The sequence below is a fragment of the Pseudomonas sp. DE0157 genome, from assembly GCF_007678615.1.
GTDB classification, from domain to species: domain Bacteria; phylum Pseudomonadota; class Gammaproteobacteria; order Pseudomonadales; family Pseudomonadaceae; genus Aquipseudomonas; species Aquipseudomonas parafulva_B.
Genome location: NZ_VEJN01000012.1, coordinates 1 through 54,634 on the forward strand (window position 1 = coordinate 1; position 54,634 = coordinate 54,634).

Annotated in this window: 66 protein-coding genes, 1 tRNA gene and 2 pseudogenes (1 of these 69 cut by a window edge); 56 read left to right on the plus strand and 13 right to left on the minus strand. The window is 61.0% G+C overall.

Annotated features, from left to right (window positions below; all coding sequences use genetic code 11):
- From FS777_RS15230 to bfr, 31 genes and pseudogenes are all read left to right on the plus strand, one after another.
- Nucleotides 1-333 (plus strand): annotated as a pseudogene (locus tag FS777_RS15230) (elongation factor Tu); the annotation flags it as partial.
- A gap of 142 nt (nt 334-475) precedes the next feature.
- Nucleotides 476-787 (plus strand): 30S ribosomal protein S10, encoded by a 312-nt coding sequence (gene rpsJ, locus FS777_RS15235; RefSeq protein WP_003186070.1) that lies wholly within the window; start codon nt 476-478, stop codon nt 785-787.
- Between the two features lie 80 nt (nt 788-867).
- Nucleotides 868-1,503, plus strand: coding sequence for a 50S ribosomal protein L3 (gene rplC / locus FS777_RS15240; protein WP_003257089.1), 636 nt, complete (start codon nt 868-870; stop codon nt 1,501-1,503).
- Nucleotides 1,504-1,515: 12 nt separating this feature from the next.
- Entirely contained in the window at nt 1,516-2,118 is a 603-nt protein-coding gene (rplD, locus tag FS777_RS15245) for a 50S ribosomal protein L4 (protein WP_003255485.1), read from the plus strand.
- A complete protein-coding gene (gene rplW, locus FS777_RS15250; RefSeq protein WP_003255484.1) occupies nt 2,115-2,414 on the plus strand; it encodes a 50S ribosomal protein L23 in 300 nt (99 codons plus the stop codon). The genes rplD and rplW overlap by 4 nt, the downstream gene beginning before the upstream one ends.
- A gap of 14 nt (nt 2,415-2,428) precedes the next feature.
- Nucleotides 2,429-3,253 carry a 50S ribosomal protein L2 gene (gene rplB, locus FS777_RS15255; RefSeq protein WP_027915105.1) on the plus strand — a complete coding sequence of 275 codons (825 nt, stop codon included), beginning with the start codon at nt 2,429-2,431 and terminating at the stop codon, nt 3,251-3,253.
- Nucleotides 3,254-3,269: 16 nt separating this feature from the next.
- Entirely contained in the window at nt 3,270-3,545 is a 276-nt protein-coding gene (gene rpsS / locus FS777_RS15260; protein ID WP_003255482.1) for a 30S ribosomal protein S19, read from the plus strand.
- Between the two features lie 11 nt (nt 3,546-3,556).
- Nucleotides 3,557-3,889 (plus strand): 50S ribosomal protein L22, encoded by a 333-nt coding sequence (gene rplV, locus FS777_RS15265; protein ID WP_003103908.1) that lies wholly within the window; start codon nt 3,557-3,559, stop codon nt 3,887-3,889.
- A 13-nt stretch (nt 3,890-3,902) separates the two neighbouring features.
- A complete protein-coding gene (gene rpsC / locus FS777_RS15270; RefSeq protein ID WP_003255481.1) occupies nt 3,903-4,589 on the plus strand; it encodes a 30S ribosomal protein S3 in 687 nt (228 codons plus the stop codon).
- Nucleotides 4,590-4,601: 12 nt separating this feature from the next.
- On the plus strand, nt 4,602-5,015 hold the full coding sequence (gene rplP / locus FS777_RS15275) for a 50S ribosomal protein L16 (protein WP_003255479.1): 414 nt from the start codon (nt 4,602-4,604) through the stop codon (nt 5,013-5,015).
- Nucleotides 5,015-5,206: a 50S ribosomal protein L29 gene (rpmC, locus tag FS777_RS15280; RefSeq protein ID WP_002555481.1), complete on the plus strand. Its 192-nt coding sequence runs from the start codon at nt 5,015-5,017 to the stop codon at nt 5,204-5,206. The genes rplP and rpmC overlap by 1 nt, the downstream gene beginning before the upstream one ends.
- 2 nt (nt 5,207-5,208) lie before the next feature.
- On the plus strand, nt 5,209-5,475 hold the full coding sequence (gene rpsQ, locus FS777_RS15285; protein ID WP_023534981.1) for a 30S ribosomal protein S17: 267 nt from the start codon (nt 5,209-5,211) through the stop codon (nt 5,473-5,475).
- Nucleotides 5,476-5,498: 23 nt separating this feature from the next.
- Nucleotides 5,499-5,867 (plus strand): 50S ribosomal protein L14, encoded by a 369-nt coding sequence (gene rplN, locus FS777_RS15290; RefSeq protein ID WP_002555479.1) that lies wholly within the window; start codon nt 5,499-5,501, stop codon nt 5,865-5,867.
- 11 nt (nt 5,868-5,878) lie between these two features.
- A complete protein-coding gene (gene rplX, locus FS777_RS15295) occupies nt 5,879-6,193 on the plus strand; it encodes a 50S ribosomal protein L24 (RefSeq protein WP_003255476.1) in 315 nt (104 codons plus the stop codon).
- Nucleotides 6,194-6,213: 20 nt separating this feature from the next.
- Nucleotides 6,214-6,753 carry a 50S ribosomal protein L5 gene (gene rplE, locus FS777_RS15300; protein WP_023535025.1) on the plus strand — a complete coding sequence of 180 codons (540 nt, stop codon included), beginning with the start codon at nt 6,214-6,216 and terminating at the stop codon, nt 6,751-6,753.
- Nucleotides 6,754-6,766: 13 nt separating this feature from the next.
- Nucleotides 6,767-7,072, plus strand: coding sequence for a 30S ribosomal protein S14 (rpsN, locus tag FS777_RS15305; RefSeq protein ID WP_023534988.1), 306 nt, complete (start codon nt 6,767-6,769; stop codon nt 7,070-7,072).
- Between the two features lie 209 nt (nt 7,073-7,281).
- Entirely contained in the window at nt 7,282-7,674 is a 393-nt protein-coding gene (gene rpsH, locus FS777_RS15310; RefSeq protein WP_008089805.1) for a 30S ribosomal protein S8, read from the plus strand.
- A 12-nt stretch (nt 7,675-7,686) separates the two neighbouring features.
- Nucleotides 7,687-8,220 carry a 50S ribosomal protein L6 gene (gene rplF, locus FS777_RS15315; RefSeq protein ID WP_009681972.1) on the plus strand — a complete coding sequence of 178 codons (534 nt, stop codon included), beginning with the start codon at nt 7,687-7,689 and terminating at the stop codon, nt 8,218-8,220.
- Nucleotides 8,221-8,230: 10 nt separating this feature from the next.
- A complete protein-coding gene (gene rplR / locus FS777_RS15320; RefSeq protein ID WP_008089801.1) occupies nt 8,231-8,581 on the plus strand; it encodes a 50S ribosomal protein L18 in 351 nt (116 codons plus the stop codon).
- Between the two features lie 3 nt (nt 8,582-8,584).
- Nucleotides 8,585-9,085 (plus strand): 30S ribosomal protein S5, encoded by a 501-nt coding sequence (rpsE, locus tag FS777_RS15325; RefSeq protein ID WP_003255465.1) that lies wholly within the window; start codon nt 8,585-8,587, stop codon nt 9,083-9,085.
- Between the two features lie 2 nt (nt 9,086-9,087).
- A complete protein-coding gene (gene rpmD / locus FS777_RS15330) occupies nt 9,088-9,264 on the plus strand; it encodes a 50S ribosomal protein L30 (protein ID WP_023535007.1) in 177 nt (58 codons plus the stop codon).
- Nucleotides 9,265-9,267: 3 nt separating this feature from the next.
- Nucleotides 9,268-9,702: a 50S ribosomal protein L15 gene (gene rplO, locus FS777_RS15335; RefSeq protein WP_023535012.1), complete on the plus strand. Its 435-nt coding sequence runs from the start codon at nt 9,268-9,270 to the stop codon at nt 9,700-9,702.
- Nucleotides 9,703-11,034 (plus strand): preprotein translocase subunit SecY, encoded by a 1,332-nt coding sequence (gene secY, locus FS777_RS15340; RefSeq protein ID WP_003257108.1) that lies wholly within the window; start codon nt 9,703-9,705, stop codon nt 11,032-11,034.
- 28 nt (nt 11,035-11,062) lie between these two features.
- Nucleotides 11,063-11,179, plus strand: a complete 117-nt coding sequence (gene rpmJ / locus FS777_RS15345; RefSeq protein WP_002555468.1) for a 50S ribosomal protein L36 — start codon at nt 11,063-11,065, stop codon at nt 11,177-11,179.
- A 131-nt stretch (nt 11,180-11,310) separates the two neighbouring features.
- Complete coding sequence (rpsM, locus tag FS777_RS15350; protein WP_009681976.1) at nt 11,311-11,667, plus strand: 30S ribosomal protein S13; 357 nt, start codon at nt 11,311-11,313, stop codon at nt 11,665-11,667.
- 18 nt (nt 11,668-11,685) lie between these two features.
- Nucleotides 11,686-12,075, plus strand: a complete 390-nt coding sequence (gene rpsK, locus FS777_RS15355) for a 30S ribosomal protein S11 (protein WP_003255454.1) — start codon at nt 11,686-11,688, stop codon at nt 12,073-12,075.
- Between the two features lie 15 nt (nt 12,076-12,090).
- On the plus strand, nt 12,091-12,711 hold the full coding sequence (rpsD, locus tag FS777_RS15360; protein ID WP_003257114.1) for a 30S ribosomal protein S4: 621 nt from the start codon (nt 12,091-12,093) through the stop codon (nt 12,709-12,711).
- A 22-nt stretch (nt 12,712-12,733) separates the two neighbouring features.
- A complete protein-coding gene (gene rpoA / locus FS777_RS15365; protein ID WP_003255452.1) occupies nt 12,734-13,735 on the plus strand; it encodes a DNA-directed RNA polymerase subunit alpha in 1,002 nt (333 codons plus the stop codon).
- A gap of 42 nt (nt 13,736-13,777) precedes the next feature.
- Nucleotides 13,778-14,164: a 50S ribosomal protein L17 gene (rplQ, locus tag FS777_RS15370; RefSeq protein WP_003255451.1), complete on the plus strand. Its 387-nt coding sequence runs from the start codon at nt 13,778-13,780 to the stop codon at nt 14,162-14,164.
- A 171-nt stretch (nt 14,165-14,335) separates the two neighbouring features.
- The gene (locus FS777_RS15375; protein ID WP_145256250.1) at nt 14,336-15,775 is read left to right on the plus strand and encodes a catalase; all 1,440 of its coding nucleotides are present in this window, start codon (nt 14,336-14,338) and stop codon (nt 15,773-15,775) included.
- Between the two features lie 163 nt (nt 15,776-15,938).
- The gene (bfr, locus tag FS777_RS15380; RefSeq protein WP_023534970.1) at nt 15,939-16,403 is read left to right on the plus strand and encodes a bacterioferritin; all 465 of its coding nucleotides are present in this window, start codon (nt 15,939-15,941) and stop codon (nt 16,401-16,403) included.
- Nucleotides 16,404-16,498: 95 nt separating this feature from the next.
- Here the strand turns inward: bfr and uvrA are convergent, their stop codons facing one another.
- Entirely contained in the window at nt 16,499-19,333 is a 2,835-nt protein-coding gene (uvrA, locus tag FS777_RS15385; RefSeq protein ID WP_078479199.1) for an excinuclease ABC subunit UvrA, read from the minus strand.
- A gap of 129 nt (nt 19,334-19,462) precedes the next feature.
- Between uvrA and FS777_RS15390 the strand changes: the two genes are divergently transcribed.
- From FS777_RS15390 to FS777_RS15430, 9 genes are all read left to right on the plus strand, one after another.
- On the plus strand, nt 19,463-20,857 hold the full coding sequence (locus tag FS777_RS15390; RefSeq protein ID WP_058603951.1) for an MFS transporter: 1,395 nt from the start codon (nt 19,463-19,465) through the stop codon (nt 20,855-20,857).
- A gap of 9 nt (nt 20,858-20,866) precedes the next feature.
- Nucleotides 20,867-21,415, plus strand: coding sequence for a single-stranded DNA-binding protein (locus FS777_RS15395; RefSeq protein WP_058638686.1), 549 nt, complete (start codon nt 20,867-20,869; stop codon nt 21,413-21,415).
- A gap of 253 nt (nt 21,416-21,668) precedes the next feature.
- A complete protein-coding gene (gene fdnG, locus FS777_RS15400) occupies nt 21,669-24,737 on the plus strand; it encodes a formate dehydrogenase-N subunit alpha (protein WP_144965381.1) in 3,069 nt (1,022 codons plus the stop codon).
- Nucleotides 24,737-25,687, plus strand: coding sequence for a formate dehydrogenase subunit beta (gene fdxH, locus FS777_RS15405; protein WP_145256253.1), 951 nt, complete (start codon nt 24,737-24,739; stop codon nt 25,685-25,687). The genes fdnG and fdxH overlap by 1 nt, the downstream gene beginning before the upstream one ends.
- Complete coding sequence (locus FS777_RS15410) at nt 25,684-26,340, plus strand: formate dehydrogenase subunit gamma (RefSeq protein WP_058638684.1); 657 nt, start codon at nt 25,684-25,686, stop codon at nt 26,338-26,340. Before fdxH ends, FS777_RS15410 begins: the two co-directional genes overlap by 4 nt.
- A gap of 4 nt (nt 26,341-26,344) precedes the next feature.
- Nucleotides 26,345-27,265 (plus strand): formate dehydrogenase accessory protein FdhE, encoded by a 921-nt coding sequence (fdhE, locus tag FS777_RS15415; protein WP_058603956.1) that lies wholly within the window; start codon nt 26,345-26,347, stop codon nt 27,263-27,265.
- A gap of 155 nt (nt 27,266-27,420) precedes the next feature.
- Entirely contained in the window at nt 27,421-28,848 is a 1,428-nt protein-coding gene (selA, locus tag FS777_RS15420) for an L-seryl-tRNA(Sec) selenium transferase (RefSeq protein ID WP_145256256.1), read from the plus strand.
- Entirely contained in the window at nt 28,845-30,752 is a 1,908-nt protein-coding gene (gene selB / locus FS777_RS15425; protein WP_058638691.1) for a selenocysteine-specific translation elongation factor, read from the plus strand. The genes selA and selB overlap by 4 nt, the downstream gene beginning before the upstream one ends.
- A gap of 21 nt (nt 30,753-30,773) precedes the next feature.
- A tRNA-Sec gene (locus tag FS777_RS15430) sits at nt 30,774-30,869 on the plus strand.
- Nucleotides 30,870-30,872: 3 nt separating this feature from the next.
- Here the strand turns inward: FS777_RS15430 and FS777_RS15435 are convergent.
- Nucleotides 30,873-31,859: an asparaginase gene (locus FS777_RS15435; RefSeq protein ID WP_058638681.1), complete on the minus strand. Its 987-nt coding sequence runs from the start codon at nt 31,857-31,859 to the stop codon at nt 30,873-30,875.
- Between the two features lie 134 nt (nt 31,860-31,993).
- Nucleotides 31,994-33,436: a sodium:alanine symporter family protein gene (locus tag FS777_RS15440; protein WP_058638680.1), complete on the minus strand. Its 1,443-nt coding sequence runs from the start codon at nt 33,434-33,436 to the stop codon at nt 31,994-31,996.
- 178 nt (nt 33,437-33,614) lie between these two features.
- Between FS777_RS15440 and FS777_RS15445 the strand changes: the two genes are divergently transcribed.
- From FS777_RS15445 to FS777_RS15455, 3 genes are all read left to right on the plus strand, one after another.
- Nucleotides 33,615-34,424 carry a helix-turn-helix transcriptional regulator gene (locus tag FS777_RS15445; protein ID WP_145256259.1) on the plus strand — a complete coding sequence of 270 codons (810 nt, stop codon included), beginning with the start codon at nt 33,615-33,617 and terminating at the stop codon, nt 34,422-34,424.
- A 148-nt stretch (nt 34,425-34,572) separates the two neighbouring features.
- Complete coding sequence (locus FS777_RS15450) at nt 34,573-35,457, plus strand: sugar nucleotide-binding protein (RefSeq protein WP_033695074.1); 885 nt, start codon at nt 34,573-34,575, stop codon at nt 35,455-35,457.
- Nucleotides 35,450-36,385 (plus strand): NAD-dependent epimerase/dehydratase family protein, encoded by a 936-nt coding sequence (locus tag FS777_RS15455; RefSeq protein ID WP_058603962.1) that lies wholly within the window; start codon nt 35,450-35,452, stop codon nt 36,383-36,385. The genes FS777_RS15450 and FS777_RS15455 overlap by 8 nt, the downstream gene beginning before the upstream one ends.
- An 87-nt stretch (nt 36,386-36,472) precedes the next feature.
- Here the strand turns inward: FS777_RS15455 and FS777_RS15460 are convergent, their stop codons facing one another.
- The 5 genes from FS777_RS15460 to FS777_RS15480 all read right to left on the minus strand — a co-directional run bounded on the left by FS777_RS15460 (nt 36,473) and on the right by FS777_RS15480 (nt 40,440).
- Entirely contained in the window at nt 36,473-37,156 is a 684-nt protein-coding gene (locus FS777_RS15460) for an OmpW family protein (protein ID WP_100852333.1), read from the minus strand.
- 108 nt (nt 37,157-37,264) lie between these two features.
- On the minus strand, nt 37,265-37,750 hold the full coding sequence (locus FS777_RS15465) for a DUF3299 domain-containing protein (RefSeq protein WP_372239221.1): 486 nt from the start codon (nt 37,748-37,750) through the stop codon (nt 37,265-37,267).
- Nucleotides 37,751-37,885: 135 nt separating this feature from the next.
- Entirely contained in the window at nt 37,886-39,151 is a 1,266-nt protein-coding gene (locus FS777_RS15470) for an ABC transporter permease (RefSeq protein WP_058603965.1), read from the minus strand.
- A complete protein-coding gene (locus tag FS777_RS15475) occupies nt 39,151-39,861 on the minus strand; it encodes an ABC transporter ATP-binding protein (RefSeq protein ID WP_145256265.1) in 711 nt (236 codons plus the stop codon). The genes FS777_RS15470 and FS777_RS15475 overlap by 1 nt, the downstream gene beginning before the upstream one ends.
- The gene (locus FS777_RS15480) at nt 39,862-40,440 is read right to left on the minus strand and encodes a DUF2796 domain-containing protein (RefSeq protein ID WP_145256269.1); all 579 of its coding nucleotides are present in this window, start codon (nt 40,438-40,440) and stop codon (nt 39,862-39,864) included. It lies immediately after the preceding gene.
- A 126-nt stretch (nt 40,441-40,566) separates the two neighbouring features.
- On the opposite strand from FS777_RS15480, the gene FS777_RS15485 reads away from it, so the two are divergent.
- Nucleotides 40,567-40,926, plus strand: a complete 360-nt coding sequence (locus FS777_RS15485; RefSeq protein ID WP_058638672.1) for a hypothetical protein — start codon at nt 40,567-40,569, stop codon at nt 40,924-40,926.
- Between the two features lie 180 nt (nt 40,927-41,106).
- Here FS777_RS15485 and trxA read toward each other — a convergent pair whose 3' ends face one another.
- The 3 genes from trxA to FS777_RS15500 are packed head-to-tail and all read right to left on the minus strand — an operon-like array spanning nt 41,107 to nt 43,123.
- Nucleotides 41,107-41,979: a thioredoxin gene (trxA, locus tag FS777_RS15490; RefSeq protein ID WP_058603969.1), complete on the minus strand. Its 873-nt coding sequence runs from the start codon at nt 41,977-41,979 to the stop codon at nt 41,107-41,109.
- Nucleotides 41,980-42,010: 31 nt separating this feature from the next.
- Nucleotides 42,011-42,670: a methyltransferase gene (locus FS777_RS15495; protein ID WP_078479192.1), complete on the minus strand. Its 660-nt coding sequence runs from the start codon at nt 42,668-42,670 to the stop codon at nt 42,011-42,013.
- Nucleotides 42,671-43,123, minus strand: a complete 453-nt coding sequence (locus tag FS777_RS15500; RefSeq protein WP_058638671.1) for a YbaY family lipoprotein — start codon at nt 43,121-43,123, stop codon at nt 42,671-42,673.
- Nucleotides 43,124-43,228: 105 nt separating this feature from the next.
- Here FS777_RS15500 and nrdR point away from each other — a divergent pair, with 105 nt between their 5' ends.
- The 12 genes and pseudogenes from nrdR (at nt 43,229) to FS777_RS15560 (ending at nt 51,852) form a co-directional block, all read left to right on the plus strand.
- On the plus strand, nt 43,229-43,693 hold the full coding sequence (gene nrdR / locus FS777_RS15505) for a transcriptional regulator NrdR (protein ID WP_027915127.1): 465 nt from the start codon (nt 43,229-43,231) through the stop codon (nt 43,691-43,693).
- Between the two features lie 2 nt (nt 43,694-43,695).
- A complete protein-coding gene (ribD, locus tag FS777_RS15510; protein ID WP_058638670.1) occupies nt 43,696-44,826 on the plus strand; it encodes a bifunctional diaminohydroxyphosphoribosylaminopyrimidine deaminase/5-amino-6-(5-phosphoribosylamino)uracil reductase RibD in 1,131 nt (376 codons plus the stop codon).
- Nucleotides 44,827-44,866: 40 nt separating this feature from the next.
- A complete protein-coding gene (locus FS777_RS15515; RefSeq protein WP_023534964.1) occupies nt 44,867-45,532 on the plus strand; it encodes a riboflavin synthase in 666 nt (221 codons plus the stop codon).
- 18 nt (nt 45,533-45,550) lie between these two features.
- Nucleotides 45,551-46,642, plus strand: a complete 1,092-nt coding sequence (gene ribBA, locus FS777_RS15520) for a bifunctional 3,4-dihydroxy-2-butanone-4-phosphate synthase/GTP cyclohydrolase II (RefSeq protein ID WP_023535004.1) — start codon at nt 45,551-45,553, stop codon at nt 46,640-46,642.
- Nucleotides 46,643-46,734: 92 nt separating this feature from the next.
- Nucleotides 46,735-47,211 carry a 6,7-dimethyl-8-ribityllumazine synthase gene (gene ribE / locus FS777_RS15525; protein WP_023534949.1) on the plus strand — a complete coding sequence of 159 codons (477 nt, stop codon included), beginning with the start codon at nt 46,735-46,737 and terminating at the stop codon, nt 47,209-47,211.
- Nucleotides 47,208-47,708: a transcription antitermination factor NusB gene (gene nusB / locus FS777_RS15530; RefSeq protein ID WP_058603973.1), complete on the plus strand. Its 501-nt coding sequence runs from the start codon at nt 47,208-47,210 to the stop codon at nt 47,706-47,708. The genes ribE and nusB overlap by 4 nt, the downstream gene beginning before the upstream one ends.
- 18 nt (nt 47,709-47,726) lie before the next feature.
- Nucleotides 47,727-48,701: a thiamine-phosphate kinase gene (gene thiL, locus FS777_RS15535; protein WP_145256344.1), complete on the plus strand. Its 975-nt coding sequence runs from the start codon at nt 47,727-47,729 to the stop codon at nt 48,699-48,701.
- Nucleotides 48,698-49,201: a phosphatidylglycerophosphatase A gene (locus FS777_RS15540; RefSeq protein ID WP_023535011.1), complete on the plus strand. Its 504-nt coding sequence runs from the start codon at nt 48,698-48,700 to the stop codon at nt 49,199-49,201. The genes thiL and FS777_RS15540 overlap by 4 nt, the downstream gene beginning before the upstream one ends.
- A 13-nt stretch (nt 49,202-49,214) precedes the next feature.
- Nucleotides 49,215-49,955: an ABC transporter substrate-binding protein gene (locus tag FS777_RS15545; protein ID WP_058603974.1), complete on the plus strand. Its 741-nt coding sequence runs from the start codon at nt 49,215-49,217 to the stop codon at nt 49,953-49,955.
- Nucleotides 49,956-50,088: 133 nt separating this feature from the next.
- Nucleotides 50,089-50,706 carry a GTP cyclohydrolase II gene (gene ribA / locus FS777_RS15550; protein ID WP_023534989.1) on the plus strand — a complete coding sequence of 206 codons (618 nt, stop codon included), beginning with the start codon at nt 50,089-50,091 and terminating at the stop codon, nt 50,704-50,706.
- Nucleotides 50,703-51,034 (plus strand): annotated as a pseudogene (locus tag FS777_RS15555) (MFS transporter). Before ribA ends, FS777_RS15555 begins: the two are co-directional and overlap by 4 nt.
- Nucleotides 51,034-51,852, plus strand: coding sequence for a cobalamin-binding protein (locus FS777_RS15560; RefSeq protein ID WP_058638668.1), 819 nt, complete (start codon nt 51,034-51,036; stop codon nt 51,850-51,852). Before FS777_RS15555 ends, FS777_RS15560 begins: the two are co-directional and overlap by 1 nt.
- On the opposite strand, the gene FS777_RS15565 is transcribed toward FS777_RS15560, so the two are convergent.
- Complete coding sequence (locus tag FS777_RS15565; RefSeq protein WP_058638667.1) at nt 51,824-53,695, minus strand: TonB-dependent receptor domain-containing protein; 1,872 nt, start codon at nt 53,693-53,695, stop codon at nt 51,824-51,826. The two genes, FS777_RS15560 and FS777_RS15565, sit on opposite strands and share 29 nt — an antisense overlap.
- A gap of 176 nt (nt 53,696-53,871) precedes the next feature.
- A protein-coding gene (gene dxs, locus FS777_RS15570; protein WP_078479187.1) for a 1-deoxy-D-xylulose-5-phosphate synthase crosses the window boundary here: on the minus strand, nt 53,872-54,634 show its 3' portion. Its footprint extends 1,133 nt past the window's final position; 763 of the gene's 1,896 nt are visible here — the last part of the coding sequence; its start codon lies off the right edge, out of view; the stop codon is at nt 53,872-53,874.

Here is a 54,634-nt window from a genome sequence, read left to right on the forward strand (position 1 = left end):
GACGACGTTGAGCGTGGCCAGGTTCTGGTCAAGCCAGGTTCGGTCAAGCCGCACACCAAGTTCACCGCAGAAGTCTACGTTCTGTCGAAAGAAGAAGGCGGTCGTCACACTCCGTTCTTCAAAGGCTACCGTCCTCAGTTCTACTTCCGTACCACTGACGTGACCGGTAACTGCGAACTGCCGGAAGGCGTTGAAATGGTAATGCCAGGTGACAACATTCAGATGACTGTTACCCTGATCAAGACCATCGCAATGGAAGACGGTCTGCGCTTCGCTATCCGTGAAGGCGGTCGTACCGTCGGCGCCGGCGTCGTAGCCAAAATCATCGAGTAATCACTCGACCGATTGAAAAAGGCCCCCGCTCAGCGGGGGCTTTTTTTATTGGGTTGACACTAATTGGGGGCGTCTATAGAATCACGCCTCCTTTTAGCGGGCGTAGTGCGCCCGTTGGGAACAGCCTGGAGTCTGAAATCCAATGCAAAATCAGCAAATCCGTATCAGGTTGAAGGCTTTCGACCATCGCCTGATCGACCAATCCACCCAGGAAATCGTGGAAACCGCGAAACGTACTGGTGCACAAGTGCGTGGTCCAATTCCACTGCCTACCCGCAAAGAGCGTTTCACCGTTCTGGTCTCCCCGCACGTCAACAAAGACGCGCGTGATCAGTACGAGATTCGCACTCATAAGCGTGTTCTGGACATCGTCCAGCCAACGGATAAAACCGTTGATGCGCTGATGAAGCTTGATCTGGCGGCAGGTGTGGAAGTACAGATCAGCCTCGGCTAAGACTTCGGTCTGGTCGTGTAACGCTCTGAAATGGGCGGCCATAGCGGGTGAAAGCCCCGTACACTCATGAGGTTTACAACATGACTATTGGTGTAATCGGTCGCAAGTGCGGTATGACCCGCATTTTCACCGAAGAAGGTGTCTCCATTCCGGTCACGGTCATTGAGATCGAGCCGAATCGCGTCACCCAGTTCAAAACTGAAGAAACCGATGGCTACCGTGCAGTGCAAGTCACTGTCGGCGAGCGTCGTGCTTCGCGTGTGACTGCCGCTCAGGCAGGCCACTTCGCCAAGGCCAACGTTGCCGCTGGTCGCGGTGTTTGGGAGTTCCGTCTTGAAGAAGGCGATTTCCAGGCTGGCGATCTGATCAAAGCTGAACTCTTCACTGCAGGCCAGCTGGTAGACGTTACTGGTCAGTCCAAAGGTAAAGGCTTCGCCGGTACCATCAAGCGCTGGAACTTCCGTGGCCAGGACAACACCCACGGTAACTCCGTGTCGCACCGTGTCCCAGGTTCCATCGGCCAGTGCCAGACTCCTGGTCGTGTGTTCAAGGGCAAGAAGATGTCCGGTCACATGGGCGCCGAGCGCGTGACTGTTCAGTCCCTGGAAGTTGTTCGCGTAGACGCTGAGCGCAACCTGCTGCTGGTCAAGGGTGCCGTTCCAGGCGCTACTGGCGGCGACGTGGTTGTACGTCCAGCTGTCAAGGCTCGCGGTTAAGGGGAAACTGACATGCAACTTAATGTAAATGACGCTCAGGCGATCGAAGTTTCCGAACTGACTTTCGGTGGCGAATTCAACGAGACGCTGGTACACCAAGCAGTCGTGGCCTACATGGCCGGCGGCCGTCAGGGCACGAAGCAGCAAAAGACCCGTTCCGACGTGGCTGGTGGCGGTAAGCGCCCATGGCGTCAGAAGGGTACTGGCCGTGCTCGTGCTGGTACCACTCGTGGTCCGATCTGGCGTGGCGGTGGTGTAACCTTCGCAGCTCGCCCTCAAGATCACTCGCAGAAGCTCAACAAGAAGATGTACCGCGCAGCTCTGCGCTCCATCCTCGCTGAGCTGGTGCGTAGCGACCGTCTGGTCGTGGTTCAGGACTTCGCTGTTGAAGCGCCGAAAACCAAAGATCTGCTGAACAAGCTGAACGGCATGGGTCTGAGCGATGTGTTGATCGTTTCCGACGCTGTTGATCAGAACCTGTACCTGGCTGCTCGTAACCTGCCGCACGTCGACGTTCGTGACGTACAAGGTTCCGACCCGGTCAGTCTGATCGCATACGAGAAAGTGTTGATCACTGTCTCGGCCGTGAAGAAATTCGAGGAGCTGCTGGGATGAACCAGGAACGCGTATTCAAAGTCCTCCTTGGCCCGCACGTTTCCGAGAAGGCTACCGTTCTGGCTGAGAAAAAAGGCCAGTTCGTATTCAAGGTTGCTACTGACGCAACCAAGCTGGAAATCAAGAAAGCTGTCGAAGGCCTGTTCAACGTAAAAGTTGAAAACGTGTCGACCGTTAACGTTCTGGGTAAAACCAAGCGTACCGCACGTGGTCTGGGCAAGCGTAATGACTGGAAGAAGGCGATCGTCTCCCTTCAGCCAGGCCAAGATCTCGATTTCAGCAGCAGTGCTGAGTAAGGAAGGGGTGCATCATGGCAATCGTTAAATGCAAACCGACTTCCCCTGGCCGCCGTTTCGTGGTCAAGGTGGTCAACAAGGAGCTGCATAAAGGCGCTCCTCACGCACCGCTGCTCGAGAAAAAATCGAAGTCTGGTGGTCGTAACAACAATGGCCGCATCACTACGCGTCATGTAGGTGGTGGTCATAAGCAGCATTACCGTCTGGTCGACTTCCGTCGCAACGACAAAGATGGCATCCCAGCCACTGTCGAGCGTATCGAATACGATCCAAACCGTACTGCTCACATCGCCCTGCTGTGCTACGCAGACGGTGAGCGTCGCTACATTATCGCCCCTAAAGGCGTGAGCGCTGGCGACCAGCTGATCGCAGGTGCCCTGGCCCCAATCAAGGCCGGTAACTCCCTGCAGCTGCGCAACATTCCAGTAGGTAGCACCATTCACGGCATCGAACTGAAGCCGGGTAAAGGTGCACAGATCGCTCGTTCCGCTGGTGCTTCGGCTCAGCTGATCGCTCGCGAAGGTGTCTACGTGACCCTGCGTCTGCGCTCTGGTGAAATGCGTAAAGTCCTGGCTGAGTGCCGTGCGACCCTGGGTGAAGTCTCGAACTCCGAGCACAGCCTGCGTTCGCTGGGTAAAGCTGGTGCCAAACGCTGGCGCGGCGTTCGCCCAACCGTTCGTGGTGTTGCCATGAACCCGGTTGACCACCCGCATGGTGGTGGTGAAGGTCGTACCTCCGGTGGTCGTCATCCGGTATCGCCATGGGGCTTCCCAACCAAGGGTGCTAAAACCCGTGGTAATAAGCGTACCGACAACATGATCGTCCGTCGTCGCAAGTAACTAGAGGGATACGACAGTGCCACGTTCTCTGAAAAAAGGTCCTTTTATCGATCTTCACCTCTTGAAGAAGGTCGAAGTGGCGGTGGAGAAGAACGATCGCAAACCAGTTAAAACCTGGTCGCGTCGCTCGATGATCCTGCCACAAATGGTCGGTCTGACCATCGCGGTTCACAACGGTCGCCAGCATGTCCCAGTTCTCGTGAACGAAGACATGGTCGGCCACAAACTGGGCGAGTTCGCCGGTACCCGCACCTATCGCGGGCACGTGGCTGACAAGAAAGCCAAGCGTTAAGGGGTAAGGAAATGGAAGTAGCCGCTAAGTTGTCGGGCGCTCGAATCTCCGCCCAGAAAGCCCGCTTGGTCGCCGACCAGATCCGCGGGAAGAAGGTGGGCGAAGCGCTCAACCTGTTGGCCTTCAGCAGCAAAAAAGCCGCTGAAATCATGAAGAAAGTCCTCGAGTCGGCCGTAGCCAACGCCGAACACAACGAAGGCGCAGACGTTGATGACCTGAAGGTCTCTACCGTCTTCGTCAACGAAGGGCGTTCGCTGAAGCGCATCATGCCACGTGCCAAAGGCCGTGCTGATCGCATCGTCAAGCGGTCTTGCCATATCACTGTCAAGGTTGCGGACAAGTAACGGAGTCGATCAGATGGGTCAGAAAGTACATCCCACTGGCATTCGCCTGGGAATCGTCAAGGAGCACACCTCCGTCTGGTACGCAGACGGTGCTACTTACGCAGATTACCTGTTGAAGGATCTGAAAACGCGTGAGTACCTCCAAGACAAACTAAAAAGCGCGTCCGTAAGCCGTATCGATATTCATCGTCCGGCTCAAACTGCACGCATCACCATCCACACCGCTCGTCCAGGTATCGTTATCGGGAAGAAAGGTGAGGATGTCGAGAAGCTGCGCCAGGACCTGACCAAGCAGATGGGTGTGCCTGTGCACATCAACATCGAAGAGATCCGCAAGCCGGAACTCGACGCTATGCTGGTTGCGCAAAGCGTAGCTCAGCAGCTGGAACGCCGCGTTATGTTCCGTCGCGCCATGAAGCGCGCCGTACAGAACGCCATGCGTATTGGTGCCAAGGGCATCAAGATCCAGGTGAGCGGTCGTCTCGGCGGCGCTGAGATTGCTCGTACCGAGTGGTATCGCGAAGGTCGTGTGCCTCTGCACACCCTGCGTGCCGATATCGACTACAACACCTACGAAGCTCACACCACTTACGGTGTGATCGGTGTGAAGGTTTGGATTTTCAAAGGCGAAGTTATTGGTGGTCGCCAAGAAGAACTGAAACCACAAGCACCAGCGCCTCGTAAAAAAGCTGCTAAGTAAGGGGTACGCCAAATGTTGCAACCTAAGCGTACAAAATTCCGCAAGCAGATGACTGGCCACAACCGTGGTCTGGCACTGCGCGGTAGCAAAGTCAGCTTCGGCGAGTTCGCCCTGAAAGCTGTTGCTCGCGGTCGCCTCACCGCTCGCCAGATCGAGTCCGCACGTCGTGCGCTGACCCGTCACGTAAAACGTGGCGGCAAGATCTGGATCCGTGTATTCCCGGACAAGCCGATCTCCAAGAAACCTCTCGAGGTTCGTATGGGTAAAGGTAAGGGTTCCGTTGAGTACTGGGTTGCCCAGATCCAGCCAGGCAAAGTCCTGTACGAGATCGAGGGTGTTTCTGAAGAGCTGGCGCGCGAAGCTTTCGCTCTGGCCGCTGCGAAGCTGCCTCTCGCCACCTCCTTTGTTAAGCGGACGGTGATGTGATGAAAGCGAATGAACTTCGTGAAAAATCCGCACAGCAACTGAACGAGCAACTGCTCGGCTTGCTGCGCGACCAGTTCAATCTGCGTATGCAGAAAGCAACTGGCCAGTTGGGGCAGTCGCACCTGCTCTCGCAAGTCAAGCGTGACATCGCTCGCGTGAAGACTGTGCTCAACCAGCAGGCAGGTAAGTGATCATGGCTGAAGCTGAAAAAACCGTCCGTACGCTGACTGGCCGTGTCGTCAGCGACAAAATGGACAAGACCATCACCGTTCTGATCGAGCGTCGCGTAAAGCACCCGATCTACGGTAAATACGTTAAGCGTTCGACTAAGCTGCACGCGCACGACGAAACCAATCAGTGCAAGATCGGCGACAAGGTTTCCATTACCGAAACCCGTCCGCTGGCCAAGACCAAGTCCTGGGCACTGGTTGAAGTCCTCGAACGCGCTGTTGAAGTCTAAGGGCTAGGGGTCGGAGAAATTTTATGATTCAGACTCAATCCATGCTCGATGTGGCCGATAACAGCGGCGCTCGTCGCGTCATGTGCATCAAGGTGCTCGGCGGTTCTCACCGCCGCTACGCCGGCATCGGTGACATCATCAAAGTTACCGTCAAGGAAGCGATTCCACGCGGTAAGGTCAAAAAAGGCCAAGTGATGACTGCTGTTGTCGTGCGCACCCGTCACGGTGTTCGTCGCGCTGACGGTTCCATCATTCGTTTCGACGGCAACGCTGCTGTTCTGCTGAACAACAAGCAAGAGCCGATCGGCACTCGCATCTTCGGGCCAGTGACCCGTGAACTTCGTACTGAGAAGTTCATGAAGATCGTCTCGCTCGCCCCTGAAGTGCTGTAAGGAGATCCGACATGCAAAAGATTCGTCGTGACGACGAGATCATCGTGATCGCCGGCAAAGACAAAGGTAAGCGCGGTAAGGTGCTGAAGGTTCTCGCTGACGACCGTCTGGTCATCGGTGGTGTGAACCTGGTCAAGCGTCATACCAAGCCTAACCCGATGGCGGGCGTTCAGGGCGGTATCGTCGAAAAAGAAGCGCCTCTGCACGCTTCCAACGTTGCCATCTTCAACGGTGAAACCAACAAGGCTGACCGCGTTGGTTTCAAAGTAGAAGACGGTAAGAAAATTCGTGTCTTCAAGTCGACCCAAAAAGCGGTTGATGCTTGAACACTGCTAGGTAGAAGACCATGGCACGACTGAAAGAGATTTACCGGAACGAGATCGCTCCTAAGCTTAAGGATGAACTTAAGCTGTCGAACGTGATGGAAGTTCCGCGCGTTACCAAAATCACCCTGAACATGGGTCTGGGCGAAGCGATCGGCGACAAGAAAGTCATCGAGCACGCTGTTGCCGACCTGGAAAAGATCACCGGTCAAAAGCCGGTCGTGACTTTCGCTCGCAAATCCATCGCTGGCTTCAAAGTCCGTGAAGGCTGGCCGATCGGCGTCAAGGTGACCCTGCGTAGCGACAAGATGTACGAATTCCTGGACCGCCTGCTGGCGATCTCCCTGCCTCGGGTTCGCGACTTCCGCGGCCTGAATGCCAAGTCCTTCGACGGTCGTGGCAACTACAGCATGGGCGTGAAAGAGCAGATCATCTTCCCGGAAATCGACTACGACAAGATCGATGCTCTGCGCGGTTTGGACATTACCCTGACCACCACTGCTCGTTCGGACGACGAAGGCCGCGCTCTGCTGCGTGCTTTCAAGTTCCCGTTCCGCAACTGATTGGAGTAGGAAAATGGCCAAGAAGAGCATGAAAAACCGTGAGCTGAAGCGTCAGCAAACGGTAGCTAAGTACGCTAAAAAGCGCGCTGAGCTGAAAGCGACCATCGTCAATCTGAACGCCTCTCCTGAAGAGCGTTTCGCTGCCGTTGTCGCTCTGCAGAAGCAGCCGCGCGATGCTAGCGCTGCTCGCCTGCGCAACCGTTGCCGCCTGACCGGTCGTCCTCACGGTGTATACCGTAAGTTCGGCCTGGGCCGTAACATGCTGCGCCAAGCGGCAATGCGTGGCGACGTACCAGGTCTGGTCAAGGCCTCCTGGTAATCGCTGCAGGTTGAGTCATCGGCGTAGGCGGTTAATCTTCCGACCGCCGGTGACTCTTCCCTCGAACAAGCCCCTACATGGGGCTTGTTTCGTTTCTGGCTTGTGTCTAGAATGACCGGCTCACCTGAGCCTGGGCTTCGTGCTCTGCCTGTTTAGGTGGTTGTGATAGCCGCAAGGCTAATAATTCTTGTATCAGGAGCATCTAGCCCATGAGTATGCAGGACCCGTTAGCGGACATGCTAACTCGCATCCGTAATGCCCAGATGGCTGAAAAGTCCGTCGTAAGCATGCCTTCCTCCACCCTGAAGGTCGCGGTTGCCAAAGTTCTGAAAGATGAAGGTTACATCGCTGGTTACCAGGTAACTGGTGAGGCCAAGCCTTCCCTGTCGATCGAACTGAAGTACTTCGAAGGCCGTCCGGTCATCGAGGAACTGAAGCGCTCCAGCCGTCCAGGCCTGCGCCAGTACAAGTCCGTCACAGATCTGCCGAAAGTACGTGGCGGCCTGGGCGTGTCTATCGTCTCCACCAACAAAGGTGTGATGACTGACCGCGCTGCGCGCGCTGCCGGTGTCGGCGGCGAAGTTCTGTGCACAGTGTTCTAAGGGGAGATAGGCATGTCTCGCGTCGCTAAGAACCCCGTTAAGCTGCCAGCAGGCGTCGAAGTAAAATTCGCCGGCCAGCAGCTTTCGGTGAAGGGTGCCAAGGGCACTCTCGAACTGAACGTTCACTCGTCTGTTGAAGTTACCGAAGAGTCCGGCGAACTGCGCTTCGTCGCTCGCAACGGTGATCAGCAAGCTCGCGCCATGGCCGGTACTACCCGCGCTCTGGTGAACAACATGGTCCAAGGCGTAAGCCAAGGCTTCGAGCGCAAGCTCCAGCTGGTCGGTGTTGGTTACAAGGCACAGGCAAAAGGCACCGTCCTGAACCTGGCTCTGGGCTTCTCGCATCCAGTGGACTACGAACTGCCAGCCGGTATCACCGCAGAAACCCCAAGCCAGACCGACATCCTGATCAAGGGTATCGATAAGCAGCTGGTGGGTCAGGTGGCCGCTGAAATCCGCGATTTCCGTCCGCCAGAGCCTTACAAAGGCAAAGGTGTGCGTTACGCGGACGAAGTAGTCCGTCGTAAAGAAGCCAAGAAGAAGTAGGGCCTAGCAAATGACCGACAAAAAAGTTACTCGACTGCGTCGCGCTCGCAAAGCACGTCTCAAGATGCACGAACTCGAAGTCGTGCGCCTGTGCGTGTTCCGCTCCTCGCAGCACATCTACGCCCAGGTCATTTCGGCCGACGGCAGCAAGGTTCTGGCAAGCGCCTCGACCTTGGACAAAGACCTGCGTGATGGCGCCACTGGCAACATCGACGCGGCCACTAAGGTTGGCAAGCTGGTAGCTGAGCGCGCGAAAGCCGCCGGTGTATCTCAAGTTGCCTTTGACCGTTCCGGCTTCAAGTACCATGGCCGCGTCAAAGCGCTGGCTGATGCTGCTCGTGAAGGCGGGCTGGAGTTCTAAGTTATGGCAAATAACGATCAAAAGCGCGACGAAGGCTACATCGAGAAGCTGGTTCAAGTTAACCGCGTTGCCAAAACCGTAAAAGGCGGCCGTATCTTCACCTTCACCGCGCTGACCGTGGTGGGTGATGGCAAGGGTCGTGTTGGCTTTGGCCGTGGCAAGTCGCGCGAAGTACCTGCCGCGATTCAGAAAGCCATGGAAGCTGCTCGCCGCAACATGATTCAGGTTGACCTGAAGGGCACCACCCTGCAGTACGCCACCAAGGCTGCCCACGGCGCCTCGAAGGTTTACATGCAGCCTGCCTCGGAAGGTACCGGTATCATCGCCGGTGGCGCAATGCGTGCTGTCCTGGAAGTTGCTGGCGTTCAGAACGTTCTGGCCAAGTGCTACGGTTCGACCAACCCAGTGAACGTGGTTTACGCCACCTTCAAGGGTCTGAAAGCCATGCAATCTCCTGAATCCATTGCTGCCAAGCGCGGCAAGAGCGTCGAGGAGATCTTCTGATCATGGCAACCGTTAAAGTAACGCTGATCAAGAGCACCGCCGGCCGTCTGCCTAACCACATTCTGTGCGTTAAAGGCCTGGGTCTGCGTCGCATCGGTCACACTGTAGAAGTCCAGGATACTCCCGAGAACCGCGGGATGATCAACAAGGCTTACTACATGCTGAAGGTCGAGGGTTAATCGATGAAACTCAATGATCTGAGTCCAGCGCCGGGTTCCCGTCGCGAGAAGCATCGTCCGGGCCGTGGTATCGGTAGCGGTTTGGGTAAGACTGGTGGCCGCGGTCACAAAGGTCAGACCTCCCGTTCCGGTGGCACCATCGCTCCGGGCTTCGAAGGCGGTCAACAGCCGCTGCACCGTCGTCTGCCGAAGTTCGGCTTCGTTTCCCTGAAAGCCATGGACCGCGCAGAAGTGCGTCTGTCCGAGTTGGCCAAAGTGGACGGCGACGTGATCTCCGTGCAATCCCTGAAGGATGCCAACGTGATCGGCCAGAACGTACAGCGTGTGAAAATCATGCTGTCTGGCGAAGTCACTCGCGCAGTCACCATCAAGGGTATCGCAGCCACCAAGGGTGCGCGTGCGGCTATCGAAGCAGCTGGCGGCAAGTTCGAGGAATAAATGGCTAAGCAAGGTGCTCTCTCTTCGCTCGGTAAGGGCGGGATGTCGGAACTCTGGGCTCGTCTGCGCTTTCTGTTCATGGCGATCATCGTCTATCGGATAGGTGCACATATCCCGGTTCCCGGCATCAATCCGGACCGTCTGGCGGATCTGTTTCGGCAGAATGAGGGGACCATTCTTAGCTTGTTCAACATGTTTTCCGGTGGCGCGCTCGAGCGCATGAGCATCTTTGCATTGGGGATCATGCCGTACATTTCGGCATCGATCATCATGCAGCTGATGACTGCGGTCAGCCCGCAACTGGAGCAGTTGAAGAAGGAAGGTGAAGCTGGCCGTCGCAAGATCAGCCAGTACACCCGCTACGGCACCGTTATCCTGGCGCTGGTTCAAGCCATTGGCATGTCCATTGGCCTGGCCAACCAGGGCGTGGCGTTTTCTGTAGGCCTCGGCTTCCATGTCGTTGCCGTCTCCACTTTCGTGGCAGGCGCGATGTTCATGATGTGGCTGGGTGAGCAGATCACCGAGCGCGGTGTGGGCAACGGTATCTCGATGTTGATCTTCGCAGGTATCGTTGCCGGTCTTCCGAGAGCAATCGGGCAGTCTTTCGAGTCTGCGCGTACGGGTGATATCAACATTTTCGCCCTGGTCGCTATCGGTTTGCTTGCAGTAGCGATCATCGGTTTTGTGGTGTTTATTGAACGTGGTCAGCGGCGTATCGCCGTTCATTACGCCAAGCGTCAGCAGGGCCGCAAGGTCTTCGCTGCGCAAACCAGCCACTTGCCGCTGAAGGTGAACATGGCAGGGGTAATCCCGGCCATTTTCGCGAGCAGCATCTTGCTGTTCCCGGCTTCGCTGGGTGCCTGGTTCGGTCAGTCCGAAGGTATGGGCTGGCTGCAGGACATCTCGCAGTCGATCGCTCCTGGTCAGCCGTTGAACATTCTGCTGTTTAGTGCAGGGATCATTTTCTTCTGCTTCTTCTACACAGCGTTGATGTTCAATCCGAAAGACGTAGCGGAAAACCTGAAGAAGTCCGGTGCCTTTATTCCGGGTATCCGTCCTGGTGAGCAGTCGGCGCGCTACATTGATGGCGTCCTGACTCGTCTGACCATGTTCGGTGCTCTTTACATGATGGCCGTCTGCCTTCTGCCCCAGTTCCTGGTGGTGGCAGCAAATGTGCCGTTCTACCTTGGCGGGACCTCGTTGCTGATTGTGGTAGTGGTTGTGATGGACTTCATGTCCCAAGTACAATCGCACCTCGTTTCGCACCAGTACGAATCCCTGATGAAGAAAGCCAACCTGAAAGGCTACGGTGGCAGCGGTTTGCTGCGCTGATACGCCCCTAAGGTTCGAGGAGTCGGTAATGAAAGTTCGTGCATCGGTGAAAAAGCTGTGCCGCAACTGCAAGATCATCCGTCGCGAAGGCGTCGTACGAGTGATCTGCAGCGCGGAACCGCGTCACAAACAGCGCCAAGGCTGAGTGTGATTCGCGCTTCAAACCCAGCAGCTAGTGTGCTGCTGGGTTGATTATTTGTTTCTACAGCGATATTATCTCGCGCCCTATTTCTTGGCTTCCGGGGCGTAGGTAGCTGTCAATTGGAGTCCCACTGAATGGCCCGTATTGCAGGCGTCAACATTCCAGATAACAAGCATACTGTTATCTCGCTGACCTACATCTATGGTGTCGGTCGCACTACTGCACAGAAAATCTGTGTGGATGCTGGTGTAAATCCAGCCGCTAAGATCAAGGATCTGAGCGACGAGCAAATCGAAACCCTGCGTGGCGAAGTCGCGAAGTTCACCACTGAAGGTGACCTGCGCCGTGACGTAAACATGAAGATCAAGCGCTTGATGGACCTGGGTTGCTACCGCGGCCTGCGTCATCGTAAAGGTCTGCCGGTTCGCGGTCAGCGCACCAAGACCAACGCACGCACCCGTAAGGGCCCGCGTAAGCCGATCCGCAAGTAATCGCCCAGGAATATAGACATGGCAAAACCTGCTGCTCGTCCTCGTAAAAAAGTCAAAAAGACAGTGGTTGATGGCATCGCCCACATCCACGCTTCTTTTAACAACACCATCGTGACCATCACCGACCGTCAGGGCAATGCTTTGTCCTGGGCGACCTCCGGTGGTTCGGGTTTCCGTGGTTCGCGCAAATCCACCCCGTTCGCAGCTCAGATCGCTGCTGAGCGTGCTGGTCAAGCTGCGCTGGAATATGGTCTGAAGAACCTCGACGTAAACGTCAAGGGTCCAGGTCCAGGTCGTGAGTCCGCCGTTCGTGCATTGAACAGCTGCGGCTACAAGATCGCCAGCATCACCGACGTGACGCCAATCCCGCATAACGGGTGCCGTCCGCCGAAGAAGCGTCGCGTGTAATCAGGAGACAGATAAATGGCACGTTACATTGGTCCAAAATGCAAACTGTCTCGTCGTGAAGGCACCGATCTGTTCCTGAAGAGCGGCGTTCGCGCTCTGGAATCGAAGTGCAACATCGAAGCAGCCCCAGGTATCCACGGCCAGCGCCGTGGCCGTCAGTCCGACTACGGTACCCAGCTGCGCGAGAAACAAAAAGTCCGTCGTATCTACGGTGTTCTGGAGCGTCAGTTCCGCGGTTACTACCAAGCTGCTGCCTCGAAAAAAGGCGCAACCGGTGAAAACCTGCTTCAACTGCTCGAGTGCCGTCTGGATAACGTCGTTTACCGTATGGGCTTCGGCTCGACTCGTTCCGAGTCCCGTCAGCTGGTTTCGCACAAAGCGATCAGCGTCAACGGTAAGACTGTAAACATTCCATCCTACCAAGTTCGTCCGGGTGACGTGGTCGCGGTTCGTGAGAAGTCGCTGAACCAGCTGCGCATTGTTCAAGCCCTTGAACTGTGTGCCCAGCGTGGCCGCGTTGAGTGGGTTGATGTGGATGCTGCCAAAAAGTCGGGCGTTTTCAAGAACGTTCCTGCTCGCAGCGACCTGTCTGCCGACATCAACGAAAACCTGATTGTCGAGCTCTACTCCAAGTAAGGGCTAGAAAATAGGTGCATCCATGCAGATTTCGGTAAATGAGTTCCTGACTCCCCGCCACATTGATGTGCAGGTAGTCAGTCCGACCCGCGCCAAGATCACGCTCGAGCCTCTCGAGCGTGGCTTCGGCCATACCCTGGGCAACGCGCTGCGCCGCATCCTGTTGTCCTCCATGCCTGGCTGTGCAGTAGTCGAGGCCGAGATCGATGGCGTACTCCACGAGTACTCCGCGATCGAAGGTGTACAGGAAGATGTCATTGAAATCCTGTTGAACCTGAAAGGCCTGGCTATCAAACTGCATGGTCGTGACGAAGTTACGCTGACCTTGTCGAAAAAGGGTTCGGGGGTGGTTACCGCTGCCGATATTCAGCTGGATCACGATGTCGAGATCGTCAACCCCGATCACGTAATCGCGAACCTGGCGTCGAATGGCGCCCTGAACATGAAGCTCACTGTAGCTCGTGGTCGCGGTTACGAGCCGGCCGACTCCCGTCAGACCGACGAAGACGAAAGCCGTAGCATTGGCCGTCTGCAGTTGGACGCTTCGTTCAGCCCTGTGCGTCGTATCGCCTATGTGGTCGAAAACGCACGTGTTGAACAGCGTACCAACTTGGACAAGCTGGTCATTGATCTGGAAACCAACGGCACCCTGGATCCTGAAGAGGCTATCCGCCGCGCCGCGACCATCCTGCAACAGCAGCTGGCCGCGTTCGTCGACCTCAAAGGTGACAGTGAGCCTGTCGTAGTCGAGCAGGAAGACGAGATCGATCCGATCCTGCTACGTCCGGTTGACGACCTGGAACTGACTGTACGTTCGGCCAACTGCCTGAAGGCGGAGAACATCTACTACATCGGCGACCTGATTCAGCGTACCGAAGTGGAGCTGTTGAAGACTCCTAACCTCGGCAAGAAGTCCCTGACTGAAATCAAGGACGTCCTGGCCTCTCGTGGTCTGTCTCTCGGCATGCGCCTCGACAACTGGCCGCCTGCAAGTCTTAAGAAAGACGACAAGGCGACCGCCTGATCGTCGTAATCACCGAACGTAGTGTTTGGTAAGGAATGAATCATGCGTCATCGTAAAAGTGGACGTCACCTGAGCCGTACCAGCTCTCACCGCAAGGCTATGTTCCAGAACATGGCAGTGTCGTTGATCGAGCACGAGCTGATCAAAACCACCCTGCCGAAAGCCAAGGAACTGCGTCGCGTTGCCGAGCCGCTGATCACCCTGGCCAAGGAAGACAGCGTTGCCAACCGTCGTCTGGCCTTCGACCGTACCCGTTCGAAGTCCGCTGTTGGTAAACTGTTCAACGATCTGGGCAAGCGCTACGCCACCCGTCAGGGCGGCTACCTGCGCATCCTGAAGTGCGGTTTCCGCGCTGGCGACAATGCGCCAATGGCGTACGTCGAGCTGGTTGATCGTCCAGTCGGTGGTGCTGTAGAAGCTGCCGAGTAAGACGTTTTGTCTGCTACAAAGAACCGGGCCTAGTGCCCGGTTTTTTGTGTTTCAGGCCATTAAAAATCTCTATTACAGTCAGTGATTCAATGAATTTGTCGTTGATTGCGATCCTGCTGATAATTCTCCCAAGCCGACATACAGGCATTTGAGACTGATCGAGGAAAGCTCATGAGCAAAAAGCTTACTACCGCCAGCGGTGCCCCTGTTGCGGATAACCAGAATTCCCGTACCGCAGGCCCACGCGGCCCCCTGCTGCTCGACGACTTCCACCTGATCGAGAAGCTCGCGCATTTCAACCGCGAAAATATCCCCGAACGACGTGTGCATGCCAAAGGCTCTGGTGCCTACGGCACGTTCACGGTGACGCGCGACATCACCCACCTCACCCGTGCGAAATTGTTCGACCAGGTGGGCAAGCAGACCGAAACGTTTCTGCGATTTTCCACTGTAGGTGGGGAGCGCGGCTCGGCCGATACAGAGCGTGACCCACGAGGTTTTGCGGTCAAGTTCTATACCGAAGAAGGCAACTGGGACATCGTCGGCAACAACACACCGGTGTTCTTCATCCGTGATCCACTGAAGTTTCCAGACTTCATTCACACGCAAAAACGCCACCCTCAGACCAACCTGAAGAGTGCCCAAATGATGTGGGACTTCTGGTCTCATTCGCCGGAAGCGCTGCACCAGGTCACGATCTTGTTTTCGGACCGCGGCATTCCTGACGGCTATCGGCATATGCACGGCTTCGGTAGCCACACCTACAGCTTGATCAGCGCCGACGGTCAGCGTACATGGGTCAAATGGCACTTCAAGACTCAGCAGGGCATCAAGAATCTGGCGCCCGCTGAAGCTGCGCGTTTGGCCGGTACCGATCCGGACTACGCCCAGCGCGACCTGTACGAGGCAATCGAGCGTGGCGACCACCCACGCTGGACTGTATGCATCCAGGTCATGAGTGAAGCTGAGGCTGCGAACCGCCCCGAGAATCCGTTCGATGTGACCAAGACCTGGTCGCAGAAAGATTATCCGCTGATTGAAGTAGGCGTACTGGAGCTCAACCGCAACCCGCTGAACTACTTCGCTGAAGTTGAGCAGGCTGCCTTCGGGCCAAGCAATATGGTCCCTGGAGTGGGGCTGTCACCTGATCGCATGCTGCAAGGCCGGGTATTTGCTTATGCCGATGCCCACCGCTATCGGGTAGGCACCAACCATCAGCAATTGCCGGTGAACGCGCCCCGCTGTGCGGTCAATAGCTACCAGCGTGATGGTTCGATGGCGATGGGTGCCTACGGAGGGGCACCCAATTATGAGCCCAACAGCTACGCCGATGCTCCCAAGCAATCGCCGCGTCATGCAGAGCCCGGGCTTGCGCTTAGCGGTTTGGCCGATCGGTATGATCATCGCGAGGACACTGATTACTTCAGCCACGCGGGCGCCCTGTTCCGGTTGATGAGCCAGGCGCAGCAGGAGCTGCTGGTCAGCAACATCGCCGGGGCAATGGCCGGCGTGACCGACGATGTGATCCAGCGTCAATTGCAGTACTTCTTCAAAGCCGATCCCGCTTACGGGGCAGGTGTCGCTAGGGCGCTTGGAATCAATATCGCCTAAGTCGAAGTGATAAGAATAACCGCCCTCATTTGGGCGGTTTTTCAATGAATATCACTACCGTTTGCCCGATTTTTTGCATCGAGTCGCGCGTTTTTCAGTGACCAGGCGCACAACGTGGTTCACACTATGCGGCATACACGCTTCCATATGGAGAACCCCGGCGATGCAAGGCCACCCAGACGTCATCAATTACCTCGTCATGCTGTTGAAGGGCGAACTGGCCGCACGTGACCAGTACTTCATTCACTCGCGCATGTACGAAGACTGGGGCCTTACCAAGCTCTACGAGCGCATCAACCATGAGATGGAGGAAGAGGCTCAGCATGCTGACGCCTTGATGCGCCGCATTCTCATGCTCGAGGGCACCCCAGACATGCGGGCCGATGACCTCGAAGTCGGCACCACCGTGCCTGAAATGATCGAAGCTGATTTAAAGCTGGAATACAAAGTGCGAGCGGCGCTTTGCAAGGGGATCGAATTGTGCGAACTGCACAAGGATTATGTGAGCCGTGACATTCTGCGCGCGCAACTGGCCGATACCGAAGAGGATCACACCTATTGGCTTGAGAAGCAGCAAGGCTTGATCAAGGCGATCGGTCTGCAGAATTATCTGCAATCACAAATGTAATGCCTTGATTGCTGTGTGCTTGAGTCGTGTGTCGGCCCTAGCACAAGGGCTACAAGCCGATGAAAAAGGGGCGCCGAGGCGCCCCTTCGCGTTCATCACGCCCGGTCTCGCTCCAACAGAGGCTTGAGGTAATGCCCGGTGTAGGATTGTTTCATCTTGCTCAGTTCCTCGGGCGTGCCACACGCGATGATCTGCCCACCCTTTGAACCGCCTTCCGGTCCAAGGTCCACCAGCCAATCGGCAGTCTTGATAACGTCCAAGTTGTGCTCGATGACCACCACGGTGTTGCCGTGGTCACGAAGCCGGTGCAAAACGTCCAGCAGCTGCTGGATATCGGCGAAGTGCAGGCCCGTAGTAGGCTCGTCCAGGATATACAAGGTCTTCCCAGTATCGCGCTTGGACAGCTCGCGTGACAGCTTCACACGCTGTGCTTCGCCCCCAGACAGCGTGGTCGCCGATTGACCGAGCTTGATGTAGGAAAGGCCCACGTCCATCAGGGTCTGGAGCTTGCGTGCCAAGGCAGGCACCGCATCGAAGAACTCACGCGCATCCTCGATGGTCATTTCCAGCACCTCGTGAATGTTCTTGCCCTTGTACTTGATCTCCAGGGTTTCGCGGTTGTAGCGCTTGCTCTTGCACACATCGCACGGCACGTAGATGTCCGGGAGGAAATGCATTTCCACCTTGATCAGGCCGTCGCCCTGGCACGCCTCGCAACGTCCGCCTTTCACGTTGAACGAGAACCGGCCCGGGCCATACCCGCGTGAACGAGATTCAGGCACCCCGGAGAACAGCTCGCGGATCGGCGTGAAGATCCCGGTGTAGGTGGCGGGGTTGGAGCGGGGAGTGCGGCCAATGGGGCTCTGGTCGATATCCACCACCTTGTCCAGGTGCTGCAACCCATCCATGCTGGCATGCGGCGCCGCTTCCAGGCTGCTTGCGCCATTCAGGGCCGTGGCCGCAAGGGGGAACAGGGTGTTGTTGATGAGCGTGGACTTGCCGGAGCCTGAGACGCCGGTCACGCAGGTTAGCAACCCGATGGGGATCTCTAGGTCAACGTTCTGCAGGTTGTTGCCGCGTGCGCCCTTAAGCTTGAGCTGCAGCTTCTTGTCGCGCGGGGTGCGCTTGGCAGGGACCACGATCTTTCTACGGCCGGACAGGTACTGGCCGGTTACCGAGTCCGGGTGGTCCATGACTTCCTGAGGCGTGCCCTCAGCGACGATCTTGCCACCATGCACGCCAGCCCCTGGCCCAATGTCCACGACGTAGTCCGCCAGGCGGATTGCGTCCTCGTCATGCTCGACGACGATGACCGTATTGCCCAGATCGCGAAGGTGATTGAGGGTGGCAAGCAGACGATCGTTGTCGCGCTGATGAAGGCCGATGGACGGCTCGTCCAAGATGTACATCACCCCCACCAGACCCGCGCCGATCTGGCTGGCGAGGCGAATCCGCTGGGCTTCACCACCGGACAGGGTTTCTGCGCTGCGGTCCAGCGTGAGGTAATCCAGGCCCACGTTCACCAGGAACTGCAGCCGCTCGCAGATCTCCTTGAGAATCTTGGCCGCGATCTCGCCTCGGCGACCGGACAATGTAAGCGCGCTGAAGTAGCCACTGGCGTCACCAATTGGCATGTTGGCGACTGCCGGAAGCGTCTTCTCGCCAACCCACACGTGACGCGCCTCGCGCCGCAGCCGCGTGCCGCGGCAGTCCGGGCACGGTTGGGTGCCTAGGTACTTGGCCAGTTCCTCGCGTACGGTATTGGACTCGGTTTCGCGATAGCGACGTTCCAGGTTGGGGATGATCCCTTCGAACGGGTGCGAGCGCTTGACGATGTCACCCCGGTCGTTCAGGTACTTGAAATCCACGCTGTGCTTGCCGCTGCCTTGCAGGATCACCTTCTGATGCTCCGGCGCGAGCTCGCCGAATGCTTCGTCCAGGCTGAAGCCGTAATGCGCAGCCAGCGACCCTAGCATCTGGAAGTAGTAGACGTTACGGCGATCCCACCCGCGAATGGCGCCTTCGGCCAGGGTGAGTTGCGCGTTGACCAGGCGTTTGGTGTCGAAATACTGCTTAACGCCCAGGCCATCACAAGTCGGGCAGGCACCGGCCGGGTTGTTGAACGAGAACAGCTTGGGTTCCAGTTCGCTGATTGCATGACCACAGATAGGGCAGGCAAAGCGGGCCGAAAAAATGGTCTCTTCGCCTTTCTCGTCGTCCATGGGCGCGATCAGCGCGATACCGTCTGCCAGCTTCAACGCGGTTTCGAACGATTCGGCCAATCGCTGCTGAAGATCAGCACGCACTTTGAAACGATCGACTACCACATCGATGCTGTGCTTTTTCTGCTTGTCCAGCTTGGGCAACTCGTCCAGTTCGTAGAGCTTGCCGTTGACGCGGGCGCGCACGAAGCCCTGGGCGCGCAGCTCGTCGAACACCGCCAGGTGCTCACCCTTGCGCTCACGGATGACCGGAGCCAGCAGCATCAACTTGCTACCTTCCGGGCGCTCCAGCACCAGGTCGACCATCTGGCTGACCGTTTGCGCCTCCAGCGGTATGTCATGGTCTGGGCAGCGGGGTGTCCCGACCCTGGCGTACAGCAGGCGCAAGTAGTCGTAGATCTCGGTGATGGTACCAACGGTGGAGCGGGGGTTGTGCGAGGTGGATTTCTGTTCGATGGAAATCGCCGGTGACAGCCCTTCGATGGTGTCGACATCAGGCTTTTCCATCATCGACAGGAACTGGCGGGCATACGCCGACAGCGATTCCACATAACGACGCTGGCCCTCGGCGTAAAGCGTATCGAAGGCCAGGGATGACTTGCCCGAGCCCGACAGGCCGGTAATGACGATGAGCTTGTCCCGGGGCAGGGTCAGGTCGATGTTCTTCAGGTTGTGGGTACGTGCCCCACGTATCAGGATCTTGTCCACTGCGGCCTCGCTCGGCGGGCATAAACGAAAAATTATACGGCGCCCTGCCAGTACGCGGCAAAGCGTCGCGTAGATGCCGTCAAGCTGTCGGACTGATAGAATCGCCGCCGGTTCACACGAGATTAATCCATGCACGACACCCACAACGAGCGCATGAGCGGCAATGAAACCCGCGCCGCCGGCGGTCTGGCTCTGGTCTTCGCTTTTCGTATGCTGGGCATGTTCATGGTCTTGCCGGTCCTGGCCACCTACGGCATGGACCTGGCCGGCGCCACGCCCGCGCTGATTGGCCTGGCCATCGGCGCCTACGGCCTCACCCAGGCCGTGTTGCAGATTCCCTTTGGGATGATTTCCGACCGCATCGGCCGCCGGCCCGTCATTTACCTGGGCTTGATCGTGTTCGCGCTGGGTAGCGTCCTGGCAGCCCAGGCCGATTCCATCTGGGGGGTTATCGCGGGGCGCATCCTGCAAGGGGCGGGCGCCATTTCGGCAGCGGTGATGGCGCTGCTTTCGGATCTGACCCGGGAACAGCACCGCACCAAGGCGATGGCCATGATCGGGATGAGCATTGGCCTTTCCTTCGCAGTGGCAATGGTCGTCGGGCCTTTGCTGACAAGTGCCTTTGGCTTGTCAGGATTGTTCCTTGCAACGGCCGGCTTGGCCTTGGTTGGCATCGCGTTGATTGCCTTCGTAGTACCTGCCACGCACAACATTTTGCAGCATCGCGAATCGGGTGTTGCCCGTCAGGCCATTGGCCCGACCCTGCGTCATCCGGACCTTCTACGGCTGGATGTGAGCATCTTCATCCTGCATGCCATTCTCATGGCCAGCTTCGTGGCGCTGCCCCTGGCCTTCGTCGAACGTGGCGGACTGCCCAAGGAACAACATTGGTGGGTCTACCTGACCGCGCTGTTCGTCTCATTTTTTGCAATGGTACCGTTCATCATCTACGGCGAAAAAAAGCGCAAGATGAAACGCGTGCTGGCCGGGGCCGTCAGCGTATTGCTGCTGGTCGAGCTATTCTTCTGGCAGTGGGCTGACGGTTTGCGCGGACTGGTGATCGGCACCGTGGTATTCTTCACCGCATTCAACCTGCTGGAGGCTTCGTTGCCTTCGCTGGTCAGCAAGGTGTCGCCAGCAGGTGGTAAGGGAACGGCGATGGGGGTGTACTCCACCAGCCAGTTTCTCGGTGCTGCGCTAGGGGGCATCCTGGGTGGCTGGCTGTTCCAGCATGGTGGGCTGAACACCGTGTTCCTTGGTTGCGCGATACTGTGCGCCATCTGGTTGGCCGTTGCCTTGAGCATGAACGAGCCACCGTATGTGACCAGCTTGCGCATGCCCTTGTCGCCGGAGGCTACCAAGGATGCTGGCCTGGCTGCACGGTTGATGGCCGTGCCCGGCGTGACCGACGCTGTTGTGGTCTCGGAAGAGTCAGCTGTCTATATCAAACTGGATACGAAAATTTTGGACCGCACGACCCTGGAGCGCCTGATCAATCCGGCCTCAGCGGCGTGCGAAGCCTAGGAGAACGTTATGGCCCGTGGGGTTAACAAAGTCATTCTGGTCGGTACTTGTGGCCAGGATCCCGAAGTCCGCTACCTGCCCAACGGTAATGCCGTGACCAACCTGAGCCTGGCAACCAGCGAGCAATGGACCGACAAACAGTCGGGCCAGAAGGTCGAGCGTACTGAATGGCACCGTGTGTCGCTGTTCGGCAAGGTTGCCGAGATTGCCGGCGAGTACCTGCGCAAAGGTTCGCAGTGCTACATCGAAGGCAAGCTGCAGACCCGTGAGTGGGAAAAAGACGGCATCAAGCGCTACACCACTGAAATCATCGTTGACATCAACGGCACCATGCAGCTGCTGGGCGGCCGTCCGCAGAACCAGCAAGGCGGCGGCGATCCGTATAACCAGGGTGGCGGTAACAACTACAACCAAGGTGGTGGTCAGCAGCAGTACAACCAGCAGCCGGCCCGTCAGCAGGCTCCGCGCCCGCAGCAGCAACAGCGCCCGGCGCCGCAGCAGCCAGCGCCACAACCGGCGGCTGACTTCGACAGCTTTGACGACGATATTCCGTTCTGATCGAACGTTAAGCGTTTCCCACCGAAACCCAGGTTTCATACCCCTGGGTTTTTTTTGGCTTGCATTTACTGATTCTACAAGTGCATCAGACCCGTCTTACAAAATTTTCAATCACACCCGATTGATCCACGTCATCGCACCTTTTCGATTCCTTGCTAGTCTTACCTGTTGGCGGTCCTCAAACCGCCGTCACCGTGACTACCAAGAGGCGCCGGCCATGTTCCGTGCGCCCAAATCTGATCAGGAGTGCACGATGGATCTCAACCGTCGGCAATTCTTCAAGGTCGCCGCCGTCGGCCTTGGAGGCTCGAGCCTTGCGGCGCTGGGCATGGCCCCTACGCCTGCGTTCGCCGAGCAAGTGCGCCACTTCAAGCTGGCGCATACCAAGGAAACCCGTAACACCTGCCCCTACTGCTCGGTCGGCTGCGGCTTGATCCTGTACAGCCAGGGCGATGCGGGCAAGAACGTCAAGCAGAACATCATCCACATCGAAGGTGACGCCGACCATCCGGTGAACCGCGGCACCCTTTGCCCCAAAGGCGCGGGTCTGCTCGACTTCATCCATAGCCCCAGCCGCCTCAAGTACCCAGAAGTACGCAAGCCGGGTAGCAACGAGTGGGTACGCGTCAGCTGGGACGAAGCGCTCGATCGCGTGGCCACCTTGATGAAGGAAGACCGCGACGCGAACTTCATTGAGAAAAACGCCCAGGGGCAGACGGTCAACCGCTGGCTCACCACCGGTTTTCTTGCCGCTTCCGCCGCCTCCAGCGAGGCCGGCTACCTGACTCACAAGGTCGTTCGCGCAACAGGCATGCTGGGGTTCGATAACCAAGCACGTGTCTGACATGGCCCGACGGTGGCAAGTCTTGCCCCGACGTACGGCCGTGGCGCCATGACCAACCACTGGTCCGATATCGCTAATGCGAATCTGGTCCTGGTGATGGGTGGCAACGCAGCAGAAGCGCACCCGTGCGGCTTCAAATGGGTGACCGAGGCCAAAGCGCACAACAAGGCGCGGCTGATCGTGGTCGACCCAAGGTTTACCCGTACCGCTTCGGTGGCCGATTACTACGCGCCTATCCGTACCGGCACCGACATCGCGTTCATGGGTGGGTTGATCAATTACCTGCTGAGCAATGACAAGATCCAGCACGAGTATGTGCGCAACTACACTGACGTATCCTTCATCGTCAAGGACACCTATGGCTTCGAGGATGGCCTGTTCAGCGGCTATGACGAGAGCAAGCGCATCTATGCCGACAAGTCTGGCTGGGGTTACGAGCTGGGCGAGGACGGTTTTGCCAAGGTAGACCCGACACTGCAGCACCCACGCTGTGTATTCCAGCTGATGAAGCAGCACTACAGCCGCTACACCCCGGAATTGGCGAGCATGACCTGTGGCATGCCGCAGGACGCCATGATGAAGGTGTGGGAAGAAATCGCGACATGCTCGGCGCCGGGCAAGACCATGACGATCCTGTATGCGCTGGGGTGGACGCAGCATTCGATCGGCGCGCAGATCATCCGTAGCGCGGCGATGGTGCAGCTGTTGCTGGGCAACGTCGGCATGCCAGGCGGGGGCGTGAATGCCTTGCGTGGTCACTCCAACATTCAGGGCTTGACTGACCTGGGGTTGCTATCCAACTCGCTGCCGGGTTACTTGACGCTTGCCGGCGACGCCGAGCAGGACTACGCCGCGTTCATCGACAAGCGTGCATCCAAGCCGCTGCGCCCGGGGCAGCTGTCCTACTGGCAGAACTACGGCAAGTTCCACGTCAGCCTCATGAAAGCCTGGTACGGCCCCAACGCCACCGCCGAGAACAACTGGGGCTACGATTGGCTGCCCAAGCTCGACGTGCCTGCCTACGACGTGCTGCGCATGTTCGAAATGATGAGCCAAGGCAAGGTCAACGGCTACATGTGCCAGGGTTTCAACCCGATTGCCGCCCTCCCTGACAAGAACCGCGTGACCGCGGCACTGGCCAAGCTCAAGTGGCTGGTGGTCATGGACCCGTTGGCCACCGAGACATCCGAGTTCTGGCGCAACGTGGGGCCGTTCAACGATGTGGACACGGCCGGTATTCAGACCGAGGTGATCCGCCTGCCCACCACCTGCTTCGCTGAAGAGGATGGCTCGCTGGTCAACAGTAGCCGCTGGCTGCAATGGCACTGGAAAGGCGCCGACGGCCCGGGTGAAACCCGCACTGACGTGCAGATCATGAGCGAGCTGTTCCTGCGCTTGCGGCAGCGGTACCAGAAGGAAGGGGGGGCCTACCCCGATCCACTGCTGAACATCCACTGGCCGTACAAGATCGCCGAAGAGCCGTCGCCTGAGGAACTGGCGAAGGAGATGAACGGCTGGGCCGTGACGGACTTCACCGACCCGACCGGTGCGACCGTCAAGTCCGGTCAGCAACTGTCGGGCTTCGGCCAGCTCAAGGACGACGGCAGCACGGCTTCTGGTTGCTGGATCTTCGCCGGCTGCTGGACCGAGCAGGGCAACCAGATGGCGCGCCGCGACAACAGCGACCCCTATGGCATGCATCAGGTGCAGAACTGGGCATGGGCGTGGCCGGCCAACCGACGCATTCTCTATAACCGTGCCTCCAGCGACCCGCAAGGCAAGCCCTGGGATCCGGAGAAGAAGCGTCTGGTCTGGTGGAACGGCAAGGCATGGGGCGGGACCGACGTGCCTGATTTCAAGGTCGATTCGCCGCCGGAAGCGGGCATGAACCCGTTCATCATGAACCCCGAGGGTGTGGCGCGTTTCTTCGCCATCGACAAGATGGCCGAAGGGCCGTTCCCCGAGCACTATGAGCCTTTCGAAACACCGATTGGCATCAACCCCCTGCACCCGAACAACAAGAAGGTGGTCAGCAACCCGGCAGGGCGCATCTTCGATTCAGTGTGGGACACCTTGGGTACACATGATGAATTCCCATACGCGGCCACCACCTACCGCCTGACCGAGCATTTCCACTTCTGGAGCAAGCATTGCCGGCTCAACGCCATTGCCCAGCCTGAGCAGTTCGTCGAGATTGGTGAAGTACTGGCCAATGAAAAAGGCATCAAGGCGGGCGATAGGGTGCGTGTGTCGAGCAAGCGCGGGCATATCGATGCCGTTGCGGTGGTGACCAAGCGGATACGTCCGCTGCAGGTCAACAACCAGACGGTGCATCAGATCGGCATCCCGCTGCACTGGGGCTTTACCGGGTCCACGCGGCACGGGTACCTGACCAACACCCTGGTACCGTTCCTGGGCGATGGCAATACCCAGACACCGGAGTCCAAGTCGTTCCTCGTCAAAGTGGAGAAACTCTGATGGCCAGCCAAGACATCATCGCCCGGTCGGCCACCACCACCGTGCCGCCTTCGGTACGCGAGCAGGAGCAGGTTGCCAAGCTGATCGACACCACCAAGTGCATCGGCTGCAAGGCCTGCCAGGTGGCGTGTTCGGAATGGAACGAGTTGCGCGACGAGGTAGGCCACAACCACGGGACCTACGACAACCCTCAGGACCTGAGCGCCGAAACCTGGACATTGATGCGCTTTACCGAGCATGAGCGCGACGACGGCAACCTGGAGTGGCTCATCCGCAAGGATGGCTGCATGCACTGCGCAGACCCCGGTTGCCTGAAGGCGTGCCCAAGCCCCGGTGCAATCATCAAGCACGCCAACGGCATCGTCGACTTCAACCAGGACCATTGCATAGGCTGCGGCTACTGCATCACCGGGTGCCCGTTCAATATCCCGCGCATTTCGCAAAAGGACCACAAGGCCTACAAGTGCACCCTGTGTTCCGACCGCGTCAGCGTAGGACTGGAGCCAGCCTGCGTGAAAACCTGCCCGACCGGCGCCATCGTCTTCGGCAGCAAGGACGAGATGAAGGTGCATGCCGATGAACGCATCGTCGACCTCAAGTCCCGAGGCTACGAGAACGCTGGGCTGTACGACCCTGATGGCGTAGGGGGGACCCATGTGATGTACGTACTGCACCATGCCGATACACCCAAGCTGTATGCCGGGCTGCCGGACCAGCCGGTGATCAGCCCGCTGGTGGGACTGTGGAAGGGCTTCACCAAGCCTCTGGCCTTGCTGGCCATGGGGGCCGCGGTGGTGGCCGGCTTCTTCCACTATGTACGGGTCGGGCCGCAGCGTGTCGAGGAGGACGAGCAACCTGCAGCGTCCGACACCAGCGTGCACCAGGTAGACCCGGCAGTGCATGTGTTCGACCCGAACAGGCCCGATGGGCAAGGGGAGCAGCGGCCATGAACGACAACAAGCCTATCCTGCGTTACAACGCCAACGAGCGCAGCAACCACTGGATAGTGGCGATCCTGTTCTTTCTGGCGGGCCTGTCGGGGCTGGCGCTGTTTCACCCCGCCTTGTTCTGGCTGAGCAATCTGTTCGGCGGCGGGCCATGGACGCGCATCCTGCACCCTTTCCTGGGTGTGGCGATGTTCGTGTTCTTCCTGGGCCTGGTGGTGCGTTTCTGGCGTGCCAACTTCATTACCGCCAACGACCGCCTGTGGTTGCGAAGAATCGATCGAGTCATGCGCAACCAGGAGGAAGGGGTGCCTGCCATCGGCAAGTACAATGCCGGGCAGAAGCTGCTGTTCTGGACGCTGCTGGTGTGCATGCTGGTCCTGATGGTCAGTGGGGTGGTGATCTGGCGCGCTTACTTCAGTCACTTCTTCGACATCGGCGCCATACGCCTGGCCACCTTGCTGCATGCCTTCGCAGCGTTCGTGCTGGTGCTCAGCATCATCGTGCACATCTATGCCGGTATCTGGATCAAGGGGTCGGTAGGCGCCATGCTGCATGGCTGGGTCAGCCGGGCTTGGGCGCGCAAGCATCATGAACTGTGGTATCGCGACGTGACCGGTGACAAAACGCCAACCGAGCACCGACGAAAAGAAGGATGAACGATTGAGTACCGTACTTGAACCTGGGCAGATCGAAGCATCGGCCGTCATGCCGCCGTTTCTGCACCTGCCGCCAGGCAACCTCTTCGACGTGCGGGCGGCTCGCCTGGAGCGCCTGGCCCAGGGCCATGCCATGGGCGACTATTTGCTGTTGATCGCGCGGCTATGCCGAATCCAGCAGCAGCTTGTGGATAACCCGCCTAGCGCGCTGCCTGTTGCCCAGGAGCGCCAACGCCTGTGCATAAGTCACGGGCTACCGCCCCTGGCGGCTGACAGCCTTGTGCGCGAAGGCGCATGGCTGGGTTGGTTGCAGGCGCTGCTCGATCATTTCGATGAGCCGGGCCAAGGCCCGCTGCAAGAAGCACTGCACACGCTGCGCATCAGTGACGATACCCAGCGCAAGGGTTGGGCAATTGCCCTGCTCAGCGGCCAGTACGATGCCGTGCCCCCTGCACTGGTGCCGTTCGTGGGCGCAGCCCTGCAGGCTGCCTGGTCAAGCTGGTTGCTGGCACTGCCAAGTACCGAACTCAAGCCCGCTGCCAGCCTTGCCCAATGCCCGGCATGCGGTTCGCCGGCCATGGCGGGCGTGGTACGTAACCGTGGCAAGCACAACGGCTTGCGTTACCTTGCCTGTTCGTTGTGCGCCTGCGAGTGGCACGTGGTGCGGGTCAAGTGCGTGTATTGCGACTCCAGCAAAGACCTGCGCTACAGCGCGCTCGACGATGACCGTCACGGGCCCGGCAAAGCGCCGCTGCGTGCCGAGTGTTGCCCAGGGTGCAACAGCTACCTCAAGCAACACTATCTGGAAAATGACGCAGCAGCCGAAGCCTTGGCCGACGACCTGGCCAGCCTGGCCCTGGACATGCGCCTGGACGAGGAGGGGTACCATCGTCTGGCACCCAACCTGATGGTCTCGCCCGGCTAGCGGTTGATTGTCTACACTGTGAGACCGAGTTGCCTTGCGCTGGCAAGCGCCCTTGACACGGATTTCGAAGGTTCTCGAACCTGCGGATGTCTGCGTTACCGTCGCTTGCCTTCCACAAGGCCAGCAGACAATGGACCCGTCCAAGGTAGTACCGCATGTCCTCCAGCTTAGCCAGCGTCACGCCTCGCCTGCCTTCCATCGATACACTCCTGCGCCACCCGGCTTGTCTAGCGCTGATCGAGCGTTACGGCCGTGAAGCTGTTCTGTCGACCTTGCGGCACTTGCTGGACGATTTGCGCGACCTCGTCCGCAATGGCCAGCTCGGTGCTGCCGAGGTGGCGCCCGAGGTACTGCTGGGCCGCGCCGGCGAACGCCTCGATGTCAACCAGCGCAGCCAGGTTCGCCGCGTGTTCAACCTCACTGGCACGGTGTTGCACACCAACCTGGGCCGCGCCTTGCTGCCTGAAGAAGCCATCGAGGCCATGGAGTGCGCAGCGCGCTACCCACTGAACCTCGAGTTTGACTTGAGCACGGGCAAGCGCGGTGATCGCGATGACCTGATCGAGGGGTTGATCCGCGAACTGACCGGCGCCGAGGCCGTCACCGTGGTGAACAACAATGCAGCCGCTGTGTTGCTGGCGCTCAACAGCCTGGGCGCCCGCAAGGAAGGCATCATCTCCCGTGGCGAACTGATCGAGATCGGTGGCGCCTTCCGGATACCCGACATCATGGCCCGGGCTGGCGTCAGGTTGCATGAGATCGGCACCACCAACCGCACCCACGCCCGCGACTATGAGGCCGCCATCAGCCCGCGCACCGGGTTGCTGATGCGCGTGCACTGCAGCAACTACAGCATCCAGGGCTTCACCACCCAGGTACCCACCACGGAGCTGGCCCGTATAGCCCGCCAGCACGGCCTGCCGCTACTCGAGGACCTGGGCAGTGGCAGCCTGCTGGACCTCAAGCGCTGGGGCCTACCGGCCGAACCGACGGTGCGCCAGGCATTGAGCGATGGCGCCGACATTGTCACCTTCAGTGGCGACAAGCTGCTGGGCGGCCCGCAAGCGGGGATCATCGTTGGGCGCAAGGACTTGATCGCCAGGATCAAGAAGAACCCGCTCAAGCGCGCCTTGCGCGTGGATAAGATCACCCTAGCCGCCCTGGAGGCCGTACTGGCGCTGTACCGCAACCCTGATCGCCTGGCCGAGCGCCTGCCCAGCCTGCGCCTGCTCACGCGTGCCCAGGCAGAGATTCATACCCAGGCCCTGCGCGTGGCGCCAGCGTTGCAAACCTGCCTGGGCGAGCAGTGGTGCGTCAGCGTACAGCCGACGCTGGGCATGATCGGCAGCGGCAGTCAGCCTGTCGCACGCTTGCCCAGCGCCGCCTTGTGCGTGCGTGCGCAGGTGTCCAAGCGTCTGCGCGGGCGCAGCCTGCATGCCTTGGAGCGCGCGCTGCGCGAGTTGCCGGTGCCGGTGCTTGGGCGCATCGACGACGATGCACTGTGGCTGGACCTGCGCCAGCTGGACGATGAACCCCAATGGCTGGCGCAGCTGCCAGGCCTGCAATTGGGGGCCTTGCAGTGATTGTCGGGACCGCCGGGCACATCGATCACGGCAAGACGGCGCTGCTGCAAGCGCTTACGGGCCAGGCCGGGGACCACCGCCAGGAGGAACAGGCCCGTGGCATGACCATCGACCTGGGTTATCGCTACGCGTCGCTGGCCGAGCAGGCGCCACTGACTGGCTTCATCGACGTGCCGGGCCATGAGCGATTTATCCACAACATGCTGGCCGGTGCCCACGGTATAGACCTGGTGCTGCTGGTGGTGGCGGCAGACGATGGGGTCATGCCGCAGACCCGCGAGCACCTGGCGATCATCGAACTGTTGGGCATTCCCCAGGCGCTGGTGGCCATCAGCAAGTGCGACCGGGTCGAGCCCGCACGCGTGGAAGCGGTGAAGCAGCAAGTCAGCCAACTGCTGGCGCCTGGCCCGTATGCCGACGCGCCGCAATTTCCCGTATCCAGTACCGCGGGCACCGGTATCGACGCCTTGCGCCAAGCCCTGCTGGCGGCAGCGCCCCATGCCCGCCGTCGCAGTGTGGCCGGAGGCTTTCGCCTTGCCGTGGACCGGGCGTTCGCCGTCACGGGCGCGGGGGTAGTGGTGACTGGCACGGCGCTGGCAGGGCGGATCACCGCTGGCGACACGTTGCTGCTGGGCAAGGCCGGCAGGCCGGTGAGGGTGCGCGGTTTGCATGCCCAGAATCAGCCCGCGCTGGTGGCGGAGGCAGGGCAGCGTGTGGCGCTCAACATAGCCGCCGAGCGCCTGGCGGTGGACCAGATACGCCGAGGAGATTGGCTGGTGCCGCAGTGGTTGCACGCGCCCAGCACCCGCATCGATATTGACTTGAGCCTGCTGCCCGGCCAAGCCCGTGCCTTCGAGCATTTCAGTGCGGTGCACGTGCACCTGGGTACCCAGGACGTAACTGCCAGGGTGGCTTTACTCGAAGGGCAGAGCTTGGCGGCGGGGCAGCGCATGTTCGCACAGTTGCTGCTCAACGCCCCCTTGCAAGCGGTGCATGGCGACCGCCTGGTGCTGCGCGATCAGCGCGCTCAATACACGCTTGGCGGCGGCACGGTCCTGGACCCGTTCGCCCCCAGTCGACAACGCCGCAGCGCCGAAAGGCTGCAACAGTTGCAGGTGCTGCGCGACTGTGCGGGCCTTGAGCAGGCCTTGCCGGGTTTGCTTGCCAGCGCACCGGGTGGGCTGGACCCACAGCGCTTGGAGCGACAGTTCAATCGCCTGCGTGACAGCTGGCAATTACCCGACGACGTACTCGTGATCGCCACCCGCCAAGGCCAGTTGCTGTTCGCCGCAAGGCAATGGCAGGCGCTCAAGCAACGTGTGCTGGCCCAATTGGCGGCCTTTCATGAGCAGGAGCCTGATCAATTGGGCCCGGACCGTGACAGACTGCGCCGTTTCGCGGCGTTGCCATTGGACAGGCCGGGGTTCGTCAGTTTACTTGAGCAGTTGCTGGCCGAGGGCGCAGTGGCCAGCAGCGGCCCCTGGCTGCACTTGCCTGATCATCAGGTCCAGCTCAGTGCCGCAGATGAGGCGCTCTGGGCCCGCCTGCAGCCCAGACTGCTGGCCGCAGCCTACGATCCGCCTTGGGTCAGGACGTTGGCGAGCGAGGAAAAGTGCGCTGAGGCCGATGTACGCCTGCTACTGCGCAAGCTCGCACGCCTGGGGCTGCTGCACCAGGTGGTGCGGGACCTGTTCTACCCAGAACCGACTCTACAGCGTATGGCAGAGCTGCTGCAGCGTCACATGGGTGACACGCCGGTAGTGCAGGTTGCTGCATTTCGCGATATGTTGGGCATCGGTCGCAAGCGCAGTGTACAGATCCTGGAGTATTTCGACCGGATCGGCCTGACCCGCAGGGTCGGCGATCAGCGGTACATCCGCAGTGACAGTGCCCTGGCCCGCTAGCAGGCCAGGCACCCACTTCAAGGAAGGCAATCGCGCCCGGTGGCGCGGCCGGGCTTCAAACCCGGTTGGGGACGGCATCCGTTCCCGGGCAGGTTCGACTCCCGCTGCCTTCCGCCACTTCTAGCGTTCGCCGCACAGGTCCAGGGCAAACCACTGCTCGGCCTCATCCACGTCCAGCCCAGCACCCAACAGCGCGAACATCTTGCCAAGGGCCGCCTCCCGCGTCATGCCGCCCCCGCTGACCAGGCCTGCTGCCCGCAGGCGGCTACCGGCGGCATAGGTATCAAAGACCACGTCGCCTTCCGGGCACTGAGAAATGGCCACCAACATGACCCCACGCTCGCGTGCTGCACGCAAAGTGTCGAGCAGCGCCTGATCATCGGACGGCCCAGTGCCGCTGCCATAGCATTCCAGCAACAAGCCCTGCACGCCGCTGCCGAGCAAAGCGTCCAGATGACCGGCCTGCAAACCAGGGAACACCGGCACCACCGCAAGGTTTACGCGCTGACGGGGCTGCTGGTAACCCAAGTGTGCCGGCAAGGGGGCTACGTGCTCGCTCTGGCGGTGGCGCGGCAGGGCTGCAAAGGCATCGAACGCTTCGCTGCGCAGCTTCGAGGCGCGGCAACCGTGCAGCAGCTTCCCCGCGAAGTACAGCTGCACGCCCGCTTCAAGGGGATGATCGAACTGGCGCAGTGCACCGCACAGGTTGTCCCAGGCATCGCTGCCAGGTGCGCCTGCCGGCAGCATCGAGCCGGTCAGCAGGATGGGAACCGGCAGCCCCAGCAACAGGAACGACAGTGCCGCTGCACTGTAGGCCAGGGTGTCGGTGCCATGCAGTACCAGTACCGCATCATGGTCACGGACCCGCACGGCATCGACGATCGCATCACGCATCGCCAGCCAGTTGTGCTGCTGCATGTTGGCACTGTCGAGCAGTGGGTCCAGTTCCTGGAGCGTCCAGGTGACTTCGGGGGCGTCGGCCATCACGGCGAAATGATCGCGCATGCGGGACTCGAAGCCGCCGGATGGGGCGAGGCCTTCCGGGGTTTCGAGCATGCCGATGGTGCCACCGGTGTAGAGCACGAGGAGGTTCTTTACTGCGCGCATGGAAAGCGTCCGTAGCGATGAACGGGAAAGAAGAGCCGCGCTTTGGAGGGAAGGCTAGTGGGGCCGCAATGCGGCCCCTGGTGACTCAAACAACTGGCACAACCCTCGCTAGGGCGGCTGGCGATGTCAGCCTATCAGCGCAGCGGCTGAGCCTGGCCGACAGCTTTGTCAGCGGCTGTTTCCACCTGCGGGTTGGCAGGCCATGCATTGCGGTCCAGGTCCAGGTCGGCGAACTTGGCCGAATCGAACACGGGCTGCTTGATGCCAGCCTTGCGCTGGTCATCGTAATCGCGCATCACACGCAGGCCGACCTTGAACAGCAAGGCCAGGGCCATCAGGTTGACGAAGGCCAGGCACGTCATGGTTATGTCGGCGAAGGCGAACACGGTGGTCAGGTCCTGCATCGAGCCCCACACGACCAATGCCAGTACCAGGGCACGGAAGCCCATCAATACAGCCCGGTTACGGCTGAGGAACTGCAGGCTGTTCTCGCCCAGGTAGTAGTTGTAGAGGATGCAGGTGAACACGAACAGCGACAGCGCCACGCTCACGAAGATACGGCCCCAGTCGCCTACCACGGCTGCCAGCGAGTTCTGGGTCAGGACAATGCCGTCACCCTCGAAACCAGGGGTGTAGAAGCCCGACAGCAGGATCAGCAGCGCGGTGCAGGTGCAGATCACGAACGTATCGAGGAACACGCTGAACGCCTGTACCACGCCCTGGGCACCTGGGTGCTTCACGGCTGCGACGGCGGCTACGTTCGGTGCACTGCCAAGGCCGGCTTCGTTGGCGAACACGCCACGCTTCACGCCCATGACGATGGCGCTGCCCAGCAGGCCGCCGAACGCGGGGTCAAGACCGAAAGCGCTCTTGAAGATGGTTTCGAGCATGGCCGGCACGTGTTCGATCTGGGTGCCGATCACGTACAGGGTCACGCCGATGTAGGCCAAGGTCTTGATCGGTACGAGCAGGTCGGACACCGCCGCGATGCGCTTGATGCCACCAATGAAGGTGATGGCCAGCAGTACTGCCAGCACGATGCCGGTGTGGCGCGGATCGAAGTGGAAGGCGTTTTGCAGCGAATGGGTCACGGTGTACGACTGCAGGCCAATGAAGGCGAAGCCATAGGTGACCAGCAGCAGGATCGAGAAGACGATCGCCATGCCCTTGTACTTCAGGCCATGCTGAATGTAGTAGGCCGGGCCGCCACGGTACAGGCCATCGCCGTCGGCGCGCTTGTACACCTGGGCTAAGGTACATTCGAAGAAGCTGCTCGACATGCCCACCAGCGCGGTGACCCACATCCAGAACACGGCACCTGGGCCGCCCAGGGTCACGGCGATGCCGACCCCAGCAATGTTACCGGCGCCCACTCGGCCGGCCAGGCTCAGCATCAGGGCCTGGAATGAACTCAGTTGGCCTGCCTGGCCACGCAGCGATTCCTTGAACACACCGAACATGTGTGCGAAGTGGCGGAACTGGACGAACCGGGAACGGAGGGTGAAGTAGCTACCCAGCCCCACGATCAGCACGATGAGCAGTTTCCCCGAAAGGAAATCGTTGAGTACTTCGAGCATTGGAAAATGACCTCGATTCTTATTCTTCGTGTGGAAAGACCAGCGGCCGGCAGGCGTGCCGCTATTCGTTGGGGCGCATGGTTGGCCATGACAAGAGTCGTTACAATTTCGCGGCTTGGTCTTAATTGATGCGACTTGATGCTAAACTGGCGCTATTCGCGTCACGTAGGCCATTGTCATGAGCGAGCATTTCGCTACCAATCTCAAGCTGGCTTGCAGCCACTACCGCTCTATCTCCGAAGTTTGCCGCCAACTGTCGATCAATCGCGCCCAGTTCAACAAATACCTGAGCGGGCAAAGCCGTCCGACGGCTTACAACCTCAAACGCATTGGCGATTTCTTCGGGGTGGAGGAATACGAGCTCGACCTGCCCGCCGATCAGTTTTCACGCTTGATCGGCGCGCGAGTACCGTCCTCGGTCGAGCAAACCGGCGATCCGATCAGCGAGCTGTTTCGGCCTCTGCATGATCACGCGGGCAACCTGTCGCGTTACTGCGGGTATTACTTCGAGTACTCCAATTGCATGTCGGTGCCGGGTACGGTCCTGGTATCACTGGTGCATCTGTGGGAGGAGGGCGGGCGCTTTCTGTTCGAGCGCCAGGAGCGGCAGGAGCGGTCGAGCGCAACGGACCTGCATGCCGAAGTGCGTTGTCGGTACCTGGGGGCTGCTTTCCAGTTGCAGGACCGGGTGTTCCTGATCGACTACGAATCGCTTACCTACAACGAGATGAGCCAGACCATTCTCATCCCCAGCTTCAAAAGCCGTATCACCCGCCTCAACGGCCTCAAGGCCGGCGTGTCCAGCGGCGACCGGCGCAATCCCGCCTGTACCCGAGTGGTGTGGGAGTACCTGGGGCAGGAGATCAATCGCATCAACGCCTACCGCCAGGTAAAACTGTACCGGCCTGATGACCCCCGCATAGATGAAGACATCCGCGAGCGATTGGATGTGGGCCCGCTCAGGAATGGGTTGTTTGAAGTCGAGTAGGTGGTCGCGTCATGTGTGCTCGAGGAAAAAGTTGGCCACGGGGCAACCTTCTCCCGCAGCAATGCCCATACGGCCCCACGTTGGACTTCCCCGCCCGGAAACCGCAAAATGGCCGCTTTCCCTTACAACCTCCGGATCTGCTGACTCTATGCGTATGCGCCTAATGCTGTTGGGTGGTGGCAATGCCCTCGGGCAAGCGCTGATTCGTCTTGGGGCCGAGGAGGACATCGCTTTCATGGCGCCGCGCCCTCCAGAGGAGGGCTGGGCGCCTGCCAGCCTTACCCAGTTGCTCGACGATCATCGTCCCGACGCCGTGGTCAACCTGGCGTATTACTTCGACTGGTTCCAGGCCGAGTCGGTCAGCGAGCAGCGCCTGGCGCTTCAGGAACGCGCCGTGGAGCGGCTGGCAGAGTTGTGCCAGCACCACCAGATCACGCTGGTCCAGCCCTCGAGCTACCGGGTGTTCGATGGCTCGCGTGCCACCGCCTACAGCGAAAAGGACGAGCCATTGCCGCTTGGCCTGCGCGGGCAGGCGCTCTGGCGTATCGAACAAAGCGTGCGTGCGGCCTGCCCGCAACATGTGCTGTTGCGGTTCGGCTGGGTGCTGGACGAAAGCATCGATGGCCTGCTTGGCCGTTTCCTGACGCGCGCCGAGCTACCCCAGGAATTGCTGCTGGCCGATGATCGGCGTGGCAACCCGACACCCGTCGACGATGCGGCCAGGGTCATTCTCTCGGTGCTCAAGCAACTGGACTGCAATTCGCCGTTGTGGGGTACCTACCACTACGCCGGGAACGAAGCGACCACGCCTGTGGCGCTAGGCCAGGCGATCCTCGCCGAGGCCGGCCAGCATCGACAGCTCGCGGTGCAGACGCCAACGCCGCAGGCCCATGCCGCGCGCCCGGATGCCAGCGAAGAGCCGCAGAACGCAGTGCTGGCCTGCAAGAAAATCCTTCACACCTTCGGTATCAAGCCCCGTGCCTGGCGTGCAGGCTTGCCGCCTCTTCTGGACCGGTTCTATCGCCATGGCTGATGCCCCCATCCTGATCACCGGCGGTGCCGGCTTCATCGGCTCTCACCTGAGCGACGCCTTGCTGGCGCGTGGCTACGCCGTGCGCATTGTCGACGACCTCTCCACGGGCAAGCGCGACAACCTGCAACTGGGCCACCCCCTGCTTGAGCTTGTCGAGGGGGACGTTGCCGACGCCGAATTGGTCCAACGCGCAGCGGCAGGCTGCCAGGCCGTGGTGCACTTGGCTGCGGTGGCCTCGGTGCAGGCTTCGGTCGACGATCCGGTGCGCACGCACCAGAGCAATTTCATCGGCACGCTCAACGTGTGCGAAGCCATGCGTGTTCACGGGGTGCGTCGCGTGTTGTTCGCGTCCAGTGCAGCGGTCTATGGCAACAACGGTGAAGGCCAGTCCATTGCCGAAGATACGCCCAAGGCGCCGCTGACACCGTATGCCGTGGACAAGCTGGCCAGCGAGCAGTACCTGGACTTCTACCGGCGCCAGCATGGGCTTGAGCCTGTGATATTCCGGTTCTTCAACATCTTCGGGCCGCGGCAGGACCCTTCCTCGCCTTATTCGGGCGTCATCAGCATCTTCAGCGAGCGTGCACTGCAAGGTCAGCCAATCACCGTGTTCGGTGACGGCGAGCAGACGCGGGACTTCCTGTATGTGGGTGACCTGGTACAGGTCATGGTGCAGGCGCTCGAGCAAGCGCAGGTCGAGGAGGGGGCCGTGAACATCGGTCTCAACCAGGCCACGTCACTGAACCAGATGCTCGCTGCGCTCCAGCAGGTGGTGGGCAGCTTGCCCGCAGTCAGCTATACCACGCCGCGCTCGGGCGACATCCGCCATTCGCGTGCGGACAACAGGCGGTTGCTGGCTCGCTTCGACTTCAAGCGGGCCACCTCGATGGTGGAGGGGCTGTCCCGGTTGTTGGGCAAGCTCCGTTAGCGACCGATGGGCGCCCAGTCCGGCGCTCAGTACGACAGTAACGAAACGGGGCGGCCTTGGCCGCCCCGTGTGTTTTACAGCGCTCGATCAGAACTTGTAGCCCAGGCCGACCATGTAGACCCAAGGGTCCACGTCCACGTCGACCTTGGTCTTGCTATAGCCCAAGGCGCTCGGGCCGTTCACGCTGGCCTTGGTGTCGATGTCCACATACCAGACAGCGGCGTTGACCAGCAGGTTGTCGGTGATCATGTAGTCCATGCCCAGCTGGCCGGCGAACCCGACCGAATCCTGCAGTTTCAGGTTGCTGAACCCTTGTTGCTTGCGGTTGCTGCTCAGGTCTTCATCGAAGAACAAGGTGTAGTTGATGCCCACGCCCGCATAGGGTTGGAACTTCGACGACGCCTCCATCGGGTAGTACTGCAACGAAAGGGTTGGCGGCAGTTGCTTGATGTCGGCCAGCTTGCCATCCAGCCCACCGCCCAGCCCTTTCACCCCTACCGTGTGCTTGAACGGCGTGGCTGCCAGCAATTCCAGACCAATGTGGTCGGTGAGCATGTAGGCGAATGCCAGACCCAGCTGGGTATCGCTGTCCAGGGTCGCCTTGGTGCCTGCCACTTTGTTGCCGTCGAACTTCAGGTCGCTGCTGCTCTCGTTGGGCGCAGTGGTGATGGCGCCAGCACGTACGATGAAATCACCGGGTTGATAAGCGTGCGCAGCCGGGGCGGTGAGTGCCAGGGCCACGAGTGAGGCACCGAGCAAGGACTTGTTCATGGAAGCTCCCAAAGGACGTTGATAATCGTGTAGTCCAATGGTACGGATGCAACTAAACAGAAAGTTTGACCCAGCTCAAAGAAGCGTCTGCACCGGCCTTCGGAAGGCTCATCTGAGTTCGTAGGCGTAGATCTTCTCGGCTTCCATCTGGTAACCCGCCTCAGCCAGTTCGCTGCTCGAGGGTTTGACATGCATCGTGCCCTCTATCCAGTAGGGCTGATACAGATCTTCGACCCGTACGCCCATTTCACTGACGATGTGCACAATCTGGTTCGACGGGGGCGGGGGCACGTGGATACACGCACCGTAGTACGGCACCAGCAGAAATTCGGTGGTGCGGCCTTGCTCATTGACCTCCAGCGGCACGATGTAGCCCGGCAGCTTGATCTGCTGGCCATCGAGGCTGTTCACCACGGGTGCAGCAGGCGCCTGCTGGCGCGCGGCCGGGGCGGACTCGGCAGACAGTGCATCGCTGAGCTGCGACATGTCATGCAGGGGCACCAGTTGCGGCGCGACGACCGGTGCGCCTTCTGGGATCAGGGCGGGCCAGTCGAGCTCTCTGGGCTGCGATGCCCACGCAGGTACCGCAAGCATCACGAGCAGCGAAAAAAGCAGGCGCCGGGCGGGGCTACCGGTTGGCAGGCGGGCCCCCATACGGCATGTCCATGCGCTTGCAAGCGCATGGAGAGCCCCGAGGCAGGCAGTGAGAAATCGGATCATCACAGGCTCTCAAAGGTGGATCGACAAACCATCTGCCAACGACTGCCGATAGGCTCGCCATGCCGGAACGCTGCCCATCAACAGCGCTGCGCCAAGGATGATAGCCAGCAACGACCATTCATGCGTGCTGGGCCAGGCCAATGGCAGGTACAAGCCATAGTTGGCCTGCACGTAACCCTGGGCCAGGGCGATGCCGGCGTACAGCAGGCCAAGCCCGGCAACGATCCCGGCCGTTGCCAGCGCCAGAGCTTCAAGTACCAGCAGCCCGGCGATGTGCCATGGTCGTGCACCTACCGAGCGCAGGATCGCCATTTCCCGGCGGCGCTCGTTCAGACTGGTAAGAATCGCCGTGAGCATGCCGATCAGCCCGGTCAGCACAACGAACAGCGAGACCACGAACAGGGCTTGTTCGGCAGTGCCCATCAGGCTCCACAACTCCTGCAACGCCACCCCCGGCAAAATCGCCAACAGCGGCTCGCTGCGGTATTCATTGATTTCGCGCTGCAGGCTGAAGGTAGCGATCTTATTGTTCAAGCCCAGCATGAACGCCGTGATCGCAGCGGGTTGCAGGTCCATGCCACGCGCCTGTTCTGCACTGATGCGTCCCGCACCTCGGGCCGGCACGCCGTTGTGCCAGTCGATATGGATCGCCTCCATGCCGGCGAGGCTGATGTGCAAGGTGCGGTCAACCGGCGTGCCGGTGCGCTTGAGTACACCGACCACGGTAAATGGTTTGTCGTCGTGCTTGACCAGGCTGATCGCCGCCACGCCATGGGCCAGCACCAGTTTGTCGCCCAGCTTGTAGTGCAAGGCGTCAGCAACCTCCGCGCCCAGTACCACTTCGAAAGGATCGTCGGCAAATTCCCGGCCCTCGCGCAACGCCAGGTGCTGCTTGCGCCCGTACTGATAGTGGTCGAAATAGGCGCCGGTGGTGCCCATCACCCGATAGCCGCGGTGCGAGTCGCCCAGCGAGATGGGGATCGCCCACTTCACCCGTGGGTCCTGGGCGTAGTGCTGGTAGCTGTCCCAGCGTATGTTGTTGGTGGCATTGCCGATGCGAAACACCGAGTACAGCAGCAGGTTCACCGAACCTGAACGCGCACCGACAATCAGGTCAGTACCACTGATGGTGCTGGCAAAGCTGGCGCGGGCTTCGGTGCGCACCCGTTCGACAGCCAGCAGCAGGCAAACCGACAAGGCGATGGCAAACGCGGTCAGAAAGGCGGTGAAGCGGCGGTTGGCCAGGCTGGCCAGGGCAAGGCGAAGCAGATACATCAGGCCTCCCGGGGCTTGGCGGCGCGATTGAGCTCGGCCAGGGACAGGTGTCGGTCGAACAGCGGGGCCAGGCTCTGGTCATGACTGACGAACAGCAAGCTAGAGCCTGCCGCGCGGCATTCATCGAACAGCAACGCGATGAACGCTTCGCGGGTATCGGCATCCAGCGCTGATGTGGGTTCATCGGCGATCACCAGCTCGGGTTGGCCGATCAAGGCGCGGGCGGCGGCGACGCGTTGCTGCTGGCCGATCGACAGGCTGTCGGCTCGCCGCGTGAGCAACTGCGGATCGCCCAGGCCCAAGTGGGCAAGCAGTTCGCGGGCGGCCTGGTCGACGCTACCGTGGCGCTCGTCGGCACGCTGGGCGCGGCTGCGCGAGAAACGACAGGGCAGCTCGACATTTTCCCGCACCGAGAGAAACGGCAGCAGGTTGAATTGCTGGAAGATGTAGCCGGTGTGGTCCACACGAAAATGGTCGCGGGCACCTTGGCCGAGTAGGGCCAAGTCCTGCCCAAGCAGTTGGATTCGCCCACGGCCTGGCCGGTTGACCCCGCCGAGCAGGCCTAGCAGGGTGGTCTTGCCACTGCCGCTTGGGCCCTTGAGAAACACGGCTTCACCGGCTTGCAGTTCAAAGGCCGGGATATCCAGCAACGGCGGTTGTCCCGGCCAGGCGAACGCCAGGTCTTGCAGGTGGATCAGCGGCTGGTTCATTCAGAGTGTGACCACAGCCTTGGTTGGCGCGGTTTCCACCCCCTTCTGGCCGTTCGGGCCGATCAATTGCACATTGATTTTCTGCGTGGCGGGGAAGGCCTTGAACAGCGGCGACAGGTCGATCTGAGTGAGCTTTTCGGGCGCTGTGCAGGTGAGTTGGTAATGGGCGTTGATGTCGCTGTGAACGTGGCCTTTTTCGTGCTCGTCGGCATCATCGTCCGCCTTGGCGGCATCCCCAAACAGCGGGCTTTGCAGTTCTTGCTGGTCTGGTGTGCAACCCGCGGCCGCTGTCAAGGCGAACAACTTCAGGGGCTGTTCCAACTGCTGACGCACCGCGGCCACCTTGGCCTTGTCGGCATCGCTGCTGGCCATGTGCTCGAAGCCGACCAGGTTCATCGCCGGGCTGTCCAGCTCAAGCTCCAGGGTATTGCCGTCAAGCACGGCATTGAGCTTGGCCACGCCATGCTCATGGGCGGCAAGCGTGCCATGGCCGTGATCATGCTCATGTTCTCCGTGGGCATGGGCCGTCATGGCCAATGGCAAGCAGGCGAAGGGCAAGGCTAGCAGCAGACGACGCATGGGCGACTCCAAGAGCGGATTGTAGGAGTAGTTATGTTATAACGATTGTTTGGCAGGCCGCCAGCCTCGTGGCTCAGGTTTCATGTTGCGGTAGCATGGCGACAATGACTTGAGCGAGGACCTACAGTGAGAATTCGTGGAACGATCGGTAAGTGGCCGGTGGACTTGACCATCGAGCTTGATCCCCAGGAATGGGCGCAGTTGGCACGGCCAGCCGAACAGCTCCCCGCTTCGACACCCCAGCCAGCTGCCGCGGTGCCTCCCGCAGCAGCAAAGGATGATGGGCCGTGGCGGGTAGCCTGCGAATTATTGCGCACGGCTGGCCGGATGGAGGGGCCTGAGCTGCTTGAGCATTTGCAGGGCCTCACGGGGGACTTTGGCGCAGCCAAGCGGTTGCTGGTGCGGTTGCGGCACCATGGGCAAGTGCGGGTGTTCAGTGAGGGCGAAACGCCGGTGTATGTGTGGCAGGCCGGCGAAAAGGCGTAGACGACCTCGAACGGCGTGACAAGCGTGTCAGTGGCCGGCTCACGGGGCAAGGCGGAGCAACCCAGGCAACAGGTGCTGGGCCTGATCAGTACCGAGCCGCTCGTATCCCAGAGCAGAGTTTGAGCACTAGGGCATGAGCAGGGTGGCGTACCTTGCTCATGCCTCCACGCCTGATAAGCGTCAGTACATCGCTGCAAACAGCTTACGGCGATACGTACCCACCAGCGGATGGGCACTGCCGAGCAACTCGAACACCTGTAGCAATGCCTTGTGTGGCAGCCCGTTTTCGTAACCGCGATTGCGCTGGAACAGCTTGAGCAGGCTTTCGAGCGCGGGCTCGTACTGCTGGCGTGCCAGCTGCTGAATGCACAATTGGTACGTGGCTTCGTCATCCTGTGGATTCTGCGCCAGGCGACTTTTCAGGTCGGCAACCTCCGGCAGGCTGGCGGCCTGGCGCAGGAACGTCAGTTGCGCCTTGGCGCCGGCCAGAGCGGCCTTGTGGTCCTCTGTCTTGACCGCATCCAACACCACCTGGGCTTCGCCCAGTTCACCGCGCTCGGCCAGACAGCGGGCGTACAGAATCAGGCCTTCGGCGTTGCTGTTGTCTTCGGCAAGCAATTGCTGCAGCACGGCTTCGGCTTCGCCAAAACGGCTTTCGGCGAACAGCGCCTGCGCCTGTTCCAGCGGCGAAGCGGTGGGTGGCGCCGGCAGCTGCACATGCGGCTCGAGCATGGCGCGAATCGCCGATTCCGGCTGGGCGCCGGCAAAGCCGTCGACCGGCTGGCCATCCTTGAACAGCACCACGGTCGGCAGGCTGCGGATGCCGAATTGCGCCACTACCTGCTGCTCGACGTCGCAGTTGATCTTGGCCAGCAGCAGTTCGCCCTGGTACTCCTCGGCAATTTTCGCCAGAAGCGGCATTAGAGCCTTGCACGGCGCGCACCATTCGGCCCAGAAATCGACCAGCACCGGCTTGTGGAATGAGTTCTCGATCACCAACTGCTGGAAGGTAGCATCGGTGGCATCGAAGATGTATGGGGTGTCCTGGCTCATCGCGACTCTCGCAAATCCGTGAATGACACCACTATAAAGGCTCGCGGCTGGCGTGGTACAGGCTGACCCGGCGGAATTCGTGCGGCTCGGCCAGGTCCGGAAGGGTCAAGGCGTCGAGCACCCCGAGCGATCGGTACAAAGGGTGGCTGAAGTCCCGCACGCGCGAGTCGGCTACCAGTACCTGTCGGCCCCGGTCGAGGAAGGCATCGAGCAGCGGCAGGTTGGCGCGGTCGTAGAGCACATCGGCCACCAGGATCAGGTCAAAACGGTCATCTTCGGCAAAAAAGTCGCTGCTGTAGCCCAGTTCTACCTCGTTAAGGGCGGCGTTGGCACGGCAGGCGTCCAAGGCGAGCGGATCAAGGTCGCAGGCCACGACCTCCAGCGCACCTGCACGGGCGGCGGCAATGCCGGCGATGCCGGAACCGGCGCCAAAATCGAGCACCCGCTTGCCGGCTACCCACTCCCGGTGCTCGGCCAGGTAGCGCGCCATGGCCAGGCCACTGGCCCAGCAGAAGCTCCAGTACGGCGGGTCTTCGAGAATGCGCCGGGTTTCTTCACTGCTGAAGGCGCGGTCCATGTTCTGGTCATCGATCAGCCATAGTTTCAACGTGCAGCCGGGCAGGTCGCTGATCACCAGCCGTGCTTCGCCAATCAGGCCGCTCAGGGCCTGTTGCAATGCCACTGGCGCCACTTACGGTGCCTTTTCGAACTGCAGCGGGCCGGTGGCCTGGGTCTGTGCCTGGGTGATGCGCAGCGGCGGCAAGTGCATGATCAACTGGCCAGAGCGGCTGGCTCGTCCGCGCAGCTCCACCCTGGCGCCGGCCGGAAATGCCTCGGGATTGAAGCGCAGCTGGTAGGGCAAGGCCTGTCCGGTACCCGGCAGGGTGCTACTGGCCAGCAGCTGTTGCGGCCGATCGCGCTCATCGATCACCAGCAGGGCAAGTTCCACCTCTGCGCCTGCGGGGATTCCCAGCAACGTGCCGCTCAGCTCGCGCTGATAAGCCGGCAAGGGGCCAAGCGGCTGGGCCTTTTTGGCCACCTTGGCGGGCGCCGGGGCAGGCGGTTGTTCGGTCTTGGGCCGGTCACTGCCGCAGGCGGTGAGCAGGGCGGCGCAGCACAGCACGGCAAGCGCGCGAAGAGGCATGGGGTAGTCCTTCAGGGGCAGAATTGCGTGGATGTTAACCCCTTTGGCTTGTCTTGCCAGTGGGATGCGCTACCATGGCCCTCCCTTTTTTTGTTGCCTGCCACCATGCACTGTCCGTTTTGCGGTGCCAACGACACCAAGGTCATCGACTCGCGCCTGGTCGCCGAGGGCGAGCAAGTGCGGCGCCGTCGCGAATGCGTCGCCTGCGGCGAGCGCTTCACCACCTTCGAAACCGCCGAGCTGGTACTACCCCGGCTGATCAAGCAGGACGGTACTCGCCAGCCCTTCGACGAAGACAAGTTGCGGGCCGGCATGCAGCGTGCGCTGGAAAAACGCCCTGTCAGTGTCGAGCGCCTCGAAGCCGCCCTGGCCCACATCAAGAGTCGGCTGCGGGCCACCGGTGAGCGCGAGGTCAAGTCGCTGGTGGTGGGCGAGCTGGTGATGGGCGAGTTGCGCAAGCTCGATGAAGTGGCCTACATCCGCTTCGCCTCGGTTTATCGGCGCTTCCAGGACCTTGACGAATTCCGCGAAGAAATCGACCGCCTGGCCCGTGAGCCAGCCAAAGAGTGAGCATGCAAACCCCCGCAGCTGTGCTTGACGCCCATTACATGGCCCGCGCGCTTGAGTTGGCGCGCAAGGGGCTCTACACCACCCACCCCAACCCGCGTGTGGGCTGCGTCATCGTCCGCGATGGCGAGGTGGTGGGCGAGGGCTGGCATGTACGCGCCGGGGAGCCACACGCCGAGGTGCATGCGCTTGCCCAGGCAGGCGAGCGTGCGCGGGGCGGCTGTGCCTATGTCACCCTCGAACCCTGCAGCCACCATGGCCGTACGCCGCCGTGTGCCGAAGCCTTGGTCAAGGCCGGTGTGGCGCGGGTGGTGGCCGCCATGCAGGACCCGAATCCCCAGGTGGCCGGGCAAGGCCTGCAGCGGCTTGCCCAGGCCGGTATCGACGTGGCCAGCGGGGTGCTCGAAGCGCAGGCACGGGCACTCAACCCTGGGTTTCTCAAGCGCATGGAGCAGGGGTTGCCGTTCGTGCGCGCCAAGCTGGCCATGAGCCTGGATGGTCGTACCGCCATGGCCAGCGGCGAAAGCCAGTGGATCACCGGCCCTGCGGCGCGTTCTGCCGTGCAGCGCCTGCGGGCGCGCTCAAGCGTGGTGCTGACCAGTGCAAGCAGCGTGCTGGCTGACGGTGCACGCATGACGGTGCGTGGCGCCGAGTTGGGCCTGGACGCCGAAACCACCGCGCTTGCCCTGAGCCGGGCACCGCTGCGGGTGCTGGTCGATGGCCGTTTGCGCTTGCCCTTGCAGGCACCATTCTTCCAGGCCGGCTCGGCGCTGGTGGTGACCGCCGTCGCAGATGACCCACGTTATGCCGCTGCCGGCCATGAACTGCTTAGCCTTCCGGGTGACAATGGCCATGTCGACCTGCGTGCCCTGCTTCAAGCCCTGGCCGCCCGTGGCGTCAACGAAATCCTGCTGGAAGCCGGCGCAGGTCTGGTGGGTGCCTTCGCCCAGCAAGGCCTTGTCGACGAGTACCAGCTGTTCATGGCCGGCACCTTCCTGGGCTCAAGCGCACGTCCCCTGCTGGACTGGCCACTGAACCGCATGAGCGAGGCACCGCGGCTGCAGATCACCGACATGCGCGCAGTAGGCGATGACTGGCGGGTCACAGCCGTACCGCTGCCTGCTCCCGGCGTATAATGCGCGGCTTGCCCCGCGCACACCGTTTTGAGGAAGACCCATGTTCACCGGCATCATCGAATCCATCGGCACCATCCGCAGCCTGACGCCCAAAGGCGGCGACGTGCGCGTGCACGTCGACACCGGCAAGCTCGACCTGGGTGACGTCAAGCTTGGCGACAGCATCGCCGTCAATGGCGTGTGCCTGACGGCAGTGGAATTGCCAGGCAACGGCTTCTGGGCCGATGTCAGCGTAGAGACCCTCAAGCGCACGGCCTTCGTCGACCTGAAAAGTGGCAGCAAGGTCAATCTTGAAAAAGCGCTGACGCCCACCACCCGCCTGGGGGGGCACCTGGTCAGCGGCCACGTCGACGGCGTGGGTGAAATCATCTCGCGCAGCGATAACGCCCGCGCCATCCAGTTTCGCGTGCGTGCGCCGCGAGAACTGGCCAAGTACATCGCCCACAAGGGTTCGATCACCGTCGATGGCACCAGCCTGACGGTCAATGAGGTCAATGGCGCCGAATTCGAGCTGACCATCGTCCCGCACACCCTGTCCGAAACCATCATGGCCGACTACCGCGCAGGGCGTCGGGTTAACCTTGAGGTCGACCTGCTGGCCCGTTACCTGGAGCGCTTGCTGCTGGGCGACAAGGCGGCCGAGCCGAGCAAGGGCAGTGGCATCACCGAAAGTTTCCTGGCCGCCAACGGCTTCTTGAAATCCTGATTGAGAAGGGGGTGCCGCGTGGCGCTCAACAGCATCGAAGAACTGGTCGAAGACATCCGCCAGGGCAAAATGGTCATCCTGATGGATGACGAAGACCGCGAGAACGAAGGCGATATCATCATGGCAGCCGAATGCTGCCAGCCCGAGCACATCAACTTCATGGCCAAGCACGCCCGTGGCCTGATCTGCATGCCAATGACCCGCGAACGTTGCGAAACCCTCAAGCTGCCGCTGATGGCGCCGCGCAATGGTTCGGGTTTCGGCACCAAGTTCACCGTTTCGATCGAGGCGGCCGAAGGGGTCACCACCGGCATCTCCGCCGCCGACCGTGCCCGCACCGTGCAAGCGGCTGCCGCCCGGGACGCCAAGGCTGAAGACATCGTCAGCCCCGGGCATATCTTCCCGCTCATGGCTCAGCCAGGCGGTACGCTGGCACGCGCCGGGCACACCGAGGCAGCCTGCGACCTGGCACGCATGGCCGGGTTCGAACCCAGCGGCGTGATCTGCGAGGTGATGAACGACGACGGCACCATGTCGCGCCGCGCCGAACTGGAAGTGTTCGCGGCCGAGCACGGCCTGAAGATCGGCACCATCGCCGATCTCATTCACTACCGCATGATCCACGAGCGCACCGTGCAGCGGGTCTCCGAGCAGTCGGTGGAAAGCGAGCTGGGCGAGTTCAACCTGGTCACCTACCGCGATGCGGTGGAAGGTGACGTGCACATGGCCTTGACCCTGGGCACCATCTGCGCCGAAGAGCCCACCCTGGTGCGGGTGCACAACATGGACCCGCTGCGTGACCTGCTGCTGGTCAAGCAGCCGGGCCGCTGGAGCCTGCGCGCCGCCATGGCCGCCGTGGCCGAAGCCGGAAGCGGTGTGGTGCTGCTGCTGGGGCACCCGCTTGATGGCGACGTGCTGCTCGCGCATATCCGCGAAAGCGCAGGCGATGCACCGGCCAAGACCCCGACCACCTACAGCACCGTGGGTGCCGGTTCGCAGATCCTGCGTGACCTGGGTGTGCGCAAGATGCGCCTGATGAGTTCGCCGATGAAGTTCAATGCGATATCCGGATTCGACCTGGAAGTTGTAGAATACGTGCCCTCCGAGTGACTTGAGGCGGCAATGACGCCCTGCAGCTCGAGTCCATACCCCTGTCGAGGCCGCCAGCAAGCGGCCTTGCGTTTGAAGATGAGAATATCGCAATGACCCTGAAGACCATCGAAGGTACCTTCATTGCCCCCAAAGGTCGCTATGCTTTGGTGGTTGGCCGCTTCAACAGCTTCGTTGTCGAAAGCCTGGTAAGTGGTGCCGTTGATGCCCTGGTACGCCATGGCGTCAGCGAAAACGACATCACCATCATCCGTGCGCCTGGCGCGTTCGAGATTCCGCTGGTTGCCCAGAAGGTCGCCCAGCAGGGTGCTTACGACGCGATCATCGCACTGGGCGCTGTGATCCGTGGCGGCACCCCGCACTTTGAATACGTGGCGGGCGAGTGCACCAAGGGCCTGGCCCAGGTGTCCATGGAGTTCGGTGTCCCTGTGGCGTTCGGCGTACTGACCGTCGACTCCATCGAGCAGGCCATCGAGCGTTCCGGCACCAAAGCCGGCAACAAAGGTGCAGAAGCCGCCCTGTCTGCCCTGGAAATGGTAAGCCTGCTGGCGCAGTTGGAGGCCAAGTGATTAGCGACGAAAGCGATCGTTTCAACCCGCGCGATCCCAAACCTGCGGATGCCGGCAAGCCATCGAAGAGCGCCAAGCGCCGTGAAGCCCGCAAGCTCGCGACCCAAGCGCTGTATCAATGGCACATGGCGCAGCATTCGTTGAACGAGATCGAAGCGCAGTTTCGGGTCGATAACGATTTTGCGGATGTCGACGGCGCCTACTTCCGTGAAATCCTGCATGGCGTTCCGGCCATCAAGGACGAAATCGACAGTGCGCTCAAGCCCTGCCTGGACCTGAGCCTCGACGAGCTCGACCCGGTCGAACTGGCCGTGTTGCGTCTGTCCACTTGGGAATTCATCAAGCGCATCGACGTGCCTTATCGCGTTGTGATCAACGAAGGCGTCGAGCTGGCCAAGGTCTTCGGCGCCACCGACGGTCACAAGTTCGTCAACGGCGTGCTCGACAAACTGGCACCGACGCTGCGCGAAGTCGAAGTCAAGGCGAACAAGCGCTAATTGCGGCGCAGCCTGGCCATGGGTGAGTTCGAGCTGATCAACCGTTACTTCGCCTCCGCGCACTGTGCAGTGCACGGCGAGGGCGAAGGGGTGGCGCTGGGCATCGGTGACGACTGTGCCCTGTTGGATCTCCCTCCCGGTGAGCAGTTGGCCGTCTCGACCGACACCCTGGTAGCCGGCGTGCATTTCCCTGCCGTCTGCGACCCGAAGCTGCTGGGGCAGCGCTGCCTGGCCGTCGCTGTCAGTGATCTGGCCGCCATGGGCGCCACTGCGATCGGCTTCACGCTGGCCCTTACCCTGCCTGACGTCAGCCACGATTGGTTGGAGGAGTTTTCGGCAGGGCTCAGCCGCATGGCACACCGTTGCCGCATGAGCCTGATTGGCGGTGACACGACCCGGGGTCCGTTGAGCATCACCGTGACGGTGTTCGGCCGTGTGCCCACCGGGCAGGCATTACGACGCACTGGCGCCCAGCCAGGCGACCTGCTGTATGTCGGTGGCTCGCTGGGTAAGGCCGCTGGCGCCTTGCCCCTGGTGCTCGGGCAGCGCCAGGCACCGCCGGCCGTGGCAGCGCCGCTGCTGGCCCACTATTGGGCGCCCATGCCGCAGCTCACCCTCGGTGCCTTGCTCAGAGGGTACGCTACGGCGGCACTCGATATTTCCGATGGCTTGCTAGCCGATTGCGGTCATATCGCCAAGGCCTCTGGCGTGGCGCTCGAGGTGAACCTGGCACAAGTGCCGGTGTCCCCCGAAGTGGAGGCGTTCCTGGGGCGCGAGGCGGCCGTGCAGGCAGCGCTCGCCGGTGGTGACGACTACATCCTAGCGTTCACGGCACCCCCGGACGCCTTGACGCACCTTGCGCACTTTGGCTTCATCCAGGTCTACCCCATTGGCCGCGTACTGCAAGGGCAGGGCGTGTCCCTGCGCGACGCGCACGGTCAGGACATCACGCCTCGGCAGCGGGGCTACCAACACTTTAGGGAGATACCGTGACCGACCACCCCAATCAGGTGCCTGCGGAGTTCGTTCCGCCATCGGTCTGGCGCAACCCTTGGCACTTCATCGCGTTCGGGTTCGGCTCCGGCACCTTGCCCAAGGCGCCTGGCACCTGGGGCTCGCTGGTGGCGATACCCTTCATTCCGCTCTGGCAGATGCTGCCCGATTGGGGCTACTGGCTGGTACTGGGTATCACCATGCTGTTCGGCTTTTGGCTGTGCGGCAAGGTGGCCAATGACTTGCGCGTGCATGATCATGAAGGCATCGTCTGGGACGAAATGGTCGGCATGTGGATTACGCTGTGGCTGGTGCCCGATGGCTGGCAGTGGCTGTTGGCGGGCTTTCTGATGTTCCGCTTCTTCGACATCCTCAAGCCTTGGCCCATCCGTTGGATTGATCGTCACGTCCATGGCGGCGTCGGCATCATGCTCGATGACGTGCTGGCCGGCGTCTTCGCCTGGTTGGGCATGCAGGTTCTGGTATGGGCTGTCGCATAGAACGGGGGCTGCCATGGTGCTGAAGGGTATGCTGCTGGCATTACTGATGGTCGCGGCCCCGTGGGCGACTGCCGGCGATAGCCAACCTGACCAGGTTCACCTGGTCAGCGAGGAGTGGGCCGACTACACCAACGCAGATGGCACCGGTGTGGCCTGGGACGTGATGCGTAAGGTGTTCCAGCCCGCAGGGATCGAGGTCGTGCCGCAGAGTGCGCCCTACAGCCGTGCCATTGGCCTGGTCAAACGTGGCGAGGCTGATGCCTGGGTCGGCTCCTACAAGAACGAAAGTGAAGACAACCTCTACCCTCGCTGGCATTTCGACGTCGACCATGTCTACGCCCTCGGGCTTGCCAGCAAGCCGGCCCCCACACTGGCAACCATAGGCGACTATCGCCTGGCCTGGGTGCGTGGCTATGCCTATGGCAAATACTTGCCCCGCGTGCGGGAGTACCGTGAAATCCAGCGGCGCGAAGGCATTCTGCCCATGCTTGAGCATGACCGGGTGGACTTCTATGTCGACGCCATGACCGAAGTGGACTACGTCATTGGGCAAAGCTCGCAACCTGATCGATTCCGGCGTACCCACGTGGTCGAGCTGCCCATGTACCTGGCGTTCGCCCGCAGTGAACGGGGTGAGGCACTGCGTGATGTGTTCGACAAACGCATGGCCGAACTGGTGCGCAGCGGCGAACTCAGGCCGATATTCGAGCGTTGGAAACAGCCTTATCCTTTCGATACCAGCGCCAAGCCGTAGCGCGTTGCGTATAACCGCACCTGCCACGCATCGAGGTTTTCGATAATAACCGGCGGTATACTGCCGGAGCACTGCTCGTAAGCTGCTGATACAATCGGTCCATTGAAATTCCCACTTATCCCAGGAGCACAACGTGCCCGTCGTCTTTGTTGCAGCCTCTAAACTCCCGACGCCTTTCGCGACTTTCACCATGCACGGCTTTCTGGATGAAGCCACCGGCCGCGAGCACGTGGTGCTCAGCCTGGGTGATATCGCCGATGGGCAGCCGGTATTGGGGCGCCTGCATTCCGAGTGCCTGACCGGCGACGCCTTGTTCAGTCAACGCTGTGATTGCGGGTCGCAACTCGAAGCTGCCCTCCAGGCGATCGCCCGAGAAGGCCGTGGCGTGCTGCTTTACCTGCGCCAGGAAGGCCGTGGCATTGGCCTGCTGAACAAGATCCGCGCCTATGAACTGCAGGACGGCGGGGCGGACACGGTCGAAGCCAATGAGCGCCTCGGGTTTGCCGCCGACCAACGCGACTACGCCATCTGCCTGCCAATGCTAGAGCACCTGGGAGTCAAGGCGTTGCGCTTGATGACCAACAACCCGCGCAAGGTCAAGGCCCTGACCGACATGGATATCGTGGTGGCCGAGCGTGTGCCGCTGCATACCGGGCACAACCCGCACAACAGCCATTACCTGGCGACCAAGGCCGGCAAGCTGGGCCATATGCTGGGCAACGAACACCAGGGCGAGGTGCCCCAGGCGTGACCCGTGCCGAGGTCAAGCGGCGTCTTGCCCTGGCCTGGTGGCAATACCTGGCGGTGGGCCTCGTGCCGCTGCCGGTCATGGCCTGGGCCTTTGGCGGTGGCGAGGCGATGATTCCCATGTTGGCCATGCCGCTGTTCATCGCTGGCGCAGCCACATTGTTTCTCACCTTGCCGCGCTTCGGGGCCTGGCCATGACCTATGCCTGCTTCCCCGCCTGGGTAGCCGCGGTGTCGGTGCTGGTAGGGCTGGAGACCGTCCCGCAGGTGCTGCTGGCCTTGTCCACCGTGGTGTTGCTGTACCTGTACCGCCTGCCGCCTCAGCTCGGCTGATGCGCCGGCTCATTGCGGGGCTGGCGCTTCTGGCCTGTAGCCTGGCGAGCGCTGGGCCAGTGCGCGTCGTCAGCCTGGCGCCGTCGATGACGGACATCATGCTCGAACTTCAGGCAGGCGATCTGCTGGTGGGGGTGCTCGATGGGGGGGAACGGCCCCCTGCGCTGCGAGCGCTCCCCTCGGTGGGGCGCTATGGCCAGCTGGATATGGAGCGCTTGCTCAGTCTGCGCCCTGATCTGCTCTTGCTGTGGCCGGGCAGCGTACCCCCTGCGCAGCGCGACCAGCTCAAGCGTCTAGGCATCCCTACTTTCAGCGCAGAGCCCCGCGGCATCGAACAGTTGATTGGCCAGATCGAAGAAATTGCCGAGCACGTGGGCCGCGCTGATCAAGGGCGCCGCTACGCTCACGCCTTGCGGGCACGATTGAAGGCACTGCGCCAGCAATACCACCGTGACAGGCCTCTGCAGGTCTTCTACCAAGTCTGGGATCACCCTTTGTACACCCTGGGTGGGCAACAAGTGATCAGCGATGCGCTCGCCGTCTGTGGTGCGCGGAATGTCTTTTCGGATTTGAACCCGGCAGCGCCACAGGTGAGCGTGGAGTCGGTCATCGCCCGCGACCCCGACATCATCCTGGCCGCAGATGTGCAACAGTTGGCCAGCTGGAAGGCCTGGCCGATGCTGCGCGCGGTGGCGCAGGACGGCTTGCTGGTGGTACCGGACAACGGCATCGAGCGCCCCAGTGGGCAGATGATCGAAGCGACGGCTCGCCTGTGCGAACTGCTAGCTGCTAGAGCGCCGGTGTCCAGGTCACGCTGAACAACAACGTGCGCCCTTCTTCCCGATAGGCGTGGGGGTTGCCCTCGTAGCTGTACAGGGCGCGGCTGTAGCCACGGTCGAACAGGTTGTCCAGCTTCGCCTCCACCGTCAGCGCCTTGGTGGCTGCCCAACTGCCGCGCAGCCCCAGTAGCCCGTACCCACCCAAACGGCTGCGGTTGCCTTCATCGTCGTAGCTGCTGCTGACGGCTTGCACACTGGCACCGACGCCGAAGGGACCCACACGGCGGTCCAGATCCAGGCTCAGGGTGCGGCGTGCCCGTCGGGCCAATGTATGGCCACTGTCGCGGTCTCGGGGGTCGATCATCGCCAGGCCCAGCTGGCTGCTCCAGTCGCCCCACTGCTGGGCCAGGGCCAGCTCTACACCGTCGACGCGCGCCGAGGCCACGTTGCGGGGAATAGCATCCTGGCCGAACACGATCGCATCGCGCAGGTCGGTGCGGTACAAGGAAGCCTCCAGGCGGGTGTCGGAAGACAGCTGGCTGCGCCACTGCACTTCATGGGTTCTAGAATGCTCGGGGTCCAGGTCAGGGTTGCTGAACTGCGGGTAGTACAGGTCGTTGAACGTAGGTGCCCGGAAACCTTCGCTATAGGACAGCACTACATCATTGCGATCATCCAGCGCAACGGTCACGCTGCCACTCCAGGTGGTATGGGTGCCGAATTGCTCGTTGCGGTCCTGGCGTACGCCCACTTCAGTGGAAAACAGCGTGCCTTGGTAGCGGTGCTGAAGAAACACCGCCCGGTTCCAACGGCTGTCCTTTTCGAAGTCGGTACTGGCGTGCACCCGGTCCTGATACCAGTCGGCACCGGCGAGCAGGCTGTGCCGGTCGTCCAGCGCCAAGTCGTTCTGCCACGTCATCTGGTCGCGGTAGGTGTTGAACACAAAGCGTTCACTGCTCAACATGTCGCGCTTGTCGTCACGGTTTTCGCTGTGCGCTACCTCCAGCCGCGTGTGCCAGTTGTCGTTGGGCTGGGCGTCGAGGTAACTGCCCAGGCTGGCGATACTGAAGTCGGTGTAAGGCTGCTGGCCGACGCTTTCGTAGGTGACAGGGTCGAAGCCGCCGAATGGGTTGTCGTATTGACTGCGGCCCTGACTGTGCAGCAGGTTCATGCCGACTTCCACGCGCTCGCCGAGCGTCTGGCTCAGGCTGAAGTTGAGCGATTTGTTACGGTAAGCGTCATGGTCGGCGTCGCTGCCGAACGACGGTCCTGTTGAATCGATGCCTGCCGTTTCGTCCAGGCTTGCGCCCAGGTTGAAGCGCGTTGAGCCGTCGGCGCCCGACACACCCAGGCTGCGCTGGAAGGTTTTTCGGCTACCGGCGGCCAGACGCACACGCGGGTGCAGGCCATCTCCGACGCTGCGCCGGGTGAACACCTGGATGACCCCGCCAATGGCATCGCTGCCATACACCGCCGACCGGGAGCCGCGAAGCACTTCGACACGCTCGATCTGGTCGACGTTGAGAAACTGCAGGCCGCTGTCGCCTGAGGTCGCGTTGGCGATGCGTACACCATCGACCAACACCAGCGTTTGCGCAGTCTTCGTGCCGCGAATGAAAAGGCCTGGCAAGCTGCCGCGTCCGCCGGTCGGTGCCACCTGCACGCCCGGCACGCGGCTGAGCAGGTCCATGACGCTGCTCGGCTGCAGGCGGTCGATATCGGTCCGGGTGAACACGGTGTTCGCAGCACTGGTGGCGGTGCGCGACTCTACCTGGCGGCTGGCGCTGATGAGCACATCAGGCAGTTTAAGGGCTTCGTCGCGTTCGGACGCCAGCAGGGGCAGAGGAAGGCAAAGCAGGGTGGCGAGGGTCGGGTTTTTCACGGGCGGTACACGTCTGCGAAGTCTGCGCACTCCAACACGACGGGGCCCAGCGGAGAAAGGCCCTTGCCCTCAGAGTCGCCATGAACGAAGAAAAAGCCGGCAATCACCGACCTCGTTGGGTAAATGAATGCCGGCTCGTTTGGCTGAGCAACAGGGCTGCAGCGCAGCCCTGCACATCAAAGCCCCAGCTTGACCATGCGGGCTTTGACGCTCGCTTCGATGCCCGCTGCATCCAGCCCGCACTCTGCCAGCATCTGCGCAGGCTTGGCGTGTTCGACATAGAGGTCCGGCAAGCCCAGGTGCAGCAACGGCTTGACCACCGCCTCCCTGGCCAGGCACTCGCCTACGGCAGCACCGGCACCGCCCATGATGGCGTTCTCCTCGATGGTCACCAGCAGTTCGTGGCTACCTGCCATTTCCAGCACTAGGGATTCATCCAGAGGCTTGACGAAGCGCATGTCGACGACCGTGGCATTGATCTGTTCGGCCACTTGCAGGGCTTCGGCCAACTGTACGCCAAAGACCAACAGTGCGACCTTTTCACCCCGGCGACGCACCACGCCCTTGCCAATCTCCAGCGGTTCCAACCCCTCGTCGACAGCCGCGCCAGGGCCAGTACCGCGCGGATAGCGCACGGCAGCCGGGCCGTTGTACAGGTGGCCGGTGCTGAGCATTCTGCGCAGCTCGCTTTCGTCGCTGGGCGTCATCACCAGCATGCCAGGGATGCAGCGCAGGTAGGACAGGTCATAGCTGCCGGCATGGGTCGGGCCGTCTTCACCCACCAGGCCGGCGCGGTCGATGGCGAACAGCACGTCCAGGTTCTGCACGGCCACGTCATGAATCAACTGGTCGTAGGCCCTCTGCAGGAAGGTCGAGTAGATAGCCACCACCGGCTTGCTACCTTCGCAAGCCATGCCCGCCGCGAGGGTGACGGCATGC

Bases quoted from the DNA above. Each gene is read 5' to 3' on its own strand.
- rpsJ (WP_003186070.1), top strand. From the start codon at position 476: ATGCAAAATCAGCAAATCCGTATCAGGTTGAAGGCTTTCGACCATCGC.
- rplC (WP_003257089.1), top strand. From the start codon at position 868: ATGACTATTGGTGTAATCGGTCGCAAGTGCGGTATGACCCGCATTTTC.
- rplD (WP_003255485.1), top strand. From the start codon at position 1,516: ATGCAACTTAATGTAAATGACGCTCAGGCGATCGAAGTTTCCGAACTG.
- rplW (WP_003255484.1), top strand. From the start codon at position 2,115: ATGAACCAGGAACGCGTATTCAAAGTCCTCCTTGGCCCGCACGTTTCC.
- rplB (WP_027915105.1), top strand. From the start codon at position 2,429: ATGGCAATCGTTAAATGCAAACCGACTTCCCCTGGCCGCCGTTTCGTG.
- rplV (WP_003103908.1), top strand. From the start codon at position 3,557: ATGGAAGTAGCCGCTAAGTTGTCGGGCGCTCGAATCTCCGCCCAGAAA.
- rpsC (WP_003255481.1), top strand. From the start codon at position 3,903: ATGGGTCAGAAAGTACATCCCACTGGCATTCGCCTGGGAATCGTCAAG.
- rplP (WP_003255479.1), top strand. From the start codon at position 4,602: ATGTTGCAACCTAAGCGTACAAAATTCCGCAAGCAGATGACTGGCCAC.
- rpmC (WP_002555481.1), top strand. From the start codon at position 5,015: ATGAAAGCGAATGAACTTCGTGAAAAATCCGCACAGCAACTGAACGAG.
- rpsQ (WP_023534981.1), top strand. From the start codon at position 5,209: ATGGCTGAAGCTGAAAAAACCGTCCGTACGCTGACTGGCCGTGTCGTC.
- rplN (WP_002555479.1), top strand. From the start codon at position 5,499: ATGATTCAGACTCAATCCATGCTCGATGTGGCCGATAACAGCGGCGCT.
- rplX (WP_003255476.1), top strand. From the start codon at position 5,879: ATGCAAAAGATTCGTCGTGACGACGAGATCATCGTGATCGCCGGCAAA.
- rplE (WP_023535025.1), top strand. From the start codon at position 6,214: ATGGCACGACTGAAAGAGATTTACCGGAACGAGATCGCTCCTAAGCTT.
- rpsN (WP_023534988.1), top strand. From the start codon at position 6,767: ATGGCCAAGAAGAGCATGAAAAACCGTGAGCTGAAGCGTCAGCAAACG.
- rpsH (WP_008089805.1), top strand. From the start codon at position 7,282: ATGAGTATGCAGGACCCGTTAGCGGACATGCTAACTCGCATCCGTAAT.
- rplF (WP_009681972.1), top strand. From the start codon at position 7,687: ATGTCTCGCGTCGCTAAGAACCCCGTTAAGCTGCCAGCAGGCGTCGAA.
- rplR (WP_008089801.1), top strand. From the start codon at position 8,231: ATGACCGACAAAAAAGTTACTCGACTGCGTCGCGCTCGCAAAGCACGT.
- rpsE (WP_003255465.1), top strand. From the start codon at position 8,585: ATGGCAAATAACGATCAAAAGCGCGACGAAGGCTACATCGAGAAGCTG.
- rpmD (WP_023535007.1), top strand. From the start codon at position 9,088: ATGGCAACCGTTAAAGTAACGCTGATCAAGAGCACCGCCGGCCGTCTG.
- rplO (WP_023535012.1), top strand. From the start codon at position 9,268: ATGAAACTCAATGATCTGAGTCCAGCGCCGGGTTCCCGTCGCGAGAAG.
- secY (WP_003257108.1), top strand. From the start codon at position 9,703: ATGGCTAAGCAAGGTGCTCTCTCTTCGCTCGGTAAGGGCGGGATGTCG.
- rpmJ (WP_002555468.1), top strand. From the start codon at position 11,063: ATGAAAGTTCGTGCATCGGTGAAAAAGCTGTGCCGCAACTGCAAGATC.
- rpsM (WP_009681976.1), top strand. From the start codon at position 11,311: ATGGCCCGTATTGCAGGCGTCAACATTCCAGATAACAAGCATACTGTT.
- rpsK (WP_003255454.1), top strand. From the start codon at position 11,686: ATGGCAAAACCTGCTGCTCGTCCTCGTAAAAAAGTCAAAAAGACAGTG.
- rpsD (WP_003257114.1), top strand. From the start codon at position 12,091: ATGGCACGTTACATTGGTCCAAAATGCAAACTGTCTCGTCGTGAAGGC.
- rpoA (WP_003255452.1), top strand. From the start codon at position 12,734: ATGCAGATTTCGGTAAATGAGTTCCTGACTCCCCGCCACATTGATGTG.
- rplQ (WP_003255451.1), top strand. From the start codon at position 13,778: ATGCGTCATCGTAAAAGTGGACGTCACCTGAGCCGTACCAGCTCTCAC.
- FS777_RS15375 (WP_145256250.1), top strand. From the start codon at position 14,336: ATGAGCAAAAAGCTTACTACCGCCAGCGGTGCCCCTGTTGCGGATAAC.
- bfr (WP_023534970.1), top strand. From the start codon at position 15,939: ATGCAAGGCCACCCAGACGTCATCAATTACCTCGTCATGCTGTTGAAG.
- FS777_RS15390 (WP_058603951.1), top strand. From the start codon at position 19,463: ATGCACGACACCCACAACGAGCGCATGAGCGGCAATGAAACCCGCGCC.
- FS777_RS15395 (WP_058638686.1), top strand. From the start codon at position 20,867: ATGGCCCGTGGGGTTAACAAAGTCATTCTGGTCGGTACTTGTGGCCAG.
- fdxH (WP_145256253.1), top strand. From the start codon at position 24,737: ATGGCCAGCCAAGACATCATCGCCCGGTCGGCCACCACCACCGTGCCG.
- FS777_RS15410 (WP_058638684.1), top strand. From the start codon at position 25,684: ATGAACGACAACAAGCCTATCCTGCGTTACAACGCCAACGAGCGCAGC.
- selA (WP_145256256.1), top strand. From the start codon at position 27,421: ATGTCCTCCAGCTTAGCCAGCGTCACGCCTCGCCTGCCTTCCATCGAT.
- FS777_RS15435 (WP_058638681.1), bottom strand. From the start codon at position 31,859: ATGCGCGCAGTAAAGAACCTCCTCGTGCTCTACACCGGTGGCACCATC.
- FS777_RS15440 (WP_058638680.1), bottom strand. From the start codon at position 33,436: ATGCTCGAAGTACTCAACGATTTCCTTTCGGGGAAACTGCTCATCGTG.
- FS777_RS15445 (WP_145256259.1), top strand. From the start codon at position 33,615: ATGAGCGAGCATTTCGCTACCAATCTCAAGCTGGCTTGCAGCCACTAC.
- FS777_RS15450 (WP_033695074.1), top strand. From the start codon at position 34,573: ATGCGTATGCGCCTAATGCTGTTGGGTGGTGGCAATGCCCTCGGGCAA.
- FS777_RS15455 (WP_058603962.1), top strand. From the start codon at position 35,450: ATGGCTGATGCCCCCATCCTGATCACCGGCGGTGCCGGCTTCATCGGC.
- FS777_RS15460 (WP_100852333.1), bottom strand. From the start codon at position 37,156: ATGAACAAGTCCTTGCTCGGTGCCTCACTCGTGGCCCTGGCACTCACC.
- FS777_RS15465 (WP_372239221.1), bottom strand. From the start codon at position 37,750: ATGCTTGCGGTACCTGCGTGGGCATCGCAGCCCAGAGAGCTCGACTGG.
- FS777_RS15470 (WP_058603965.1), bottom strand. From the start codon at position 39,151: ATGTATCTGCTTCGCCTTGCCCTGGCCAGCCTGGCCAACCGCCGCTTC.
- FS777_RS15475 (WP_145256265.1), bottom strand. From the start codon at position 39,861: ATGAACCAGCCGCTGATCCACCTGCAAGACCTGGCGTTCGCCTGGCCG.
- FS777_RS15480 (WP_145256269.1), bottom strand. From the start codon at position 40,440: ATGCGTCGTCTGCTGCTAGCCTTGCCCTTCGCCTGCTTGCCATTGGCC.
- trxA (WP_058603969.1), bottom strand. From the start codon at position 41,979: ATGAGCCAGGACACCCCATACATCTTCGATGCCACCGATGCTACCTTC.
- FS777_RS15500 (WP_058638671.1), bottom strand. From the start codon at position 43,123: ATGCCTCTTCGCGCGCTTGCCGTGCTGTGCTGCGCCGCCCTGCTCACC.
- nrdR (WP_027915127.1), top strand. From the start codon at position 43,229: ATGCACTGTCCGTTTTGCGGTGCCAACGACACCAAGGTCATCGACTCG.
- ribD (WP_058638670.1), top strand. From the start codon at position 43,696: ATGCAAACCCCCGCAGCTGTGCTTGACGCCCATTACATGGCCCGCGCG.
- FS777_RS15515 (WP_023534964.1), top strand. From the start codon at position 44,867: ATGTTCACCGGCATCATCGAATCCATCGGCACCATCCGCAGCCTGACG.
- ribE (WP_023534949.1), top strand. From the start codon at position 46,735: ATGACCCTGAAGACCATCGAAGGTACCTTCATTGCCCCCAAAGGTCGC.
- thiL (WP_145256344.1), top strand. From the start codon at position 47,727: ATGGGTGAGTTCGAGCTGATCAACCGTTACTTCGCCTCCGCGCACTGT.
- FS777_RS15545 (WP_058603974.1), top strand. From the start codon at position 49,215: ATGGTGCTGAAGGGTATGCTGCTGGCATTACTGATGGTCGCGGCCCCG.
- FS777_RS15560 (WP_058638668.1), top strand. From the start codon at position 51,034: ATGCGCCGGCTCATTGCGGGGCTGGCGCTTCTGGCCTGTAGCCTGGCG.